The sequence below is a fragment of the Streptomyces sp. NPDC093094 genome, assembly GCF_044754345.1.
In the GTDB taxonomy this organism is placed as follows: Bacteria; Actinomycetota; Actinomycetes; order Streptomycetales; family Streptomycetaceae; genus Streptomyces.
On record NZ_JBIVOX010000002.1, the window covers coordinates 632,865 to 690,331 of the forward strand.

The following is a 57,467-nucleotide window of genomic DNA, read 5'->3' on the forward strand; positions in this document are numbered from 1 at the left end:
GGCGTCGTACAGCGTGGCCTCGACCCCGTCGACGAGCGAGCCGATCGCCCGGATGGCGACCTGGCCCTCCTCGCCGAGGGAGGGCAGCACGCCCTCGGTGTAGGCCACGAGCAGCGGGGTCGGCGAGACGATCAGGATGCCGCCCGCGTAGCGGCGCCGGTCCTGGTAGAGCAGGTAGGCCGCGCGGTGCAGGGCGACGGCGGTCTTGCCGGTGCCGGGGCCGCCCTCGACGTACGTCACGGAGGCGGCGGGCGCGCGGATCACCAGGTCCTGCTCGGCCTGGATGGAGGAGACGATGTCCCGCATGGTGTGGCTGCGGGCCTGGCCGAGGGCGGCCATCAGGGCACCGTCGCCGATGACGGCCAGCTCCTGTCCGCCGAGGGAGGCCCTCAGCTCGGGACGCATCAGGTCGTCCTCGACCCCGAGCACCTTGCGGCCCTTGGAGCGGATGACCCGGCGGCGCACGACCCGGCCCGGGTCGACGGGGGTGGAGCGGTAGAAGGGTGCCGCGGCGGGGGCCCGCCAGTCGATGACCAGCGGGGCGTAGTCCGCGTCGAGCACGCCGATCCGGCCGATGTGCAGGGTCTCGGCGATGTCGGCGGTGCCGTCCTGGCGCACGGCGCCCTCGGCCGGCTCCACCGCCGTGTAGGCGCCGTCGGGCCCCTTCTTGCCGTCCTTGCCGAACAGCAGGTCGATCCGGCCGAACAGGAAGTCCTCGAACTCGTTGTTCAGCCGATTGAGATGGACGCCCGCGCGGAAGACCTGCGCGTCCCTCTCGGCGAGCGCGCCGGGCGTGCCCACCTGGCCGCGCTGGGCGGCGTCGTGCATGAGGAACTCCGCCTCGTGGATCTTCTCCTCGAGGCGTCGGTACACGCGGTCCAGGTGTTCCTGTTCGACGCTGATCTCACGGTCACGGACCGAGTCCTGGACCGAGCCGACCGCGGTTTCCTGTTGAGCCTGAGCGGCCACCGGGCCCCCTTCTGACGTGCTGGGCAGCCGTCAACCGTACGCGAAGGGGGCCCCTGGAGGCTACGCGTCGACCTCGACGAGCCGCTTCCCGCCGAAGGTCATCACCTCGAAGTGGTCGATCTGGTTCGGCTCGAAGGCGGCGCCGCCGTGGACGTAGAGCGGCTGACGGGCCTGCTCCGCGGCGGAGTCCGGGATGCCGTAGCCCCAGTTCGGGACGGACCAGGTGGTCACCGTCTCACGCTCGCCGTTCTTGCCGACGGCGATCAGGGAGCACCGCTCGGGCCCCTTGACGTTCTTCAGCTCCAGCACGGCGTGCGTGCCCCATGCCTTCTTCTCCAGCGCGACCGTGGCGCTGACCTGGGTCGTCGGGTCGGTGCCCTTGATCTTGTCGTGCATCACGTCGAACGCCTCCTTGGCGGGGCTCGACGGATGCGCCTCGACCTGGGAGCCGGTGTCGCCGCCGGAGGTCGCCACGGCCACCAGCGGACCGCCGATGATCAGCGCGGCCGCCGCGGCGACGAGGTAGAAGCCGCGCCGGCGCTTGTGCGCACGCCGCTCGGCGACCTCGTCGACCAGACGCTCCACGAGCCGGGGGCTGGGCCTTGCGGAGAGCGACTCCCCGATCGCGGGCGTGCCCGTGTCCGGCAGGTCAGCGAGGGCCGCCAGCATCCCCTCCATCCCGGCGAGCTCGTCGAGCTGCTGGGCGCACCACTCGCAGGTCGCGAGATGCGCTTCGAAAGCGGTTGCTTCGGCGTCGTCGAGAATCCCGAGGGCGTAGGCGCCGACGGTCTCGTGCTCGTTCGGGCCCGTTGATCCCATGGGAGCAGGATGTCCCGTTCCACCCGGGCCGAATCCCCCGTACATGCTCATCACGCCGTCACCCCCCGCTCCTCAAGTGCCAGCTTCATCGAACGCAGGGCATAGAACACCCGAGACCGCACCGTGCCGCTGGGTATGCCCAGCGTCTCGGCCGCCTCATTGACGGTACGCCCCTTGAAGTACGTCTCGACGAGCACCTCCCGGTGGGCCGGGGTCAGGTCGTCGAGAGCGTCGGACAGCGTCATCAGCCACAGCGCCTTGTCGATCTCGTCCTCCGCGGGGATGACCTCCAGCGGCGACGGATCGACCTCCTGCGGCCGGGCCTGCCGGCTGCGGTGGCCGTCGATGACGATGCGGCGCGCGACCGTCACCAGCCAGGGGCGTACCGAACCGGTCGCCCGATTGAGCTGACCGGCGTTCTTCCAGGCGCGGATGAGCGTCTCCTGCACGACATCCTCGGCGCGCTGCCGGTCTCCGGCGACCAGCCGCAGGACATACGCCAGCAACGGGCCGGCGTGCTCCTGGTACAGGGCACGCATCAGCTCCTCGTCTGGTTCCGAGGGCTGGGATGACATGCGATGTCGGGCCCTCGTTCCACGTTCCACGGCCGCATCCTTGCGCACGCCCACCTCCGGTGTCCGGGGGTTCCCCCAGTCGGTCGCTCGGCATCGGGTACGGACGTGCGGCGGTGCGCGTTCAAAGCGGAGCGAAATTTTTCGTCGTAGTCATGCCACGAGGGGGACATGACTGCACATTCCCTCCCCATTTCCTTTACATCTTATCGAGTTGGATTCCGGTTGCGGGAGGGTGGGCACCGGGAGCGGGGGCCGGCGTGCGCAACCCGGCCCAAAGCAGGACGCAGTGACATCCCGGCAGGCGCCCGCCGGTGCGGAGCGGTGTTCCGGCAGACGTCCGCCGGGTCCGTGCGCCGCTCCGGCAGGCGTCCGCGAGGACCGACGGCCCCTTCCGCGAGGGCCGACGGCCCCTCAGGTGCGGGCCGGAGCTGCGGCCCTGCGCCGGTGCCGGGCCACCCGCTCCCGGTTGCCGCACACCTCGCTGGAGCACCAGCGCCTGCGGCGCCCGCGGGACGCGTCGACGTACACGAGGGGGCAGTTGTCCCCCGCGCACCGCCGCAGCGCGGCCAGCGCGAGCGGGTCGGTGAGCAGTTCGACCGCGTCCCTGGCGACCGCGCCGAGCAGTGCGGCGCACTCGGGCCGTCCGTCCAGCGCCCGGACGAGTCTGCCGTCGGCGTCGCGTACGGCGTTCGGGGCGGGAGGGGAGGTCCGGGCGAGGTCGTTGAGCCGGGCCAGCGCGATGTCGTGCACCGGCCGGGCGGCGAGGTGGTCGTCCACCAACGCCCCCACGACCAGCCTCAGTTCCCGGAACGCCGCGACCCACCCGGCGTCCAGGTGCACCAGCGCCGTTCCCGGCGGAACGAGCCCGCTGCCGTCGACCCACGCCCGCAGGGCGTCGGCCGAACCGAGCCGCTCGGCGGGGTGGGCGGTCGCGAGGAGGTCGAGACAGACCCGTCCGGCGTCGAAGCGGAGTTCATGGGGGGCCGTGGGTGCACCCGGGACCACTGTCATGCGCCTGTCACCGCCTGCGGTGGGAACAAGGAGAGGGAGGCGTTCCGTTCGCTCCCCTCCACAGTGCCCTTCCGAGGGGGCCGTGGGTAGACCCGGAGCGGACACGTGTGCGGGACGGGGCCCGGCCCGAGGACACCGACGGGGCGGCCGTGGAGAGCCTCACGGGCAAGAGCGCCTCATGAGAAGGAGAGGGAGAAAGAGGGGGAGAGGGATAGGGAGAGGCGGAGAGACGCACGCGTATGGCCCCGCGCGCCTCGACGATGTCCGGGCCCGGGGCGGCCCCGTTGACTGGGCGCATGACGACACAGAGCAGAACCGCGGGCCCGGTGCTCCTCACGGCGACGATCCTGGTGGGCCTGACGGCCGGCACCTTCTTCGTCTTCGCCTGTGCGGTGATGCCCGCCCTGTCCCGCAGCGAGGACCGGGTGTTCGTCCAGGTCGTGCGGGACATCAACGACGTCATCCAGAACCCCTTGTTCCTCCTGGCCTTCCTGGGCGCCCTGCCGCTGTCCGCCGTGGCGGCCTGGCAGTCCCGCACCGCTCCCCACCGCTGGCTGGCCTGGAGCGGCTGCGCGGCCTACGCCCTCGCCTTCCTCGTCACCGTCGTCGTCAACGTCCCCCTCAACGACCGGCTGGCCTCCGCGACGGGCTCTCCGGCGGCGGCCCGTGCGGATTTCGAGGACATGTGGGTGCTGTGGAACGCGGTGCGGGCCGGGCTGTCGGTGGCGGGGCTGGGCCTGCTGGCGGGGGCGCTGACGGTACGCGGCCGGCGGTGAGGCCGGACACAGCCGCAACTCCGCTGCCGCTCGGGCCCAGTTCGTCCTGGTGCGGTCCGTGGTGGGCCCGTTACGGTATCGCCTGATCCCGAACCCCTCCCGCCCCACCAGGAGCCCTCTGTGATCCGCCCCCGCATCCGCCCCGCACTCGCCGCCGGAACAGCGGCCCTGTTCCTCCTCACCGCCTGCGGGGGCGAGTCCGGCTCCCCCGAGGCGAACGACAAGATCGCGGGCGCGGACACCGGCGAGAAGACACCGGCGCCCCCCGCGCAGAGCCCGTCGACGGACGCGGGAAGGCCGGAGATCTCGTTGCCCTCGGATCTGACCTACTCCTTCGAGTGGTCGAAGACGGGCGACAAGGACAAGGACGCCGTACTGAGCGACGGCGAGCAGTTCATCAAGGCGGTGGACATGGCGATCGCCGAACAGGACCCGCTGCACGGCGCCTACCGGTTCTACTCGGAGGGTGAGGCGGCCGCGTCGAGCCAGAAGTTCGTCCAGGAGTTCGTCGACTACGGCGACCGGATCACCGGCACCAAGCGCTTCTACGACGCCAAGGTGCAGGTCGACGAAGGCGGGACGGCCGGCTTCGCCTACTGCGAGGACCAGAACAAGGCATACAACAAGAGCCTCAAGACCGGGAAGACGTCGCGGACTCCGGAGTCGGACGACAACTACGTGCTCTACAACAGCAGGCTCCGGGTCAACAAGCAGGGCGTCTGGGTCACCGAGAAGCTGACTTCCGAGCGGGGGAACGCCGCATGCCGTCCGTGACATACCGGGGAACTGCCGTGGCGGCGGCCGCCGCGGCAATCGTCCTGCTCTGCCCCGCCCAGGCACTCGCGGGCTACGGCCACGGCGGCAGCACGAACGGCGGTTCCGACACGTCCGCCTCGGGTGGCTCCGACGGCAAGGGTGGGCTCTCCGCCACGGCGGGAGCCATTGTCTTCGACCGTTCCCGCAACGGGTCCGGGCAGTCCGCCGGCACCGTGACGTCCACCACGACGTGGACCCCTCCGGCCTGCTACTACGCCCCCAAGTACACGCCCGACGAGCTGAAGGCGTACCTGGAGCCGATCTGGCAGGCCGAGTCGACCGGCTATCAGTGGGACGCCGACCAGCGGGCCCGCTATGTGGAAGGACACCCCTACAAGGACTTCAACAAGGAGAAGGCCGACAAGGGCTACTGGTGGGACTCCTACGTCACGGTCGGCCGTGAAGGCGATCCCGGCGCCCTGGCCTGCAGCAAGCCCCCCTTCTGGGTGGACCAGGGCGCTCCCCCGCCCGCGGACGTCGCCGAGGCCGTCACCCCCGAGATCCTCGCCCAGCTCGCCTACGCCGAGATCCGCGTCCCCTCCACCGAGGTCGACCTCGCGCCCCAGGGCACCACCAAGGTCAACCTGCCCACCTGGGCCTGGCTGGACGGCGCCGAGTTCAAGCCGGTCTCGGTCACCGCCTCGGTACCCCTGCTGGGCATCCAGGCGACCACCACGGCGGAACCGGTCTCCCTGACCCTGGACCCCGGCACGAAGGACGCCGAGACCTACCCCGCCTCCGGTGTCTGCGACCTCACCGACGGCCGCATCGGCGAGCCCTACGCCCAGGGAGAGGCGACCCGGACCCCGCCCTGCGGCGTCCGCTACCTCCGCGCCTCGGGCAACACCACGTTCCCCCTCAGGGCCACCCTCACCTGGAAGATCCACTGGACCGGCACAGGCGTACCCGCCGCGCAGAACCTCCCGGACGGCACGTTCGGCGCGGAACAGGCGGTGGTGGTGCAGGAGATCCAGGCGGTGAACCGGTGAGGGGGACACCCTCTCCCGTCGGGCGGGGCCGCTGCGGGGAGCCCGAGGCGTGACACGGACCTCGGGGTCCTGCGGGTCTCATGCGTCCGCGTACTTGGCGTCCGCCGCCGGGTCCAGGGCCAGGCGGTAACCCCGTTTCACCACTGTCTGGATCAGCTTCGGCACGCCGAGGGCCGTGCGCAGACGGGCCATCGCCGTCTCCACGGCGTGCTCGTCGCGGCCGGCTCCCGGAAGGGCCCTCAGGAGGTCGGCGCGGGCCACCACCCAGCCGGGGCGGCGGGAGAGCGCGCGCAGCAGCGACATGCCCGCCGGGGGGACCGGGCGCAGCGTGCCGTCCACGAGGACGGCGTGACCGCGGATCTCCACCTGGTGTCCGGCGACGGGCAAGGAGCGGGCGCGGGCCGGGAGTTCCTGGCACAGGAGCTGGACGAGCGGGCCGAGGCGGAAGCGGTCCGGCTGGACCGTCTCCACCCCGAGGGCCTGGAGCGGCAGGGCGGTGACCGGGCCGACACAGGCCGACAGCACGTCGTGGTTCAGCGCCGACAGCAGCTCCGGCAGCAGCCCCCGTTCCTCGGCCCGGGACAGCAGCGAGGCCGCCGCGGGCGCGCTGGTGAAGGTGATCGCGTCCACGCCCCGGGCGATCGCGGCGTCCAGGAGGCGGTCGACGGGCGCGATGTCCTCCGGCGGCATCCAGCGGTAGACGGGGACGCCGACGACCTCGGCACCGCCCTCGCGCAGCGCCTCCACGAAGCCCGGCAGCGGGTCGCCGTGCAGCTGGATCGCGACGCGACGGCCGTCGACGCCCTCCGCGAGGAGCCGGTCCAGGACCTCGGCCATGGACTCCGAGGACGGCGACCACTCCTCCGTCAGCCCCGCCGCGCGGATCGCGCCCTTGACCTTGGGGCCGCGGGCGAGCAGTTCGACACCGCGCAGCCGCTCCAGGAGGGTCTCACCGAGACCCCAGCCGTCGGCGGCCTCCACCCAGCCGCGGAAGCCGATGGCGGTGGTGGCCACCACCACGTCCGGGACCCGGTCGATGAGTTCCTTCGTCGCGGCGAGAAGCTCGCTGTCGTCCGCCAGCGGCACGATCCGCAGGGCGGGCGCGCGCAGGACCGAGGCGCCGCGGCGCTGGAGCAGCGCGCCGAGCTCGTCGGCGCGGCGCGCGGCCGTGACGCCGACGGTGAAACCCGCGAGGGGGCCATGCTCAGGTGACTGCTGTTCGTCGTACATAGCTCTCGTCCCGCGCTCGAGTCAGCGGGGCCTGACGACCCCCTTCTCACCTACATGCCGCCGAGCCTGTCAACGGTGCGTGACAGGCTCGGTTCGGCTTCATTGCGCCGGTGTTACGTCACACCTCGGCATAGCTGAGCTCGGGCTTTGCCTCGGCGGCCGCCGTGGAGCGCCGGGCGGCCGCCGGACGGCGAAGGTATACGGCCCAGGTCACCGCGAAGCAGAGACCGTAGAAGACGAGGAAGGCGACGAACGCTCCGGTGCCGGTGCCGGAGGTCTGGAAGGACTGCCGGAAGGCCAGGTTGATGCCGAGGCCGCCGAGCGCGCCGACCGCTCCGATGAGCCCCATGGAGGCGCCGGACAGCCGCCGTCCGTACGCCGCGGCCTCCTCGCCCGTCAGCCCCTGGGCGAGCGCCTTGTTCTGGAAGATGCCGGGGATCATCTTGTACGTCGAGCCGTTGCCGAGCCCGCTCAGGACGAACAGGACGATGAAGGCGGCGGTGAACAGGGGCAGCGACTCCTGCTCGCTGGCCAGCAGGACGACCGCGGTGGCCGCGGCCATGCCGACGTAGTTCCAGAGGCTGATCTTCGCGCCGCCGTAGCGGTCGGCGAGCCAGCCGCCGACGGGGCGGATCAGGGAGCCGAGCAGCGGGCCGATGAAGGTGACGTAGGCGGCCTGGAGCGGCGTACGGCCGAACTGCGTCTGCAGGACGAGGCCGAAGGCGAAGCTGTAGCCGATGAACGAGCCGAACGTGCCGATGTAGAGGAAGGCCATGATCCAGGTGTGGCCCTCCTTCACCGCGTCCTTGGCCGCACCGGTGTCGTTCTTCACGGTCGCGAGGTTGTCCATGTACAGCGCGGCGAGGACGGCGGCGACGACGATCAGCGGGATGTAGATCCCGAGCAGCACACGCGGCCCGCCGCTCGCGCCGATCACGGCGAGGCCGATCAGCTGCATCACCGGCACGCCGATGTTGCCGCCGCCCGCGTTCAGACCGAGCGCCCAGCCCTTCTTCCGCAGCGGGAAGAAGGCGTTGATGTTGGTCATGGAAGAGGCGAAGTTGCCGCCGCCGACACCGGTGAGCAGCGCGCAGACCAGGAAGGTGGAGTACGACGTCCCCGGTTCCATGACGGTGAACGCGGCCACCGCCGGGACGAGCAGCAGACCCGCCGAGACGATGGTCCAGTTGCGGCCGCCGAAGATCGCCACGGCGAAGGTGTACGGCACCCGCACGACCGCGCCGACCAGCGTCGCCATGGACACCAGCAGGAACTTGTCGGCGGGGGTGAGCCCGTACTCCGGGCCCATGAACAGCACCATCACCGACCACAGGGTCCAGATCGAGAACCCGATGTGCTCGGAGAGGACCGAGAAGACCAGGTTGCGGCGGGCGACCTTCTCACCGGTCTGCTCCCAGAAGACCTCGTCCTCCGGGTCCCACCGCTCGATCCAGCGGCCTCCCCTGCCCTCGGCGGGGCTAGAGGGGGCCGAACCGGGTGCTGTCATGACGCCTCCACGGGCTCCGGGACTCAGGTCTGCTGGGAGTGGCTGAGAACCGAAGGTAGGGAGAGCGCGTTTCCGTGCTGTGGCTGTGGGTGACCGGAAGGGAACTTTGCTCTCACCCGGGGTGAAAGCCGGATGAGAGGTCCCCGGCCGGCAGCGGCCGGGAGCTCAGCGCGTCAGCACGTACCAGCCGAGCGCCACGAGCAGGGGGAGCACCGCGCAGACACCGACGCCGAGACGTCCGCCACGGCGGGCCGGGGCGGACACGGACACCGGCACGGATGCCGTGGCTTGGGCTGACGCCGTGACAGGGGCTGACGCCGAGGCAGAGGCTGACGCCGAGGCCGGTGCCGGTGCCGGTACCGGGTCCGGCGTCGGCGACGGCGTCGGCGACGGCGTCGGCGTCGGCGTCGGCGTCGGCGTCGGCGTCGGCGTCGGCGTCGGCGTCGGCGTCGGCGTCGGCGTCGGCGTCGGCGACGGTACGACGCCCGGCACCCTGGTCGACGCCGCAGCAGGCGCGGACGCCCGAGCCGGCACCGGTGCCCCTGGCGAGGTGCGAGAAGCGGGGGCCGCCTCGGCCCGTGGGGCGGGGGGCGCCTCCGGCGGGGGTGTGCGGGGCGTGCCGTACACCGAGGCGAAGGGGGAGCCGAGGGGGGACGTCCGGCGGGCGGGCGGGGACGGCGGCCTGCCGGGCTTCGGCGGGCCACCGTCCGGGACGGCGCGCTCGGGGTCCCCCATCGGCCGTGTCAGACCGCCGCTTTGCGGCGCCGCGACCCGCTGCGGCCGCGGGACTCGGTCCCGCCGGAGCCCGTGCCCCCGGAGCCGCCCTTGCGTCCGGCTCCGCCGCGGGACGTCCCGTTCGGCCACAGCCTCGGCTTCCGCTTGGCCGCGAGGTCCTCGATCCAGCCGAAGGAGACGACCGCGAGCGCGATCAGGGGCCAGACCAGGATGAACATCCACATCATGTACGTCGAGTCGAGCGCCGAGACCGCACGCTCGTTCTCCATGAAGGGGAGGCTGTAGACCGGGTCGATGATCGGGACCGTGGCCATGATGAGCAGGTTGTGCCAGAGGTAGATCGTCACCGCCCGGTTGTTGGAGAGCGTGACGAGCTTGTCCCACTTGGCGAGCCGCCCGGGGAGTTCCTGCCAGGACGGGGAGTACTGCAGGAGGATCACGACGAAACCGAAGGACCAGGTCGCCTGGGCCAGCGGGATGTCGTTGAGGTCCCAGCCGTCGGGGCCCAGGTGGTTCGAGGCCCACCACAGGCCGAACGCCATCAGCAGGCCGGCGCAGGAGACCGCGACATAGCGGGGGATCTGCTTGAGCAGGCCCTCCTGGTGGGCGAAACCGAGCACCCAGCAGCCGCCGTAGACCGCGAAGTCGGTGACCGCGTTGCCCAGCTCGCCGGGGATCGTCACCAGGCCCGTGCCCACGACCGCCGTCAGGCCCAGCGGGGCGAGGACCGTGGCCCACGGCACCCGGCGGAACGCCCACAGCAGGAGCGGGGAGGCCACGACGAACCACAGGTAGGCGCGCAGGTACCACAGGGGTCCCGCCGCCTGCACGGCCCAGGTGTCCTCCAGCACGCCCGACTTGGAGCCGATGCTCCAGGGGTACGGCGGAGCGCCGATCGGGACGATGTAGTTGACCAGCTTGAGGAGCGCCCAGACCGGACCGTCGTCGGTGTTCTTCGTCGGGTTCCAGCCGCCCGCGAACATCAGGGTCAGCGCCACCACGCCGAACGCCCACATCGGCGGCAGCAGACGGCGGACACGGCCGCGGATCACGCCCCACGCCGGGCGGCTCAGCGAACGCGCCATCAGCGAGCCGGCCAGCGCGAACATCACGCCCATGGACGGGAACAGGACCGTCAGCCACGCCCAGCCGAACAGGTGGTACACCACCACACGGACCAGGGCTATGGAGCGCAGGAGGTCCAGGTAGCGGTCACGGCCCGGAGCGCGCTTCGCCTTGGCGGGCTCGGCCGCCGCCGGCTCGGCCACGGCCGGCCCGGGCTCGGCCACGGCGACCGCCGGTTCGGCCGCGGCCGCCGCCGTGGAGCGCGCGGCGCCGGGCCGCGGCTCCGCCGCCCGCTGCTGCGGGACACCGAAGGGGTCGTACGCCCCGGGTGTTCCGTCGCTCGAACCGTACGAGCCGTATCCGGCGAACGGGTCCTCCTGCGCACCGGATGCGGCGGATGCGCCAGGTGCACCGGATGCCGGGCCCTGCTGCGCGCCGGGCGCCCCGTACGACGGCGGCGTCGGATCCGCGCCGCCCGTCGTCTGTCCCTGCGTCATCCCACCGGCCTCCGATCGTCACCAACGGCCGCGCGCTGGCGCGGGACCGGGCCGCCGGGCGCCTCCACGACACCCGTGCGGCGCAGCTTCTGCCAGCGCAGCCGGCCGCCGGTCAGAGCGGTGATCCAGGACTGGAGCAGTACGACGTACATGAGCTGGCGGTACAGGATCTGCTGGAGCGGGAGCGAGATGAGATGGGTCATGCGCTCCTTGTCCAGCCGGAAGGCGTACGCGGCGCAGACGACCTGGATGGCCAGGACGCCCAGCCACGCCACGATCGTCTTCTCGGTCGGGCCGAAGATGATGCCGTAGAGCAGGAACACGTCGATCAGGGGCGCCAGCAGCGGGGCCAGCACCATGAACAGCGAGACCAGCGGCAGGCCGACGCGGCCGAAGCGGCCCGAGGGGCCCCGCTCGACCAGTGCCTTGCGGTGCTTCCAGATGGCCTGCATCGTGCCGTACGACCAGCGGTAGCGCTGCGACCACAGCTGCTGGACGGACTCGGGGGCCTCGGTCCAGGCGCGGGCGTTCTCGGCGTAGACGACCCGCCAGCCGTCGCGGTGCAGGGCCATCGTGATGTCGGTGTCCTCGGCGAGCGTGTCCTCGCTCATGCCGCCGACCCGCTCCAGGGCCGACCTCCGGAAGGCACCCACCGCGCCCGGGATCGTCGGCATGCAGCGCAGCATGTCGTACATCCGGCGGTCGAGGTTGAAGCCCATCACGTACTCGATGTGCTGCCAGGCGCCGATGAGGGAGTCGCGGTTGCCGACCTTGGCGTTGCCCGCGACCGCGCCGACGCGCGGGTCGCCGAAGGGCTGGACCAGCTCACGGACGGTGGCCGGTTCGAAGACCGTGTCGCCGTCCATCATCACGACGATGTCGTGGCGGGCGTTCGCCAGACCGCGGTTGAGTGCGGCGGGCTTGCCCGCGTTGAGCTGACGGACGACCCGGACGTTGGGCAGGCCCATCGCCTCGACGATACGGGCGGTGCCGTCGGAGGAGCCGTCGTCGATGACGAGGACCTCGATGGGGTGCTCGCTCGCCATCAGGGAGTTGACGGTGTTCTCGATGCACTTGGCCTCGTTGTACGCCGGCACCAGCACCGACACCGGCTCGGTGACCTGCGGTCCCCAGCGGAAGCCGCGGCGGCGCACCCGGCGGGCGTGGATGCCGGAGAGCAGCAGCATCAGCACGAAACGGCCGATGACGAGGGTGCCGATGACCGCGAGACCGGCCATCAGCCAGTCGGTGATCTTCTCCGACGCCTGGACCAGGAAGATCCAGGCTTTGCCCTTCCACAGGTCGACGCCGGTGGCCTTGGTGTGCGCGCTGGGCGCGCCGAGGGCCTCGGTGAGGTTCTGGAACTTGTAGCCCTCGTCCTGGAGCTCCGGCAGGAACTTGTCCAGGGCCGCCACCGTCTGGCTGCGGTCACCGCCGGAGTCGTGCATGAGGACGATCGCGCCCTTGCCGCCCTTCGGGGTGGCACGGCGGATGATCTCGTCGACGCCGGGCCGCTGCCAGTCCTCACTGTCGGTGTTGTTGACGACCGTGATGTAGCCGCGCCGCCCGATGTACTCGGTCACCGGCCAGGACTTGTCGTCCATGGCGTCGGAGAAGGAGGAGTAGGGCGGGCGGAACAGGGAGGTGCGGATGCCGGCGGCGCCGGTGATGGCGAGCTGGTTCTGCGACAGCTCCCAGTCGATGCGCCGGTCCGACTGGTACGACAGGTCGGGGTGGTTGAACGTGTGCAGTCCGACCTCGTGGCCCTCGTCGACCATGCGCTTGACCAGGTCGGGGTAGCGCGAGGCCATGGTGCCGGTCACGAAGAAGACGGCGTGCGCGTCGTGCTTCTTCAGCACGTCCAGGACCTTCGGCGTCCACTCGGGGTCGGGCCCGTCGTCGAAGGTGAGCACCAGCCGGTGGTCGTCCACGCTGAGGGTGACGGCCCGGCCGCCCCGGGTGTCGATGACCGGGCCGCCCTTGAGGACCTTCTCGGGCACGTGGTCGGTGGGGGCGGGGGGCCGGATGCGGTGGTCGGCCAGGATCTCGCTGTGCACGTACCCGCGCAGCATCAGCATCGCCATCAGGGCGACGAGGACGAGCGCGGGGAGCAGCAGGCGCATGGGCACACGGCGTCGGGAGCCGTTCCGGGCTCCGGCGGGGGGCCCTGAACGGCGGGAGCGGGATGCCATCAGAGGTTGTACTCCGGGGAGGGTCGTGCGGAGAGGGGCGCGGCGAGCGTGGTCGGCTCGCCGGCCTGGGGATCGGTGTCGAGCGGGCCGCTCAGCGTCGTGTCGGTGCCACCGCCGTCGCCGCCGCCGGTCTCCACCGGAGGCTCGGGCGTGGTCGGCTCGGTGGTGGGCGTGGTCGGCCCCGGGTCGGGCACGGTGGCCGTCTCGGTCGGCTCGGGGTCGGACTGGGTGGTGCCGCCGCCGGGCTGGGGGTCGGCCGTCCGCCGCGTGGCCGTCGGCTGGGGGTCGGCGGTGACGCCGGGTTCCTCGGCGGTGGCCGTGGAGCCGGTTCCGCCGGAGGTGGTCCCCGGGGCCGGGGCGGTGCCCTCGGTGGTGGTCGGGTCGGCCTCCGGCGGGGCGGAGGTGCCGGTGCCGGAGGGGTCCACCGACTCGGTGGGCTGGAGCGGGGAGTCGACCTGGCCGGCGGGCTTCTCGTCCTTCTCGCCCGGGACGGGCAGCCAGGGGGCGTCGGAGCTGCCGGAGAGCAGGGTGGCGACGATGACCACGGCGTACACCGCGCAGGCGAGCCCCACGGCGATGCCGAGCCGGCGCCATCTGCGGCTGCGGCGGCCCGTCTCGTCGACGAACACCGGCCCGTCCGCGGCCTCCTGCGTGCCCGGCGCGGCCTTCGCCGCCGCCCGCAGCGTCAGATCGCCGAGCTGGACGGCGTCCAGCTGGACCGTCACCTCGTGCGGGTCGTGCTCCTGCCGGCGGGCGGAGGCCGGTGCGTCGGTGCCGAAGGGGTCGCCGGCGGACTCGCCGGTCTCGGCCCAGGGGTCGCGCGGCGGGGTCGTGGCCGCGGGGAACGCGGTGGTCCGGCCGGCGTTCGGGTGTCCGGCGGAGGGCAGCACGGTGGTCGCGTCGGCGTCACCGGCGCCCGGGACGGGCCGTCCGGGCGCACCGAACACGGCGGTCGCGTCGGCGTTGCCGGTACCCGGGGCGGGCCGCCCGGTTCCGCCGAACGGCCTGCGCGTGTCGCCGCCGTGGCCGGGCCGGGAGGCCGAGGGAGCGGAAGGGGCGGAGGAGGCGGGGGGCGGGAAGGCGCCCGCGCCGGGGCCGTAACCGGCCGCGGGCCGGTCGAATCCACCGGCCGCGCCGGGCCGGGGGGCCCGGCCGGCGGCATGGCGGCCGGTGCCGCCGCGCGCGCCGGCACCGTCGGCCGGACCGGCTCCGAAGGCGTCCCGGGGACGGCCGGCGCCGGAGGGCCCGGCACCGCCGCCCGTGTTCCCGCGGTCCCGGCGCGGCAGCGGCCGCCCCATGCCGGGAAGCACGGCGGTCTCGTCGGCGGAACCGGTCTCGGGCAGTGCCCCGTGGCCGGTGCCGCCGTCGGACGCGGCGGCACGCCAGCCGGCGAGGGCGGGGTCGGGAAGCATCTGCGTCTCCGCGGCAGAGGATGCCGGGAAGGCCGAGGTGTCCCGCCCCGGAACAGAGGTGCCCGACGGTCCGGACGCGACCTCGGGCCACTCCGGTTGGGCGTCTTCTCGCCAGTTGTTCACGCGCGCACATCCCCCCACGGGACAGTTCTGGGTGCGCTACGACGCCGAGCACCCGTCGATCAAATCAGGCCCCCACCCGATCCGAGCGCCCCCTTTACCACACCGTGCTCAGGCCATGAATGTAGCGCACGTGGAGGTCCCCTTGTTGCCGCGCGTCACTCCGGACCCGCCATGATCTTCGCATCGGTGGCCGAAATCCATCCGTCCTCCGATGGCTGAAGCCAGCCTTCCTCGGCCGCGACCTGCGCCGCAGCCTCTCGGAGGGCGTCCAGCGCCGGATGCACCAGCCCTTTTCTCCACACGAGTGATACTGGCGACAGTGGCACGGGATCCACGAGGGGCCGCAGCACAGATCCGGGCATGGCCGGAAAATCCACCACGACGAGCACGGGGTTCCGTGTCTTCGCCATGATCCGCTCGAACTCCTCGTGGCCGACAGCCATCGGAACGGGTGACGCGACCTTGATCCCGCGTCCCTCGAACAGGCGACGAGCGAGGTCCGTCCACTCCGGCGTGCGCGGATTCCCGGCGCCCGCGTACACCTCCTCCCCCGCCAGCTCGGCCAGCGGCACCCGCGCGTACGCGGTCAGCCGGTGGTCCTCGGGCAGGAGGACGGCCATGGGTTCATAGCGCACGGGCTGATGGCCGAGCGCGGACCGCAGCGCCGGGGCGAGACCCGCGTACCGGCCGAAGGAGGCGTCGAGGCGGCCGGCCACGAGATCCGCGGCGGCCCCGGTGAGGCCGCTCTCGTAGCGGGCCATGAGCTCCAGGCCGGGGGCGAGTTCACGGGCCCGGTGCAGGACGCGGCGCGGGGTGCCGAGTCCACTGGAGTTGCAGTCCACCAGGAGCGGGCGGGCCTGCCCGAAGGCGGTCAGCAGATCCTCCTGCGCCTGGAGGACGCGGCGCGCGTGCGGCAGCAGCCGTTCGCCGTCGGCGGTCAGGCTCACCTGCCGGGTGGTGCGCACGAACAGCTCCGCGCCCAGCTCCCGCTCCAGCCGCCGTACGTCCCGGCTGAGCGCCTGCTGGGCGACGTAGAGGCGAGCCGCGGCACGGGTGAAGTGCAGTTCCTCGGCGACGGCGAGGAACCCGCGCAGGAGACGGGGGTCGGGGCAGGGCGTCGGCATCCGGCGAACCTACCCCAGGATTCACAACACGGATGCGTGAATCGGCACCGGAAAGGTGTTGGACTCCTTGATCCACTCCGGGCCACGCTCGATGCCATGCCCGACGCCGCACCCGACACCCGCCCCGCAGACGCCGTACGCCCCACGGACGCCGTACGCCCCACGGACGCCGTACGCCCCACGGACGCCGCGCACCCCTCGGACGCCGCGCACCCCTCGGACGCCGCCCGGCCCGCAGGCATGGCGCGCCCTGCGGGCACCGGCACCGTCCGGCCCGCAGACGCCGTCCGGCCCGCAGACGCCGTCCGGCCCGCGGACGCCGTCCGCCCCGGGGGCGGGATCCCTTCCCGTGACGGCGCCCGTCCCCGCGTGCGGCGTACCCGTCCGCCCGGCCCCTACCGCCGGATTCTCGCCCTCCCCGGCGCCCGGGCGTTCACGACCGGGAACCTGATCGCCCGGCTGCCGATGGGCATGTTCGGGATCAGCTCGGTGATGATGATCGCCGACGTGCGCGGCTCCTACGCCCTCGCCGGTGCCGTCAGCGCGACCGGGCTCGCGGCCACCGCGGTGGTCGCCCCGTGGACCGCGCGGCTGATCGACCGGCACGGCCAGGCGCGGATCGCCCTGCCGGCCACGCTCCTGGCGATGCTGGGCGGACTCGCGCTCATACTGTGCGTGCGCAACGGCGCACCCGACTGGACCCTGTTCGCCGCGTACGCCGCCACCGCGACCTGCCCGAACATCGGCGGCATGTCCCGGGCCCGCTGGAACCACCTCCTCAAGGGCGACCCCGACGCCCTGCACACCGCGAACTCCTTCGAGCAGGCCGCCGACGAGGTGTGCTTCATGCTGGGCCCGGCGCTCGCGGCGTTCCTGTGCGGCACGTTCTTCCCGGAGGCGGGCCTGATCACCGGCGGGGTGCTGCTGCTGACCGGCATGGCGGTCTTCACCGCGCAGCGCTCGACCGAGCCGCCCCCGGGCTCGCGGACCGGGTCCGGCGCGTCGCCGCTGCGCTCGCCCGGGATGCCGCCGCTGCTGCTCGTGTGCCTCGCCATGGGCGTCGTCTTCGGAGCGCTGGAGGTCACCACGATCGCGTTCGCGGACGCACAGGGGAACCGGTCGGCCGCGGGTGTCGTGCTCGGCCTCCAGGCGGCAGGGTCCGGTGCGGCGGGCCTGCTGTACGGGGCGCTCCGGCCGGGCGGTCCGGCCGCCCGGCGCTACCCCTGGTGCATCGCCGCGATGGCGGTGCTGATGCTCCTGCCGCTGCTGGCCGCCCGGCTGACCGGCTCCCTGCTCGTGCTGGCCCCGGCCCTGCTGGCGGCCGGGATGGCGACCGCCCCGACGATGATCACGGGCATGACCCTGATCCAGGAGCGCACCCCCGAGGGCCGCCTCAACGAGGGCATGACCCTGGCGGTGACCGGTCTCCTCGCGGGTATCGCCGCGGGCAGCGCGCTCGGCGGCTGGACGGCGGAGCACCTGTCGACGACGGCCGGGTTCGGCATCCCGGTCGCGGCGGCGGCCCTGTCCCTGGCCCTCGCCTTCGCGACCCGCCGCCACCGCCCGCCGGCCCCCGGAGCCGCCCCCGCCGCGCACCGTCCCTGAGCCCCGGCCCCCGCCGCGCCTTCGGCCCCGCCGCACAGCACCCCGGCCCCCTGCCCCCGAGCCCCTGCCTCCTCCGCGCCTTCGGCCCCGACTCCCGGCCACCGGCCCCGCCTCGCCCCGGCCCCCGACCGCAACCACCCGATGCCGGACCCCAACTCCCTTTCCGGCCAGCCCCATTGACGCCTCGGAGCCCTCCACATACCTTCCCTTCTCGAAGCGCCCGTCGAAGCGCTTCGACGGAGGCGGACGGACCGGCGCGGACAGCACGGAGGCGGCCCCATGAGCGAGCTGGACTGATGGTCAGGATCACCGACGTGGCGCGGCGTGCCGGGGTCTCCCCCAGCACCGTCTCCTACGCCCTCAGCGGCAAGCGCCCGATCTCCGAGGCGACCCGGCGGCGGGTGGCGGACGCCGTCCGCGAGCTGGGCTACCGCCCGTACGCCGGAGCCCGGTCGCCCGCCGAGGGCCCGTCCAGGGTGCTGGCGCTGGTGATGCCGCTGCGGACGGGCGTCCATGTGCCGGTGGTGATGCAGTTCGCCGTGTCGGTGGTGACCGCCGCGCGCCGCCACGGCCACGACGTGCTGCTGCCCACCCAGGAGGAGGGCGAGGACGGACTGCGCAGGGCCGTGGACACCGCGCTGGTGGACGCCCTGATCCTGATGGACGTCCGGCTCGACGACGCCCGGCTGCCGCTGCTGCGCTCCCTCGGCCGGCCCGCGGTGCTGATCGGGTTCCCCGCCGAGCCCGCCGGACTGACCTGCGTCGACCTCGACTTCCACGCGGCCGCCGAGGCGTGCGTGGACCACCTGGCGCGGCTCGGGCACCGGGTGGTGGCGCTGGTCGGCTCCCCGCCGGAGGTGTACGTGCGGCGGACCGCGTTCGCGCAGCGCGTGCTGCGGGGCTTCACCGCGGCAGCCGACCGGGCCGGCCTGTCGTCCCGGGTCCACCCCTGCGAGGCCGCCCCGGTGGCCGCCCGCCGCCTCGCCGAGCGGCTGCTGCGCGAGCAGCCCGCCCCCACCGGGGTCGTGGTGCACAACGAGGCCGTGCTGGAGCCCCTGATCGACGCGTTCGGGCGGATGGGGCTGCGGGTGCCGGAGGATCTGTCCGTCACCGCGATCTGCCCGGACGACCTCGCCGAGTCCGCCCCGGTGCCCGTCACGTCCGTCGCCCTGCCGGCCGCCGAGATCGGCACGCGCGCGGTGGAACTGCTGGCCAGGAAGCTCGCCGGAACGCCCGTGCCGGAGGCCACGTCGCTGCGGCCGCGGCTGACGGTACGGGCGTCCACGGCACGGCGGCCACCGCAGTGAGCCGCCCGGGCCCAGGGCTGTGACCGGAAAGGTTCACCGGCTCACGACGCCCGGCACGGCCCCAGGGCCCTAGCAGCGGGCGGGTTTGCGCCAGGCGCACTCCAGGCCGCCGTCCGGTGCGGTGCTCCTCGCCGCGGGCGGCGACGCCGGGACGGCGGCCTGTCCGGCGGTGGAGCGGGCGAGGGTGACGACGATGGCGTCCTCCAGCGGTTTCACCGAGGCGGCCAGGTAGTTGTTCAGCACGATGCTGAAGACCAGCTCACGGCCGTCCGCGGCGGTGACGTACCCGGACAGCGCCGAGGCACCGGTCAGTGAGCCGGTCTTGGCGCGGGCGTTGCCCGCGGCCGGGGTGCCGCACATCCGGGTGCGCAGGGTTCCTCCGGTGAACCGGCCGGGGTCGCAGGCGACGGGCAGGGAGCGGTACCAGTCGGCGTACCAGGGCTCGGCGCGTACGGCGAGCAGCAGCCGGGCGAGCTGGCCGGCGGGGAAGTTGTCCATGCGGGACAGGCCCGAGCCGTCGACCTGGCGCAGACGCGCGGTGTCGACGCCGACGCCCTTGAGGTAGCCGGAGACCGCGGCGAGGCCGGCCGGCCAGGTGCCCTGCCCGGACACCTCGTACCCCATGGCCTTCGTGAGGGCCTCGGCGTGCATGTTGTTGGACAGCTTCATGAAGGGGACCAGCAGGTCCTTCAGCGGCATGGAGGCGTGGGCCGCCAGCGGCCGTGCCGCGGCCGGGGTCGCGCGGCCGGTCCGGGTGGGTCCGGTGACCTTCACGCCGTGCGCGGCGAGCGCGTCGCGGAAGACGGCGGCGGCGTAGCCGGTGGGTTCCCACACGGTCACCCACTCCTTGGCGCCGGACCCGCCGACGGGGGTGGTGCCGGTGACGTGGACGGTGTTGCCGCCGTGCTCGCGCTCGACGGTGAGGTCGTCCGCGCCGCCCGCCGCGACGGTGACGGCGTCCATGTCGACGTCGACGTAGCCGGTGTCGGGTGTGACGGTGACGGCGGGTTCGGCGCCGGGTGCGGCGCCCGGTGCGACGGTGACGATCACCGTGCCGGTGTCGTAGTCGGTGTCGGGGGCGAGACTGAGCGCGCTGGTCTGGGCGGAGTAGTACGACGACTCGTCGTCGGCGGCCCAGGAGCGGCCGAGGCGCCGGGTGTCGAACCGGGTGTCGTCGGCGACGAGCCGCCCGTCGACGCGGGTGACGCCGGTGGCGGCGACGTCGGCGGCGAGCCGGTCGTAGTCGGCGGCCAGCAGGGTGGGGTCGCCGGTGCCGCGCAGATACAGGTCGCCGGCGAGGGTCGTGCCGTGGCGCCGTCCGGTGGCGAGCACATCGGTGGTGAACCGGTACCCGGGCCCGAGGATCTCCGTCGCCGCCGCGGAGGTGGCGAGCTTGGTGTTGGAGGCGGGCATCAGGCGGGTGGTGGGCAGATGGCTGTAGAGGACGTCCCCGCTGCGCGCGTCGGCGACCACGACGCCGGCCAGGCCGCCCTCCATGCGCGGATCGCCGAGGATCGTCTCGATGGCCTCGGGCAGACCGGTGCGGTCGGCGTCCGCTCCGGCCGGTGCCCCGGGCCCGAGGACGGCGGCGGCGAGCACCAGCGTCACGGGCCAAGTCCACAGTCTCTCGGGAAGGTTGATGCCGGGTCTGCTCATGTCTCAGCAGCATCCCGGATCCCGGGGCCGGGCGACAGACCGCCGCACCCCGGAATCTGATGGAGTGTCACCGCCAGTGGTCCGCCCGGGCCACCGGCGCCGCCCGGGCCACCAGAGCCACGCGGGCGCCGGGGCGGCTCACCCGCCGAGGCCGGACCGCTGCTCGTCCTTCCGCCAGGGGGCGACGCCGAGCTGCCCGGTCGTGCCGAGGTCGAGCTCGGGTACGACCGTCACCGGGGCGGCGCCGGGCTTCGCCCACAGGCGTACGTAGGGCGCGTTCACCGGGTCGCCGAACTCGGTGGTGTTGCGCCAGGCCAGCGAGGACACGGCCGCCTCGCCGGGCCGGAGGACGACCGGCCGGGGGGCGTCGTCGCCGCCGAGGCCCGTGCCGATCCGGCCGGTGCCGTCCAGGATCCGTACGCCGTCGACGGGCTCATGGTCCTCGTCGAGGAGTTCGAGCCGCGGATATCCCTCGATCGGGTAGGGCCGCGTCCCGCAGTTGACGAGATGCAGGCCGACCGCGCGCAGCCCCATGGCGGCGTCCCCCTGGTCGGCGTACACATGGACGCCGGAGGGCGGGCACGGTCCGGAGGCGGACGGCGTCTCGGCGGCGGGCACACTGCGCACCTTGACGATCCTCACGTCCGAGACATGGGACGCCGAGCCCAGTGCGACCGCGCGGGTGACGGTCGCGCCGGGGGCGACCGGGGCGACGACGTGGTCCACGTTGTCGCCGCCCGTCTCGGCGGTGAAGCCGAGGGTGACGGTGTAGGCGGCGGCCTCGCCGCCGTCGTTGGTGACCTCGATCCCGGCGGAGACCCCGGTGCCGCAGCCGCTGTCCGGCCCCCAGGCGTACAGCCCCGTGACCCGGACGCCGTCCTCGCCCTGTCCGCCGGAGGGCGGCAGGGGAAGCGGGCTGGGGGTGCCGGAGGGGCTGTGCGCGGGAGCCGCCCCGTCGGCCGGGGGCAGGCTGCCGTACTGCGGGACGTCCGCCGGGCACAGCGGCTGCGCGTGCGGGGCTCCGCCCGTGTCCCGGACCCGGGCCGCCGCGTCGCCCGGCGAGGCGGCGTCGGAGCCGCACCCGGTGAGCAGCAGGGCACCGGCGAGGAGGGAGGGAACGGCGGGGGCGGCGCGGAGGCTGGTCGGCATCGGTCCAGACCATCAGGGCCGCACCCCTGGGGCTGTGACGGAAGCCACAGCTTCGGTCACAGGGGTGTCACAGCTCCCGCCGGGCCCGTCCGCCATCGGTCGCGGCACGACGAAGGCCCCGCCGCTCGGAAGCGACGGGGCCTTCGCCCACATGGGGTGCGCCCCCGGAGGGGCTGGTGGAGATGGCGGGAATCGAACCCGCGTCCAACGGTGCGGAATCAGGGCTTCTCCGTGTGCAGTCTGGTACGAGTTTCTCAGCCCTCCGGATCACCCAGACAAGTCCGGAACGGGCTCAGTCACTGTTTGATTTCCCTCTTCACCCCGTGACCGGGATCAAGGTTTAGTCCCCTAGCTGATGCCAGGATCCGGGTCGGGAACAGCCCCGGGCTGACACTTCGCAAGTCGCTACTTAGGCAGCGAGGGCGAAGGAATCGCGCTTGGTGTTGGCGATTATTGGTTTCGGCCTGTGGTTTACGAGATCATGGCCGCTTCCTCGACACGCTTCCCCTGCTTCGACAGCCGCTGTCGAAACCGATCATCCCCATGTTGTTTTTTCAATCCCCTCCGGAGAGGGGCGCGCGCCCGCTGTGGGGCACTGGTGCCATCGTACGTGACCGGCACAGCCGCGTGCCAGCGTATTCGCGGCGGCCCGGAGGGTTACGCCCGCTGCCGCCGCTTCGCCGCCGCGATGGCCCGGTCCGACTCCCGCCGGTCCTGCTGCTCGCGCAGCGTCTGGCGCTTGTCGTACTCCTTCTTGCCTCGCGCGAGCGCGATCTCGGCCTTCGCCCGGCCGTCCTTGAAGTACAGGGCGAGGGGCACGATCGTGTGACCCGTCTCCTGCGACTTGACCGCCAGCTTGTCGATCTCCTCGCGGTGCAGCAGCAGCTTGCGCTTGCGGCGCGCGGAGTGGTTGGTCCAGCTGCCCTGGTGGTACTCGGGGATGTGGGCGTTGTGCAGCCACGCCTCGCCCCCGTCGATCTGGACGAAGCCGTCGACCAGCGAGGCACGGCCCTGGCGCAGCGACTTCACCTCGGTGCCCGTGAGCACCATCCCGGCCTCGAAGGTGTCGATGAGGGCGTAGTCGTGCCGGGCCTTCTTGTTCTGCGCGACGATCTTGCGCTTGCCGCCCTTCTCGCCGTCCTTGGCCTTGGCGGCCGTCCCGCCCTGCTTGGGCTGGGACTCCTTGGGTACGTACATTCCCTTGCTCATAGTGCCGCCATTTTCGCACCATGCGGGGGTCTCGCGGGAAGCGGTTTACTCGCGGCCCAGCCCTGTCAGGACGGTCTCGGCGTGCTCCAGGGCCCCGCCGTCCGCCTCCAGGTCGGGAGTGATGCCCCGGCCGTCGACACCGCGGCCCGCCGGAGTGCGGTAGTGGCCGACGGTCAGCTCGGCCACGGAGCCGTCGGGCAGCCGGCTCGGCATCTGGACCGAGCCCTTGCCGAACGTGCGGGCTCCCATGACGACGGCCCGGCCGCGGTCCTGGAGGGCGCCGGTGACCAGCTCGGCCGCGCTCATGGTGCCGCCGTCGACGAGCGTGACCAGCGGGCGGCCGGTGTCGCCGCCCGGCTCGGCGTGCAGGGCGCGCTGCTCGCCCTCGACGTCGTAGGTGGCGACCAGCCCCCCGTCCAGGAAGGCGGAGGCCGCGGTGACGGCCTCGGTGACCAGGCCGCCGGAGTTGCCGCGCAGATCGAGGATGATCCCGGAGCCGGCCCGCGCCTCGCGGACCGCGCCGCGGACCCGCTCGCCCGAGCCCTTGGTGAAGGCGGCGACCTTGATCACGGTCACCCCGCCGGGCAGCCCCCGGACGGTGACGGGCTCGGTGGACAGGCTCGCCCGGCGCAGCGTGACGTTCCACGCGCGCGTGCCGCGCTCCAGGCCGAGCCGTACGGCCGTGCCCGCGGCCGCGTCGGTGGCGTCGCCGCGCAGTAAGGAGACGACCTCGGTGACCGGCCGTCCGTCGGTCCCGCGGCCGTCGACGCTGCGCAGCCGGTCGCCCTCGCGCAGTCCGGCACCGGCGGCCGGCGACCCCGGGCGCACCCGGGAGACCTCGATCCGTCCGTCCCGGTCCTGCCGCGCCCACAGCCCGACGCCGGTGTACCGGCCGTCCAGGGCCTCGGTGAACTCCTCGTACTCGCCCTCGGAGTACACCGCTGCCCACCGGTCCCCGCTGCGGCTGACCGCCCGCTCGGCGGCCTCCACCGGGGACTTCCCGTCGGCCATCGCCTCGGCCGCGGCCTCGGCGACCTCGTGCCGGCTCGCCGACGCGGCGGCGGTGCGGCTCGCCCCGGGCTCGGGTGACCCTCGGTCCCCGCAGGGCAGCGTCCCGGTGGCGGCACCCGCCGCGAGCACCCCGGCGAACACCAATGTCAGGGCGGCCCCGCGGCGGCAGCGGCGGGGCTGACAGAACAGGTCACGACCTGACATGGCGGTGAGTCTAGGACAACGACAAGGGCCGTACGGTCGGTTGACCGTACGGCCCTGGCGGCGTGCGTCACACCTTCAGGTACTTGCGCAGCGCGAAGAACGCGGCCAACGCCGGCATCAGAAGGCTGGTGACGAGGATGAGCGGAAGGGTGCCGACGACGGCGTCCCAGCCGATGAAAGTGATCAGGTCCAGCTTCTCGGAGAGACGCAGGCCGTGGTCGATGATGAAGTAACGGGCCGCGACCAGGAAGCCGCAGGCGACCAGACCGCCGATCAGCCCGGCGACCGCGGCCTCGGCGATGAACGGGGCCTGGATGTAGAAGCCGGAGGCGCCGACCAGGCGCATGATGCCGGTCTCACGGCGGCGGCTGAACGCGGAGACGCGGACCGTGTTGACGATCAGCATCAGCGCCACCACCAGCATCAGCGCCATGATCGCCCGTGCCGCCCAGTTCATGCCGCCGAGCAGACTGAACAGGTTGTCCAGGGTCTCCTTCTGGTCCTGCACCGACTGGACGCCGTCCCGCCCGTTGAACGCCGTCGCGACTACCTTGTACTGCTCCGGGTCGCTCAGCTTGATGCGGTACGACTCCTGCAGCTGGTCCGGCGTGAGGGAGCTGGCCAGCGGGGAGTCGCCGAACTGCTCCTTGTAGTGCTTGTACGCCTGGTCCTGCGACTCGTACGTCACCTTGTCGACGACCTGCATCTTGTCCAGGTCGGCGAGGATCTTCTTCTTCTGGTCCTCGGTGACCGCGCCCTTGTCGCAGTTGGGGTCGGACTCGGCGTCGCCCTTGTTGCAGAGGAAGATCGAGACGTTGACCTTGTCGTACCAGTAGCCCTTCATGCTGTTGACCTGGTCGCTCATCAGCAGCGAACAGCCGAACAGGGCCAGGGACAGGGCGACGGACACGACGACCGCGAAGGTCATCGTGAGATTGCGGCGGAGACCGACTCCGATCTCCGACAGTACGAACTGGGGGCGCATGGCGTCTGGTTAAGCCTTTCCGTGGAACCTGTCGGTCGTCAGTGCTGGTAGCCGTAGACGCCGCGTGCCTGGTCGCGGACGAGGCGGCCCTTCTCCAGCTCGATGACGCGCTTGCGCATCTGGTCCACGATGTTCTGGTCGTGCGTCGCCATCACCACGGTCGTGCCGGTCCGGTTGATCCGGTCGAGCAGTTTCATGATGCCGACGGAGGTCTGCGGGTCGAGGTTGCCGGTGGGCTCGTCGCAGATGAGCAGCTTGGGCCGGTTGACGAAGGCCCGCGCGATGGCCACGCGCTGCTGCTCACCGCCGGACAGCTCGCCCGGCATCCGGTCCTCCTTGCCGCCGAGGCCGACGAGTTCCAGCACCTGGGGCACGGACTTGCGGATCTCGCCGCGGGACTTGCCGATGACCTCCTGCGCGAAGGCCACGTTCTCCGCGACGGTCTTGTTGGGCAGGAGCCTGAAGTCCTGGAAGACCGTCCCGAGCTGGCGGCGGATCTGCGGCACCTTCCAGTTGGAGACGCGCGCGAGGTCCTTGCCCAGCACATGCACCTGACCGTGGCTGGCCCGCTCCTCTCGGAGGATCAGCCGCAGGAAGGTGGACTTGCCCGAGCCGGAGGAGCCGACGAGGAAGACGAACTCGCCCTTCTCCACTTCCAGGGAGACTTCCCTGAGTGCGGGGTGGCTCTGCTTGGGGTAGACCTTGGAGACGTTGTCGAATCGGATCACGGATGCACCACGGGTCGCCGGGGGTAGATGAGCGTGACCATACGCGAACCGGGTGCGCGCGTGCAGTCGCCGACGGTGGTTGCGCCGGGGTTGTGCATTTTTGTTCGGGGTTCGCGTTCCCGGGAGGACCGGAGGGCGTCCTGCGGACGACGCGCGCGGCCCACCGTGGAACCTGGCACAGTGGAGGGGGAACGTTCCCGGCCTCGGGACCGTTCTCCAGTCAGGAACCGGCACGAGGAGGGCAAGCGCATGACGTACGACCGGCTGGTGTGCGCGAACTGTGCCGCCCCCGTGGCGGAGGGTCGCTGCCCGGTGTGCCGGGCGAACAGGGCGCGGCTGCAGCAGGAGAACTTCGTCGCGGGTCTGAACCCGATGGCGCTGATCACCCTGCTGGCCGTCCTGGTGGCCGCCGTGGCGCTGCTCGCCCGATAGGAGACCGCCCGACAGGAGACCGTCCGGCCGGGACGAGGCCGGGAGAAATGCCGGAAGGGCCCGGAGCGTCACGCTCCGGGCCCTTCCGGCTGCATTCGGCGACCGTCAGGCGGCCGCGCCGCCCCGGCCGCCCACGAGGCGCGGCAGGACACGGAAGCCGATGCCGCCGGCGATCATCGTGGCGGCACCCAGCACCAGGAACGCGGTCTGCGAGGCGCCGGTCTCGGCGAGCTCGTCGCCGCCGCCCTGCGGGGCGGCGTCGGAGCCGGTGCCCGTGCCCGTGTCGCTGCCGGTGTCGGTCAGCGACGAGGAGCCCTCGCTCTGCGCCGAGTCGCCGGAGCCGCCGTCCGGGTCGGTGTTGTTGCCGGAGTCCCCGTTGCCGGAGTTCCCGTTGCCGGAGTTCCCGTTGCCGGAGTTCCCGTTGTCCGAGTTGCCGTTGCCGTTGCCGCTCCCGTTCCCGTTGCCGTTGTCGTCGCCCGGGTCCTCGGTCGGGTCCTGGGGCGTCGGCTCCTCGGACGGCTCCTCGGGCTCCTCCGTCGGCTCGGTGGGCTCCTCCGTCGGGTCCTCCGGGAGGTCCGTGGGAATGTCGGTCGGGATGTCGGTCGGGATGTCGGTCGGGATGACCGTCGGGTCGTCGTCCGGGTCCTCCGGGTCCTCGGGGCTCGGCGACTCGTCGGCGCACAGGATGCCGAGGACGCACTCGGACTCGGCGGCGGAAGCGGCTCCCGCGGCGGTCAGCGAGGCACCGGCGGCGATCACGGCGCCTGCCGCTATGCGCGCGACACGGATCCGCGTCTTCTTGGTCATTAGGCTGCTACCCCCAGTAGCTGATCGTCGATAGAGGCGGCGGTCGGGACGGTGATCGACGGGGGTGGTCGGATCGACGCGAAGCCCCCCGGTTCACATGCGCCCCGGACATACGCATGCCACACTTCAGCCTTCCGATTTTTCAAAGCAACGTCAAGGCCGTTGCGTACGCAATGCCCAACTCCGGTCGGCAATGCCGGAATTCACCCCTGTGAGCGTCCTGCGAAACCTGGACAAACGCCAACGGCCCCCGAATTCGGGGGCCGTTGGCGAGTCGACTGTCATGTCGACAAAGTTACTTCTCCTGCTGCTTGCGCCAGCGAATGCCGGCCTCCAGGAACCCTTCGATCTCGCCGTTGAACACGGCCTCCGGGTTGCCGACCTCGAACTCGGTGCGCAGGTCCTTGACCATCTGGTAGGGGTGCAGGACGTACGAACGCATCTGGTTGCCCCAGGAGTTGCCGCCGTCACCCTTGAGGGCGTCCATCTTGGCCTGCTCCTCCTGGCGGCGCCGCTCCAGCAGCTTGGCCTGGAGGACGTTCATCGCGGTGGCCTTGTTCTGGATCTGCGACCGCTCGTTCTGGCAGGAGACGACGATGCCGGTGGGGAGGTGGGTGAGGCGCACCGCGGAGTCGGTGGTGTTCACGCCCTGTCCGCCGGGTCCGGAGGAGCGGTAGACGTCCACGCGCAGCTCGGACTCGTCGATCTCGACGTGGTCGGTCTGCTCGACCACGGGAAGGACCTCGACACCCGCGAAGGAGGTCTGCCGGCGGCCCTGGTTGTCGAAGGGCGAGATGCGCACCAGCCGGTGCGTGCCCTGCTCGACCGAGAGGGTGCCGTAGGCGTACGGCGAGTGCACGGCGAAGGTGGTCGACTTGATGCCGGCCTCTTCGGCGTACGATGTCTCGATCAGCTCGGTCTTGTAGCCGCGCTGCTCGGCCCAGCGCAGGTACATGCGCTGGAGCTTCTCGGCGAAGTCGGCGGCGTCGACGCCGCCCGCCTCGGCGCGGATGTTCACCAGCGCCTCGCGGGAGTCGTACTCACCGCTCAGCAGCGTGCGGACCTCCATCTCGTCCAGCGCCTTCTTGACGGACGCGAGCTCGGACTCGGCCTCGGCACGGGTGTCCGGGTCGTCCTCCTCCTCGGCCATCTCGAAGAGCACGGAGAGATCGTCGATCCGCCCGCGCAGCACCTCCGCCTTCCTGACCTCGGCCTGGAGGTGGGACAGCTTGCTGGTGATCTTCTGCGCCTCGTCCGGGTTGTCCCACAGGGACGGCGCGGCCGCCTGCTCCTCGAGCACGGCGATGTCTGCCCTCATCGTGTCGAGGTCCAGAACGGCCTCGATCGACTCCATGGTCGAGGAGAGGGACTTGAGCTCTTCGGATACATCGACGACTGCCACGCTCCCAGCGTAACGGCTCCGCCGGGCGGTGAGGTCCGGTGAGCGGCGTTCACAGACGAGCGGGGCCGGGCCCCGGGGCTCAGGGGGACGCCGGGGACGAGGAACCGCGGTCGTCGGAGGGGGTGCCGGAGTCGTCGCCGGAGGTGGCCGCCCAGGTGCCGGCCCCCACCGCGGCGACCAGCGCCACGGCCGCCGCCCCCAGGGTCAGCCTCCTGCGCCGCGCGGTGGCCCGGTTCCGGGCGGAACCCGGCCGGGGCGCACCGGACGCCCGGGGCGCCCGCGCGGTGCCGCGGGCGCCGCCCGCCAGCTCGTCGGGTGCCGGCACCCTCATCGACGTGTGCGTGTCCCGGTTGGAGTCGGGCCGGGCACCGGGGACCAGGGACACGGCCCCCCTGCGCTCCCGCGCCGCCGGCACCTGCTCCGGGCCCCGCCCGGCCGCCGCGGTCTCCTCCTCCGGCTCGGTCTCCGGCTCGTCGACGTCCAGCGGCGGCATGCCCGCGAGGGTCGGCAGCTGCTCGCGCAGCCGCGCCGCGAGCTCGGAGGCCCGCAGCCGGGAGGCGGGTGCCTTGGCCAGGCACTGCACGAGGAGCTGCCACAGCTCCTCGGGGATGCCCGGCAGGGGGACGACGGTCTCGGTGACGTGCCGGCGCAGCACCGCGCCGGGGTGTCCCCCGCCGAACGGCGTGAAGCCGGCCAGCAGCTCGTACAGGACGGTCGCGAGCGCGTAGATGTCGACCGCGGCCCGCGGAGGCAGCCCCTCGACGATCTCCGGCGCGAGATAGTCGGGCGTGCCGATGATCTTCGTGGCGCGGGTGCGGCGCGGCGAGTCGATGAGCTTGGCGACCCCGAAGTCGGTGAGCAGGGCCGGGTGCGCGCCGCCGGGCCCGAGCGGGCCCTGCATGTCCAGCAGGACGTTCTCCGGCTTGACGTCGCGGTGCACGACCCCGGCCGCGTGCGCCGCGGCGAGCCCTTCGGCGACGTCCGCGACGATCGCCACGGCCGCCTCGGGGGAGAGCCGGCGTTCCCGGTCGAGGCGGGTGCGCAGGTCCGTGCCGCGGACGAGGTCCATGACCAGGGCGAGGTCGTTGCCGTCGACCACGAGGTCGCGGACGGAGACGATGTGCGGGTGCTCCAGGCCGAGCAGGGCGGTGCGCTCCTGGACGAAGCGCCCGACGAGCTCCTGGTCCGACGCGAGGTCCTCGCGCAGCAGCTTGACGGCGACGGGCCCCTCGGGTCCCTCGCCCAGCCACACCGTGCCGGCGCTGCCCCGTCCCAGGATCTGGTTCGCGGTGTACCGGCTGCCGATCTTCCGTGCCAAGGCTGCTCCTACGGACGCGTGTTGTCGTTAAAACTACGCGTCCGAGGAGCCAACCTTCACCGCCGAGGCGTAAATCACCCGCCGGGTGTCGACAAATCCACAGACTCGTCGTCGCCGGACGGTGCCGGCAGCGCCCCCGGCGGGCGTCGCCGGACAGCGCCCCCGGGGCGGGGTGCCGCTACTTCGGCGAGCTGCCGCCCAGCTCGCCGATCCAGTCCGTGACGGTGCCGAACCAGTCGCTGAGCTGCGCCCAGTAGCTCTTGCCGGTGCCGATCCAGTCCTGCAGCGGGCTCAGCTCCCAGATCAGCCAGCCCGCGACGAACAGCACGACGAGGGTGAACAGACAGCCCTTCAGACAGCCGAGCCCGGGGATGCGCATGGGGTTGGAGCTGCGCTGCCGGGGCTGCCGGGGCTCGCGCACCGGCGGCTGGGGCCGCTGCGGCTGCTGGGGCTGCGGGGCGGGCGCCGGAGGGGCGTACCGCTGGGGCTGCTGGGGCTGGGGGGCGTAGTTCTGGGGCTGCTGCTGCGGATAGCCGTACCCGGGCGGCGGGCCCTGCGGGGCCCGGCCCTGCTGGCGCGGCTGCGGGCGGGGCTGCTGCTGGGGCCGCTGCGGCTGCTGCTGCGGGCGGGCGACCTGCCGCTGGGGGCGGCGGCGCAGGGGGTCCTGGTCGGGGTCGAGGTACTGGACCTGCGTCTGCTCGTTGCGGTCGCGGGCGGCGCGCAGCTGCGACTGCCAGGGGTGCGGGTCCTCGGGACCGCCGGGCTGGTTCTGCGGCACGGGCGGCATGACCGCGGTCGGGTCGGCCGCGCCGGTGCTGGGCAGCACGGCGGTGGGGTCGGCGGCGCCGGCCGGGCCGCCGGTGTGCGGCAGCACGCTGGTGGCGGCGTTCGGGTCGTAGGCGCCCTGGCCGGTGTGCGGCAGCACCTGCGTGGGGTCCGCGGCGCCCGGCACGGCGGCGGGGGCCGGGTCGGGGGCGAGGAGCGCGCCGACGTTCTCGGCGGCGGCGATCTGCGCGGAGTTCGCGTGCACGCCGATGCCCTGGGCGACGACCCGCAGACCGCGGGCGAGGCTCTCGGCGCCGGGGCGCTCGTCGGGGTTCTTGCGCAGGCAGCGCTCTATGACCGTCCACAGCGGTTCCGGGACGGTGGAGGGGCGGCGCGGTTCGGCGCTGAGGTGCTGGTGGAGCACCTCCAGGGCGGAGCTGCCGGAGAACGGCGGACGGCCGGTGACCAGCTCGTACAGCAGGATGCCGGCGCCGTAGATGTCGACGGCGGAGGTCTGCGGGCGGCCCTCGGCGCCCTCGGGGGCGACGTAGGCGGGGGTGCCGACGAACTCGTGGGTGCGGGTCAGGCCCGGGGAGTCGGCGAGGCGGGCGATGCCGAAGTCGGTGAGCATCGGGTGCATCTCGCCGCCGTTCTGCCGCAGCAGGACGTTGGCCGGCTTCAGATCGCGGTGGACGACGCCGTCGGCGTGGCTGGCGGCGAGCGCGTCGGCGATCTGCGCGGTGAGCAGGGAGGCCGCGACGGGCGTGAGGGGGCCGTTCTCGCGCAGGAAGCGGTGCAGGTCGGGACCGTCGACGAGGTCCATGACCAGGGCCAGCAGTTCCCCCTCGACGACCAGGTCGCGGACCCGGACGATGTTGGGGTGGGTGAGCCGGAGCAGCACGGAGCGCTCGCGCAGGAAGCGCATCACGACGTCGGCGTCGCCGGCCAGCTCCTCCTTGAGGACCTTGATCGCGACGGTCTCACCGGGCTGGCCGGCCACGGCCGCCTCGGCACCGGCCGTCTCTCGCTGGCGGGCTCGCCAGACGGTTCCCGTGGCGCCGCGGCCGAGCGGCTCCTCGAGGAAGTACTTGCTGCCTACCGGCCGCACGTCATGCGCTCCCTGTTGCTTGCTTGCCAGTGTTCCGAACCACTGTAGTGCCGCACCCCCGGGGCGCGGCCTGTCGATCTTCCAGGTTCTGCGACGCCTTCACGGCCTTCGTACGCAAAGGAGCGGCCCCGGGTTCGACGCGGTGTTCGAAGCAAAGGTTCGACACAAAGGTTTGAAGGAAAGACGCTCGCCTCGGTCTCGCGGTTGCCCGAAGCGGACGTGACCGATCTCAAGACCGGTCCCAAGCGGTCGTGGGTGCGGCACTGGTCAGGCACTTTTGCGGGCAGAGCCGACCAATCAAGATCACTTGTCACCGGGTGGCGGGCGGACTGTCGGTGACAGGTGCGAGGATGCGTGCAGTACTGGCCGACGTGCTCGTGCGGTGGTGGGGGGAGTCCGCGCCCGCGTGCAGAAGGGACCGCTGACGGCGATGCAGATCCGGCTGACCGTCGTAGACCCGCATGTCCCCGCCGCCGAGGCCCGTGGCCGGGCCGCGAGCCGTGACGTGCTGGTCACCGCCCCCGCGGGGACGGCCCTGTCCGCGGTGGCGTCGGCGCTGACCGCGGCGGTCTCGGGGGACGGCGGCGCCGACCGGCCCGACCGCGCCTCGACGGTGCTGTACGCGGGCGAGGAGCGGCTGGACGTCCAGCGCTGCACGCTGGGCGAGCCGCCGCTGGTCGACGGCGCCGTGCTGTCCGTGGGCGCCCCGGCGGGGCCCGAACCTCATCCCGAGATGGACGACGCCCCGGCCCGGCTGCACGTGGTGGCGGGCCCGGACGCGGGCGGTGTGCATCTGCTGCACGGCGGCCAGGTGCGCGTGGGCCGCTCCGCCGACGCCGAGGTCCCGCTGGACGACCCGGACGTGTCGCGGCTGCACTGCGCGGTCACGCTGAACCCCGACGGCCGGGTCTCGGTCGCCGACCTCGGCTCCACCAACGGCACCGTGCTGGACGGCACCCGCCTGGACACCCGCCCGGTGCGGTTCGCGCCCGGCGCGCTGCTGCGCATCGGCGAGTCGGCCCTGCGGCTGTCCGTGCCGGCGCCCGGCCCCATGCCCCGCATCGGGACGGCCCCCGACGGCGAGGGCCACATCCGGGTGTCCCCGGCCGAGGGCACGGCCGCCTCCGGGCAGGAACCCGCCCCCGCCCCCACGGCCCGGCCCGACGCCCCCCACACCCCCGTGGTCCCCGGCCAGGCGGGCGCCCCCGCCATCGAGCACCGGCCCGCCGCGGAGGCCGACACCCACGCGGGCCGCCTCGGCGTGGGGCACTTCACGGAGGAAGCCGTGCGGGACGGGCTCCCGGACCCGTACGGCGCCCCTGCGGCCGGCGCACCCGAGGCCGGCTCCCCCGCCCCGCGGACCGGCCCGCACCGGGACGCCGGACGCGACACCGGCCGGGACGGCGGACGGCGTCGCGGCGGCCTCTCCTCCTGGGCCAGGCGGCTGGCGAAAGGACGCGCCGAGCCCGAGGGACCGGTGCCGGCCACGGCCCCCGACACCCAGGACACCGGCTTCCCCGCGCGGACCGGCGCACCCGGCCTGCCGGAGACCTGGCCCGACCCGGCGGCCCTGCTGCTGACGGCGCTGGGCCCCGGGCCCCGGCTGTGGGAGCGCGGCACCGGACACCCCGAGGCGCTCACGGTCCGGCTGGGCACCGCCGACCGCTCGGCCCCGGACGGCTCGGGCCTGCTGCCCGCCGTGCCGGTCACCGCCGACCTGCGCGAGGCGGGGGCGCTGGGCCTGGCCGGGCCGCGTCCCCGGCTGGCCGGGCTGGCCCGCGCGGTGCTGGCCCAGCTGGCCGCGCTGCACTCCCCGGACACCGTGGACATCGTGCTGATCAGCACCGACCGGGCCCGGCCCGTGGCGGAGCGCACCGCCGAGTGGTCCTGGCTCGGCTGGCTCCCCCATCTGCGTCCGGGCCACGGCCAGGACTGCCGGCTGCTGCTCGCCTACGACCGGGAACAGGCCGCCGCCCGCACCGAGGAACTGCTGCGCCGCCTGGAGGACCACCTCGCCGAACAGCACGCCGGGGCCGGACCGCGTCCGGTCCTCGCCCAGGGCGGCGTGCCCGCACCGCCGATATCCGCCGCGCCGGGGTCCGTGCCCGAGCCCGGGTCCGCCCGCGCGGACGCCGACGGCTCCCGCGGCGCGCCCCGGCGCCCCTCCTGGGCCAGGGACGACGACGGGGCCGACCGGGTGAGCGGCTTCCCCGGCCCGTACACCGTGGTCGTCGTGGACGGCGACCCCGGCGGGTCCGGGCTGCGGGACGCGGTGGCGCGGCTGGCGGTGGAGGGGCCGCGGGCCGGCATCCATGTGCTGTGCCTGGCCGAGACCCCGGCGGCCTCCCCCGCCTCACCGGTGACCGAGACCTACGACGCGGCCTGCGCGGCGGCGCCGACGTTCCCCGAGTGCGGGGCCGTCGCACTGCTCAGCGGCGACGTGGCCGGTGCGCTGCGGCTGCTGCGCGTCGCCCGCACCGGCTCGGGCGGGGCCGCCCGCCGCGGCCCGGTGGGCCATGGCACCGTCGGGGCGGTGGACGCCGTCTCCGCCGCGTGGGCCGAGCGGTTCGCGCGGGCCCTTGCGCCGCTGCGCACCGACGGCACCGGTGAGCGGCACCCGCGGGTGTCCGCCCCGCTGCCGCAGGCCGCGCGGCTGCTGGACGAGCTGGGGCTGGCCCGGGCCACCCCGGCGTCGCTGATGGCGCGCTGGGCGGACGCGGCCGACGACACCTCCGCGCCCGGCGGCCGCGCCTCGGCGGTGCTCGGTGCCGGTCCGCGCGGCGCGGTGGTCGCCGATCTCGTGGCCGACGGCCCGCATCTGCTGGTCGAGGGCCCGGCGGGCAGCGGCCGCACCGAACTGCTGCGGGCGGTCGTCGCCTCGCTGGCCGCGGCGGAGCGCCCCGACCGGCTGGGCATCGTCCTGATGGACGGCCGGGAGAGCGTGGGCGAGGGCAGCGGCCACGGCGACGGGCTGCACGTGTGCACCGACGTCCCCCATGTCACCACCCATCTGCTGGCCAACGACCCCGTCCGGATGCGGGAGTTCGCGCAGTCCCTGAGCGCCGAGCTGAAGCGCCGCGCCGAGCTGCTGGGCCGGGAGGACTTCACCGCCTGGCACACCCGGCAGCAGGTCTCCGGCCGTCTGGTCGCCCAGCGCACGGCACCGAGAGCGGCATCCGCCCCGTCCCGCTCGCACCCGGCCGCCTCCGCGGCCCACCCCCAGGGCGCCCGCACGTCCGGCGCCGGCGATCTGGACACCCCGCCCAGCTCCACCCTGCGTCTGCGCCCCGCCGCGGCCCGCCGGCAGGCGGAGGCGGCGCCGCCGCTGCCCCGGCTGGTGGTGGTCGTGGACGACCTGGACGCGCTGGTCTCGCCCGCGCTGGGCTCGCCGGGCCGGCCCGCCGCGGGATCCGTGATGCGGGCGCTGGAGACGGTGGCCCGCGAGGGCGAGCGGCTCGGTGTGCATCTGGTGGCGGCGACCGGGCCCGGGGGCCGTACGGCGGAGACGGAACCGGCCCGCCGCGCCACGCTGCGCGTCACGCTGGACGCACCTGCCCCGGGGCCGGACGAGCCGGCGCCCGGCCGGGGCCGGCTGACCTGTGCGGACGGCCGCGGCATGGCGTTGCAGGGCGGCCGCGTCACGGGCCGTATCCCGCGGACGGCGACCCTGCGGCCGACGGTCGTACCGGTGGACTGGGAGCGCATGGGCGACCCGCCGACCCGCCGCCCGGTCCGTGAACTGGGCAACGGCCCCACCGACCTGGCCCTCCTCGCCAGCGCGCTCCAGCGCGCCACCCGCGAGGTCGGCGCGAGCGAGGTGCCGTCCCTGCTCTAGGACCCCGCGCCGGAGTCCCGCTCAGTGCCTCGCTCAAGGGCCCGCTCAAAGGCCCACTCAGGGGTCCGCTCAAGGCCCCGCTCCGGGGACCCTGTTTCGTGGCCCTCTCGTGACACGCTCCTGGCGTGTGACACGTACCGGAGAGGGGCACGCGTAGGTGAGGCCCGGTCGAGTCCTCGTCACGAGGCGGTCACGATCACCTGGTTGACACCCCAGGCGTACTTGCCGACCCCTCGGACCCGGCGTAGACCAGAGCCCACGGGACAGCGTTCGAGCGTTCGACGAGGAACGAAGAACGGGGCAGTGATGCGCAGTACGAGCAGCACGATCCGGACACGCAGGACCGCCAGGGCCGCCACGGCCCTCCTCGCGGGGGCGCTCGCGTTCTCGCTCACCTCCTGCGGTGACGACGACAGCGACGGCGGCAGCGAGGGCGGGAGCCGGGCGACGGAGTCGGCCTCCACCGTCACCCTCCCGAAACTGGACGGCAAGAGCCTGTCGGTCGCCGCCGTCTGGACAGGACCCGAGCAGGCCAACTTCAAGAAAGTCCTTGCGGAGTTCGAGAAACGCACGGGTGCGAAGGTCACCTTCGTGCCCGCGCAGGACCCGATCATCAACTTCCTCGGCTCGAAGATCGCGGGCGGACAGCCGCCGGACATCGCGATGCTCCCCCAGGTCGGCGCCGTCCAGCAGGCCGTCGACAAGGGCTGGGCCACCCCGGTCGGCCCCGAGGCCCAGGAGCAGCTGACGAAGAACTACTCACAGGGCTGGCAGGACCTCGGCAAGGTGGGCGGCAAGCAGTACGGCGTCTACTACAAGGCCGCCAACAAGTCGCTGATCTGGTACAACGCGCCGGTCTTCGAGAACGCGGGCGCCACGGAACCGAAGACCTGGGACGAGCTGCTGACGACTGCTCAGACGGTGTACGACTCCGGTGTGACGCCGTTCTCGGTGGGCGGCGCCGACGGCTGGACGCTCACCGACTGGTTCGAGAACGTCTATCTCTCGCAGGCGGGCCCGGAGAAGTACGACCAGCTCGCGAAGCACGAGATCAAGTGGACGGACCCGTCCGTGAAGGACGCCCTGACCACCCTGGCACAGGTGTGGGGCAAGAAGGACTACGTGGCGGGCGGCGCGGCAGGCGCGCTGCAGACCGAGTTCCCCGCCTCCGTCACCCAGACCTTCACCGGCGGCGACCAGCCGAAGGCGGCCATGGTCTACGAGGGCGACTTCGTGCAGGTCAACATCGCGGAGACGGACGCGGAGGTGGGCCAGGAGGCCAAGGTCTTCCCGTTCCCGTCGGTCGGCGGCACCGCGCCGGTCGTCTCCGGCGGCGACGCGGCGGTGATCCTGAAGGACTCCGAGGCGGCGCAGGCGCTGGCCACCTGGCTGGCCTCGCCGGACGCGGCGACCATCCAGGCCGGTCTCGGCGGCTATCTCTCGCCGAACAAGAACGTCGACCCGTCGGCGTACCCGAACCCGGTGCAGCAGAAGATGGCCAAGTCGCTGATCGCGGCCGGTGACGACTTCCGCTTCGACATGTCCGACCAGGCGCCGCAGGCGTTCGGCGGCACCCCCGGCAAGGGCGAGTGGAAGGCCCTGCAGGACTTCCTGAAGAACCCGAAGGACGTCGCGGGCACCCAGGCGACCCTGGAGGCGGACGCGGCCAGGGCCTACGGGAACTGATCCGGCGATGGCGACCGCACCGGCGGCAGGGGTCCCCCAGACCCCTGCCGCCCCCCGTGGACGCAAGAGCGTGACCGGTACCCGCAGGACCGTGGCAGTGCTCTTCCTGCTGCCCGCCCTGGTGCTGCTCGGCGCGCTCGTGGTCTACCCGATCGGGTACTCGCTCTTCCGCAGCTTCTACGACCAGTCCGGCGACTCCTTCGCCGGACTCGACAACTACAAGGCCCTCTTCACGGACGACGGCATCCGCACGGCGCTGAAGAACAACGTCATCTGGGTGGTGTTCGCGCCGACGGTGGCCACCGTGCTGGGGCTGATCTTCGCGGTGCTGACCGAACGGGTGCGCTGGGGAACGGCGTTCAAGCTGGTCGTCTTCATGCCGATGGCGATCTCGATGCTCGCCGCGGGCATCATCTTCCGCCTCGTGTACGACCAGGACCCCGACAAGGGCGTGGCGAACGCGGTGTGGGTGGGCGTGCACGACACCTTCGCGCAGGCGTCGGCGTTCCCGAGGGCCCACCCGGGCCGTGAGTCGCCGCTGGAGCCGGCGGGCGGCGGGGCGTTCGTCACGAGCGAGCCGGTGCGGGCGGGCACGCCGGTCGCGCTGCCGCTGGTGGGCGTGGCGCCGGACCGGATGCCCGACGGTGCGCAGCGGGCCGTCCGGGCGACGGCCGATCCGGGCAAGGTGACCGGCACGACCTGGCAGGACTTCACCCGCGGCAAGGGCGTCGGCACCCTGGGCGCGCCCGACCCGGCCGAGCTGGGCTATCCCGGCATGCGCGTCGAGGCGGTCAAGGACGGCGAGGTGGTCGCCTCCACGAAGGCCGCCGCCGACGGCACGTTCACCCTGCCCGAGACGGCGGACGGGGCACTGCTGCGGCTTCCGGCGAGCAACTTCCAGGAGCCGTACAACGGGCTGGACTGGCTCGGCCCGTCGCTGGTCACCCCGGCGATCATCGGCTCGTACATCTGGATGTGGGCGGGCTTCGCGATGGTGCTGATCGCGGCGGGGCTCGCGGGCATCCCGAGGGATCTGCTGGAGGCGGCGCGGGTCGACGGGGCCAACGAGTGGCAGGTGTTCCGCAGGATCACGGTGCCGCTGCTCGCGCCCGTGCTCGCGGTGGTGGCCGTCACCCTGATGATCAATGTGCTGAAGGTGTTCGACCTGGTCTTCATCATCGCCCCGGGCTCCTCGCAGGACGACGCGAACGTGCTGGCGCTGGAGCTGTACCGCAAGGGCTTCTCGGAGGACCAGCCGGGCGTCGCCAGCGCGATCGCGGTGTTCCTGCTGCTGCTGGTGATCCCGGTGATGTGGTTCAACGTGCGCCGGCTCAGGCGGGAGGTGCGGCGATGACGGCGAAGTCCCTCGGCGCGAGGGCCGTCGGGTGGGTCAACGGCGGTCTGGTCCGTGTCTTCCTGATCGTCGTCGGCCTGTTCTGGCTGGTGCCGACGATCGGTCTGCTGCTGTCCTCGCTGCGCTCGCCCGAGGACATGAACGCGAGCGGCTGGTGGACGGTGTTCACCGAGCCGGCCCAGCTCACCGTCGACAGCTACCGCAAGCTCCTCGACAACGGCGACATCACCCAATCGATCCTCAACACCGTGCTGATCACGGTCCCGGCGACGGTGCTGGTGGTCCTCGTCGCCGCCCTCGCGGGCTACGCGTTCGCGTGGATGGACTTCCCGGGCCGCGACTGGTGGTTCCTCGCGGTGGTCGGCCTGCTGGTGGTGCCGGTGCAGGTGGCGCTGATCCCGATCGCCGAACTCTTCGGCAAGATCGGCCTGTTCGGCTCCGTCCTCGGGGTGGTGCTCTTCCACGTCGGGTTCGGTCTGCCCTTCGCGGTGTTCCTGCTGCGGAACTTCTTCGCGGAGATCCCCCGCGAACTGCTGGAGGCCGCCCGGCTGGACGGCGCGGGCGAACTGCGGCTGTTCGTGCGGGTGGTGATGCCGCTGGGCGCTCCGGCGATCGCGAGCCTCGCCATCTTCCAGTTCCTGTGGGTGTGGAACGACATGCTGGTGGCGCTGGTGTTCACCGACGCCGACAGCCAGCCCGTCACGGTCGCGCTGCAGACGCAGGTACGGCAGTTCGGGAACAACATCGACGTGCTGGCGCCCGGCGCGTTCATCTCGATGGTGATCCCGCTGGTGGTGTTCTTCGCGTTCCAGAGGCAGTTCGTGTCCGGCGTCATGGCCGGCGCGGTCAAATAGCGCTCCCCCAGGGGCGACCGGAGAGGGCGGGCGTCAATGCCCGCCCTCTTCTCGTGCCCCGGTGTCCCCCTAACGCGGTACACGGCGTAACCACGTCGCTCCGTCGGCCGTTCCCGGGCAGAACGCCCGCGCCGACCCATGGATGTGGATGTCCGTTGCCCAGGTTCAGTGTCATCGTCCCCGTGTACAAGGTCCAGGCGCATCTGCACGCGTGCCTGGAATCGGTCCTGGGCCAGTCGTACTCCGATCTCGAACTGATCGCCGTCGACGACTGCTCGCCGGACGCCTGCGGGGCGGTCGTCGACGAGTTCGCGGCCCGCGATCCTCGGGTGCGCCCGCTGCACCTGCCGCGGAACACGGGGCCGGGCGGCGCCCGCAACGCGGGCATGGAGGCGGCCGGCGGCGACTATCTGCTGTTCCTGGACGGCGACGACACCTTCGCCCCGGGCGCGCTGCGGGCGATCGCGGACCGGCTGAAGGAGACCGGCGAGCCGGACGTGCTGGTGCACGGCCACGCGCGCGCGGACTGGACGGGCGAGCAGGTGCGCGACGAGCCCGCCGAGCGGCTCACCGAGCGCGGCCCGGCCCCGTTCCGGCTCCAGGACCGGCCCGGTCTGCTGCGGGTGCCGGGGGTGGCCTGGAACAAGGCGTGCCGCAGGGAGTTCGTCGAGCGGGAGGGCCTGGACTTCCCGCCCGGCCGGTACGAGGACACGCCCTGGACGTTTCCGGTGCTGGTGACGGCCGAGTCGATCGCGACCCTGGACCGGGTGTGCGTGGTGCACCGGCTGCGCCGGCGCGGTGATTTCCTGTCGACCGCCGGCGAAGGGCACTTCGACGTCTTCGAGCAGTACGACCGGCTCTACGCGTTCCTCGACGCGCGCCCCGAGCTCGCCCAGTGGCGGCAGGTGCTGTTCCGCCGCATGGCCGACCATCTGTCGGAGATGTCCGGCTGCCGCGACCGGCTGCCGCGCGCTGTCCGCGCCGAGTTCCTGCGGCAGGCCCGCGACCGGCTGCGCCGCCACCACGTCCCGGGCACCCCGGCCCCGCTGCGCCTGCGGCTGCGGGACGCCCTGGTCCGCACCGGCGCGCACCGCACCTTCCGGGCCCTGCTGGCGGCCCGGCGTCTCGCCCGGCGCACCGCACACCTCGCGGCCCGGCTCGGCAGGGCGCTGCGCGCGGCCGGGCTGCGGCTGCACTACCGGGTGCAGCTCGTGCTGCCGCTGCGGCAGGACCGGGCGGTGTTCGGCGTGTCCGGGGGACGGGGGCACTCCTGCAGTCCGGGTGCCCTGGAGTCGGCGTTCCGCGGTCTCGCCCCGCACATCGGCACGGCCTGGGTGGCGCTCCCCGAGCATCACCACACGGTCCCGCCGGGCACGCGCCGTCTCGTCCCGGGCACGGCCGCGTACTGGACGGCGCTGGCGCGCTCCAAGTACGTGGTGCACAACGCCGGTTTCGGGCACCGCACGGTCAAGCGCCGCGGCCAGGTGTTCGTGCAGACGCGGCAGGGCACCCCGCTCAAGCGGATGGGCCTGGACCTGCGCGAGCGCCCCGCCGTCGCCCGGGACACGGACCTCGCGCGGCTGACGCGGGAGGCGGACCGGTGGGACTACGTCCTGTCGTCCAACCGGCACTCCACCCTGACCTGGGAACGCGTCCACCCCGGCGGGTACACCGTCCTGGAGCACGGCCTGCCGCGCAATGACGTCTTCCAGCGGGCGACCCCGGCGGACGTGGCCCGGCTGCGCGAGTCGCTCGGCGTCCCGCGGGGCTCGGTGGCGATCCTGTACGCGCCCACGTACCGCGACTACCGCCGTACCCAGGTGCCCGGCCTGGACCTGGAGCGGGTGCTGCGTCGGCTCGGCCCGCGCCACGTCGTCCTCGCCCGGCCCCATCCGCTGCACCCCGGTCCGCTCGGTGAGGGAAGCCGGGTCATCGACGTCAGCGGCCACCCGAGCGTCGAGAAGCTGTGCCTGGCCTCGGACGTGCTGGTCACCGACTACGCGTCGCTGATGTTCGACTACGCCAACCTGGACCGGCCGATCGTGATCCACGCCCATGACCGGGACGCCTACGAGGCCACGCGCGGCACCTGCTTCGACCTGCGGGACTTCCCGCCGGGAGTGGTCGCGCGCGACGAGGACGAGCTGATCGACATCTTCGCGACCGGCCACTGGCGCGGCTCGCGCTCGGCCCAGCTGCGGGCGGCGTTCCGGGAGCGGTTCTGCCCGTACGACGACGGGCACGCCGCCGAGCGCGTCGTACGCCGTGTCGTGCTGGGCGAGACGGATCTCCCGCCGGTCGTGCCGCTGGAGGCACGCCGCCCCGTGCCGTCCGCCGCCGCGTCCCTGGCGCGCTCTCCGCAGGCCAGCGTCCCGCGGCCGGCGCGTCCTGCCGGTGTCACCGGGAGTTGCTGAGCGCGTCCTTCCGCCCTCCGGGTCCGTCCTCCGGTCCGTCCTCCGGGAGTCCGTATGCCCCGCGGTTCGTCGCGGCCCACGCCGTCGCGGCCGTCCACCTGGCGGCCGTCGGGACGGCCGGGCGGCCGGTGCCCCGGCCGTCGCCCGCCCGGATCACCCGATGAGGTGAGCCGGAGGTAGCGCCGTCGGCCGCCGCGGGAATGTACGACAGATGCCCCTCACGCCCCGATCCGCCGCCGCCCGGTGAGCGCCGGCGTCCTCACCCGCCGGCCGGCCCGCGGCGCCACGGCGCTGCGCGGCGGCCGGCTGTGGCGCCCGACGCCGTACCAGGTGTTCGGGTTCCTGTTCTGGCTGGTGATGTCGCTGGCGTACTGGCGGATCCCGCTGTGCTGCGACGCCGGCCAGCACGCGGCCGTCGTCGAACGGCTCAGGGCGGATCTGCTCCGTCCGCGCCATCCGATGGCCGACCTGCCGGGCGCGGGCAGCCCGTACTTCTCGCCGTACGCCGTCGCCCAGGGTGTGTCCGCCCGGCTGACCGGGCTGTCCGGCTGGGAGACGGTCCGGCTCGCCGGTCCGCTGAACCTGCTGGTGCTGCTCACCGGCATCGGCCGCTTCGTGCGGATGCTCACCCCGCGGCCCTGGGCGCCGGTGCTCGCGCTGGCCGCGTCGACGCTGCTGTGGGGCACGGAGCGGGCCTGGTGGAGCGGTTCCCTGGGGCTGATGCCGCTGGCCGGCACCCTCGGTGATCCGCCGGTGTTCGCCGTCGGCCTCGCCCTCTGGGCCTGGGCGCTGACGGGGCGGCTGGCGCGCGACACGGCCGGGGTGCGGTTCGTCGGGCCGCGCGGGCTGCCGAGCCTGACCGGGTACGCGGGCCTGGGCCTGCTGTACGGCCTGGTCCTGCTGGTGGATCCGGTGACCGCGGCCGCCGCGCTGGCGGGCGGGGCGGCGACGGCGGCCGGGCGGCAGCGGGGCTGGGGTGCGGCGGTGGCGGGCCGCTGGGCACTGACCGCCGCGGCGGCACTGGCGACCGCGGCCTGCTGGCCGTACTTCGACGCGTTCACGGCGATGCTCCACGGCGGCGGCGCCCCGCGGGAGCGGCCGCACGAGGACCTGCCCGGCCTTTTCTGGCTCGCGCTGCCGGCCGGTCTGCCCGCCCTGTGGCTGCGCGGGCGCCGCGCGGCCCGGGAGGGCGGCGGACCGCGGGCGGCGTGGCGGGACCCGCTGGTGCTGATGTTCGCGTCGGCCTGCCTGGTGGCGGCGTACGGCTGGTGCGTCGGCCGGCCCTTCTGCGGCGGACTCCTCGGGCTGGCGCCGCTGCCGTTGCAGTGCGCGCTCGCGGTGGAGCTGGCGGCGCCCCGGCCGTGGCCCGTGCGGCGGCGGCTGCTGGGCGCCGTCGCCGCGGCGACGGCCTGCACGGGCTTCCTCGCCGTGCAGGCCGGGGCGGTCGTCCCCCGCTCGCTGGATCCCGTCGGCTTCGGCCAGCCGCCGCGCTGGCCGTCGTACGCGTGGGCCGCCCCCTACATCCGGCCCGGCGAGGTCGTGATCGCCGACGGGCGGCACGCCGTCCGCTCGATCACCGGGCACGGTCCGTACCTCGCCGCCCCGCCCTGGCCGGACCCCGCGCTCGACGAGCGGGAGCGGCTGCGGGGGCTCGCGGACGTACGGGCCTACCTCGACGACGGCTCGACCCGCGCCGGGCGTGCCGCCGTCGTCCGGCGCCACCGGGTGCGCTGGCTGCTGCTCACCCGCCGGCGCAGGGTGCCCGAGGAGGCCGTCGTGGTGGCGTGGAGCGAGCGGACGGGCGAGGTGCTGGCGCGGGTCGGAGTGCCCGCGGCCACGCGGACGGACGCGGCCTCCCGCTCCCCCGTGGTCCCCCGGTCGCCCGCGGCTACTCGATGACGAGGTCGACGGGGATGTTGCCGCGGGTGGCGTTGGAGTACGGGCAGACCTGGTGGGCCGTCTCGACGAGCTTGCGGCCGGTGGCCTCGTCCAGGGTGTCGGGCAGCTCGACGCGCAGGGTCACGGCCAGGCCGAAGCCCTCGCCCTGCTTGCCTATGGAGACCTCGGCCGTCACGGCGGCGTCGCTGACGTCGACCTTGGCCTGGCGGCCGACGAGGCCCAGGGCGCTGCCGAAGCAGGCGGCGTAGCCCGCGGCGAAGAGCTGCTCCGGGTTGGTGCCCTGGCCGTTGCCGCCGAGCTGCACCGGCATGGCGAGCGCGAGGTCGATACGGCCGTCGTCGGAGACGGCGCGGCCCTCGCGGCCGTGGGTGGCGGTGGCGACAGCGGTGTACAGCGCGTCCATGGATGAACCGTCCCTCTCGGAAGGAAGTGCGTGAGGCCGGCCGCCTCACGGCCACAAGTAGAGCACACAATTAAGTTGTGCACAACTAAATGGAGGGCAAGCGCTACCCTGGAGGCATGACCACCCCGACCCCGGCCGTCGCCCAGGAGGACTGGCTCCGCCTGGACCGCCAGATCTGCTTCTCCCTGCACGCCGCCTCGCGCGCCTTCAACGGCGTCTACCGCGTGGTGCTCAAGGAACTCGGCCTGACCTATCCGCAGTACCTGGTGATGCTGGTGCTGTGGGAGCGGGGCGAGCAGCCGGTCAAGAAGCTCGGCGAGCACCTGCGCCTGGACTCCGGCACGCTCTCCCCCCTGCTCAAGCGGCTGGAGGCGGCCGGCCTGGTGCACCGGGAACGCAGCACGCGCGACGAGCGCTCGGTGGAGGTCCGGCTGACGGAGGAGGGCGAGGCCATGCGGGAGCGGGCGCTCGCCGTGCCCCGCCGGATCGTCGGGTCGACCGGCTTCGCCCTCGACGAGATCAGCGAGCTGCGCGAGCGGCTGGACCGGCTCACCACGGCCCTGGACGCCGCCGCGGTGAACGCCTCCGCGGAGCGGCCGTAGCACCCGGCGCCGCGGCCCGGACGGCCCGCGAGGAGTCTCCACGGCCACACGGTCACGCCGCGCGCCGGTGCGAGCACGGTGCGACGTTCCCGGAGCCGCCGGAGCCCGCCCCTGGTTGACTGTCGGCATCGACCGCCGGCGTCGCGCCGGCAGGGCGATCACCGCGGGCCTTCGGGCCGAACGACGAGGGGACGGCCGTATGACCTGGCTGATCACCGGCGGCGCCGGATACATCGGAGCGCACGTCGTGCGCGCGCTGCGCGAGGCGGGCGAGAGAGCCGTCGTCTACGACGACCTGTCGACCGGCCTCGCCGAACGCCTGCCCGAGGGCGTGCCCCTGGTGGTGGGCTCCACCCTGGACGGCGAGCGGGTGCGGAGGGCGCTGAGCGGACACGCCGTCACCGGAGTCGTCCATCTCGCGGCGAAGAAGCAGGCCGGCGAGTCGATGGACCGCCCGCTGCACTACTACCGGGAGAACGTGGAGGGCCTGCGGGTGCTCCTGGACGCGGTGACCGCGGCCGGTGTGCCGTCCTTCGTCTTCTCCTCCTCGGCCGCGGTCTACGGCACACCGGACACCGACCTGGTGACCGAGGAGACCCCGTGCGTCCCCCTGTCCCCGTACGGGGAGACGAAGCTGGCCGGCGAGTGGCTCGTGCGCGCGGCCGGCCGGGCGACGGGTCTGTCCACGGCCTGTCTGCGCTACTTCAACGTGGCCGGGGCGGCGAGCCCCCGGCTGGCCGACACGGGTGTGTCCAACCTGATCCCGATGGTCTTCGAGAGGCTCACGGACAACGCCCCGCCGCGCATCTTCGGCGACGACTACCCGACCCCCGACGGCACCTGCGTGCGCGACTACATCCACGTCGTCGACCTCGCCGAGGCCCATGTGGCCGCCGCCCGCGCGCTCTCGGCCTCGCCCGGCCGCGACCTCACCCTCAACATCGGCCGCGGCGAGGGCGTCTCCGTCCGCGAGATGATCGACCGCGTCAACGCCGTCACCGGCTACGACCGCCCGCCCGTCGTCACCCCCCGCCGCCCCGGCGACCCCGCCCGCGTCGTCGCCTCCGCCGACCGCATCGCCACCCAGCTCGGCTGGAAGGCCAGGCACGACGTCCAGGACATGATCACCTCGGCCTGGACGGGCTGGACCCGTCTGCACCCGGAGGCGGCCCGGGCATAGGGGCCGCCGTTCAGAGCGCCCGGAGCGCCCCCGTCGTCGCCCGGGCCAGGGACGCGAGGTAGCCCTTGGGGAGCCTGGGGCTGCGGATGACGACCGAGCGCCAGTACAGGGGGCCGGAGATGAGGTCGAGAGCCAGCTCGCCGTCGACGCCCGCGCGGATCTCGCCGCGCCGCTCCGCCGCCGCCACGATCTTGCTGGCGACGCCCTCCTGCCCCTCCCGCAGCGCCTTCTGCATCAGCTCGGCGATCTCCGGGTTGCGGGCCGCCTCCGCCTGGAGGTCGGGGATGATCTGCGAGGCCACCGGGTGCCGCAGGGCACGTGAGGTGACCTCGTACAGCAGCCGGAGATCGCCTTCCAGACTGCCGGTGTCCGGAGCCGGCAGACCCTGCACCGCGATCGCCGACACGATGTCCAGCACCAGGTGCAGCTTGGAACGCCAGCGCCGGTACACCGCGGTCTTGCCGACCCCCGCCCGGCGCGCGACGCCCTCGATCGACATCCGCGCGTAGCCGACCGCCGCGAGCTCCTCGAACACCGCCGCCCGGATCGCCTCCGTCACGTCCTCCCGCAGGACGGCGGCCCCTGCGGGGGTCCGGCGGCGGGGGCGCGGCTGGGGTCCGTCGGCGTGGGTCATGCGGACAGCATAGGACGTTGCGACGAAACGGTTCCGTCCCGACGTGACCGCCCCGGACCATCCCGGACCGCCGCCGCCCCCACGTCACGGTCACGTCACGACGAAACGGTTGCGTCCCGACGTCCGCTCGGCCTACGCTCACGTTGCGACGATACGGTCCCGTCCCGACGTAAGCGCCGGACAAGGGCCCCGCCGCGCCCCTCCCCCGAGCGAAAGCAGCGGAATGAGCCAGGTCCTGCACTCACCGCCCCCCACGGCACCGGCACCGCAGCGGACCCCCGCCGACGGCGGCCTCGCGGCGCTCGCCGCGCGCCACGGGCTCTCGGTCAGCGGCGCCCGCGCCGGCCTGCCGCAGTACATCCGGCAGCTGTGGGCCCGTCGCCACTTCATCGCCGCCTTCTCCACGGCCAAGCTCACCTCCCAGTACAGCCAGGCCAAGCTGGGCCAGCTCTGGCAGGTGATGACACCGCTGCTGAACGCGGCCGTCTACTACCTGATCTTCGGCGTGCTGCTCCAGACGAAGCGGGGAGTGCCGGACTACGTGCCGTTCCTGGTGACGGGCGTGTTCATCTGGACGTTCACGCAGAGCTCGATCCTGGCGGGCACCCGCGCGATCTCCGGCAACCTCGGCCTGGTGCGGGCTCTGCACTTCCCGCGGGCCGCGCTGCCGATCTCGTTCTGCCTCCAGCAGCTGCAGCAGCTGCTGTTCTCGATGGCCGCGCTGGCCGTCATCCTGCTGGGCTTCGGCGTGCCGCCCGCGGCGTCCTGGGTGCTGGCGGTCCCCGCGCTCGTCCTGCAGTTCACCTTCAACGCGGGCATGGCGATGGTCCTGGCCCGGCTGGGCGCCAGGACGCCCGACCTGGCGCAGCTGATGCCGTTCGTGCTGCGCACGTGGATGTACGCGTCCGGCGTGATGTTCAGCATCGACCACATCCTGCGCACCCACACCGACCTGCCGTCCTGGGTGGGCACCGTGCTCCAGCTCAACCCGGCGGCCGTCTACATCGACCTGATGCGCTTCGCCCTGATCGACAGCTTCCACGGCAGCCAGCTCCCGCCGCACGTGTGGGCGCTGGCGACCGGCTGGGCCCTGCTCGCCGGCGTCGGCGGGTTCATCTACTTCTGGAAGGCTGAGGAGACGTACGGCCGTGGCTGAGCAGACCTCCGAGAACATCCCCACCGTCGTCGCCGACCGCGTCGACATCGTCTACCGCGTCAACGGCACCGGCGCCGGACGCGGTTCGGCCACCGCCGCCCTCAACCGCATCCTGCGCCGCAAGCAGTCCGAGAAGGCGGCGGGCGTACGCAAGGTGCACGCGGTCAGGAGCGTGTCGTTCGTGGCGTACAAGGGCGAGGCCATCGGCCTGATCGGCACCAACGGCTCGGGCAAGTCCACCCTGCTCAAGGCCGTCGCCGGACTGCTCCCCGTGGAGAACGGCCGTATCTACACCCACGGCCAGCCCTCCCTGCTCGGCGTGAACGCGGCCCTGATGAACGACCTCACCGGCGAGCGCAACGTCCACCTCGGCGGTCTCGCCATGGGCATGTCCCGCGAGCAGATCAAGGAGCGCTACCAGGAGATCGTCGACTTCTCCGGCATCAACGAGAAGGGCGACTTCATCACCCTGCCCATGCGGACGTACTCCTCCGGCATGGCCGCCCGGCTGCGTTTCTCCATCGCCGCCGCCAAGGACCACGACGTCCTGCTGATCGACGAGGCCCTCGCCACCGGCGACCGCTCCTTCCAGAAGCGCTCCGAGGCCCGCATCCGCGAACTGCGGCAGCACGCGGGCACGGTGTTCCTGGTCAGCCACAACAACAAGTCCATCCGCGACACCTGCGAGCGTGTGCTGTGGCTGGAGCGCGGCGAACTGCGCCTGGACGGGCCCACGGAGGAGGTCATGCGGGAGTACGAGAAGTTCACCGGTGACACCAGGCCCAAGCCCGGACCGAAGCCGAAGCCGAAGCCTGCCGCCGCCAAGCCCGTCACCCAGCCCGCCTCCGAACCCGCCGCGAAGGCCGCGGCACCCGTGGCGGCACCCGTGGCGCCCGCTCCGCAGCCCGCCTCGCACGGGGCCTGAGCGGCCGCCCCGCACGACGCCGCCGCACATGAGGAAGGCGCCCCGGGCCGTGCGGCCCGGGGCGCCTTCCTCATGGTGCCGTCACGAGTGGGCGCGCAGCAGCGTCCTCATCGTGCGCATCGCCACCGACAGGTTGGCGAGGTCGAACGTCTCCGACCCCTGGATCTCCTCCAGGGTCGTGCGCGCACGGCCGAGAAGCGCCTGGTTCTTCTGCTCCCACACCTCGAAGCGCTGCTCGGGGGTGGCGGAGCCGTTGCCCGACGCCAGGATGTCGGACGTGAGCGCCGCGTGGGCGGCGTACAGGTCCTCACGGATGGCGGCACGGGCCATGGACTGCCAGCGGTCCGCGCGGGGCAGCTCGATGATGCGGTCCATGAGCCGGGTGATGCTGAGCCGGTCGGCCAGGTCGTAGTAGACCTCGGCGACGTCCAGCGGCTCCTTGCCCATGCGGTCGGCCACCGAGACGATGTCCAGCGCCGGGAAGGCCGAGGAGAACCCGGCCACGCGCGTGGCCAGCTCGTCCGGCACGCCGACCGCGGTCAGCTCGTCGTAGATCTGCTGCCACCACTCCAGGTCCACGCCCTTGAGCAGCTTGGGCAGCTGCTGCCACACCTGCTCCACCCGCTCGGCGAAGAAGGTGACGGTCTCGGCGAGCTCCAGCGGCTGCGGCCGGTTGTTGAGCAGCCAGCGCGTGCCGCGCTCGACGAGGCGGCGCGAGTGCAGCCGGATCCGGGTCTGGACCACGGCGTCGACCCGGTTGTCGAGGGCCTCCACGCCGTCCCACACCTCCGCCGAGCGGAAGATCGCCCGTGCGGCGGTCTGCGCCCGCACGATCTCCTCCAGCGACGCGCCGGTCTCCTCGCGCATCCGGTGCAGGTACGTCGTACCGCCGGTGTTGACGGTGTCGTTGACCAGGACCGTGGTGGTGATCTCGCGGCGCAGCGGGTGGCTGTCGATCTGCCCGGCGAACTGCTCCCGCAGCGCGGTCGGGAAGTAGGCGTCCAGCAGACCGCGCAGGTAGGGGTCGTCCGGCAGCGAGGTGGCCAGCAGATCCTCGGCGACCGTGATCTTCGTGTACGCCAGGAGGACCGCGGTCTCCGGGCCGGTCAGGCCCTGGCTGGAGCCGAGGCGCTCGCGGATCTGGCGGTCGGTCGGCAGGAACTCCAGCGCCCGGTCGAGGTGGCCCTCGCGGACCAGGTGGCGCATGAAGCGCTGCTGGGCGTGGAGCATGTCCTTGGACTGGGCGAGGGCGTTGGCGATCGCCGTGTTCTGCGCGTAGTTGTTGCGCAGCACCAGACGGCCGACCTCGTCGGTCATCTCGGCGAGCAGCTTGTTGCGCTGCTTGACGGTCATGTCGCCCTCGGCGACCAGCCCGTTGAGCAGGATCTTGATGTTCACCTCGTGGTCGGAGGTGTCCACGCCCGCGCTGTTGTCGATGGCGTCGGTGTTGATCCGTCCGCCCTGCAGCGCGAACTCGATCCGGCCGAGCTGGGTCAGGCCCAGGTTGCCGCCCTCGCCGACGACCCTGACGCGCAGGTCGCTGCCGTCGACGCGGATGGCGTCGTTGGCCTTGTCGCCGACGTCGGCGTTCGACTCCTGGGACGACTTGACGTAGGTGCCGATGCCGCCGTTCCACAGCAGGTCGACCGGCGCGGCGAGGATGGCCCGCATCAGGTCCGCCGGGGTCATCTTGGAGATCTTCTCCTCGATGCCCAGGGCGGCGCGGATGTGTCCGTTGATCTGGATCGCCTTGGCGCTGCGCGGGAAGACGCCGCCGCCGGCGGAGAGCAGCTCGGTGTCGTAGTCGGCCCAGCTGGAGCGCGGCAGCTCGAACAGACGGCGGCGCTCGGCGCAGGAGACGGCCGCGTCCGGGTTGGGGTCGATGAAGATGTGCCGGTGGTCGAAGGCGGCGACCAGGCGGATGTGCTCGCTGAGCAGCATGCCGTTGCCGAACACGTCACCGGACATGTCGCCGATGCCGACGACCGTGAAGTCCTCGGTCTGCGTGTCCACGCCCAGCTCGCGGAAGTGCCGCTTGACCGACTCCCAGGCGCCGCGGGCGGTGATGCCCATGCCCTTGTGGTCGTAGCCCGCGGAGCCGCCGGAGGCGAAGGCGTCACCGAGCCAGAAGTTGTACTGCTCGGCGACCCCGTTGGCGATGTCGGAGAAGGTCGCGGTGCCCTTGTCGGCGGCGACGACGAGGTAGGTGTCGTCCTCGTCGTGGCGCACGACGTCCGCCGGCGGGACGACCTCGCCGGCCACCATGTTGTCGGTGATGTCGAGCAGCGCCGAGATGAACGTCTTGTAGCTGGCGACGCCCTCCGCCATCCACGCGTCGCGGTCCACGGACGGGTCCGGCAGCTGCTTGGCGACGAAGCCGCCCTTGGCCCCGACCGGCACGATGACGGTGTTCTTCACCATCTGCGCCTTGACCAGGCCGAGGATCTCGGTGCGGAAGTCCTCACGCCGGTCGGACCAGCGCAGACCGCCGCGCGCGACCTTGCCGAACCGCAGGTGCACGCCCTCGACGCGGGGCGAGTAGACCCAGATCTCGAACGCCGGACGCGGCGCCGGCAGGTCCGGGATGGCCTGCGGGTCGAACTTCATGGAGACGTAGTCGTGCGGCCGGCCGGCCGCGGCCTCCTGGAAGAAGTTGGTGCGCAGCGTCGCCTTGATGACGGTGAGGAAGGACCGCAGGATGCGGTCCTCGTCCAGCGAGGCGACCTGGTCGAGCGCGGCTTCGAGCTCCTCCAGGAGGGCGTCGACCAGCTCGTGCCCGGCGCGCTGGCGGTCGGGCGACATCCGCGCCTCGAACAGCGACACCAGCAGCCTGGTGGTGTGGACGTTGGTGCGGAGGGTGTCCTCCATGTAGTCCTGGCTGAAGGTGGAGCCGGCCTGGCGCAGGTACTTGGCGTACGCGCGCAGCACCGTCGCCTGCCGCCAGGTCAGCCCGGCACCCAGCACGAGGGCGTTGAAGCCGTCGTTCTCGGCCCTGCCCGTCCAGGTGGCGGCGAACGCCTCCTGGAACCGCTCGCGGGCGTCGTCGGCGAGGTAGTCGCCACCCGCTCCGCCCTGCGTCTTGGGGACGCGCATGCCGAAGTCGTAGATCCAGGCGACACTGCGGTCGGCGCAGCGCAGTTCGTAGGGACGCTCGTCGATCACCTCGACGCCGAGCCGGTTGAGGACCGGCAGGACGGCGGACAGGGAGATCGCGTCACCCCTGCGGTAGATCTTGAAACGGCGCTCGTCGGGGGCGGCACCGACCGGCTCGTAGAGGCTGAGCGCGAAGTTGTCCTGCTCGGTCAGCCGCTCCAGGTGGACGAGGTCGGCGACCGCCGCGCGCGGGCTGTGGTCGGCCTTGTAGCCCTCGGAGAAGGCGTCGGAGTAGCGGCGCAGCAGCTCGGCGGCGCGCTCCTCGCCCAGCTCGGCGTTGAGCGCGTCGGCGAAGCCGTCGGCCCAGGAGCGGGCGGCCTCGACCAGGCGGGCCTCGATGCGCTCCTTGTCGCTGTCGGACAGCTGCGGCAGCTCGGTGCCCGGCGGGACCCGGACCACGAAGTGCAGCCGGGACAGGATCGACTCGGTGTTCCAGGCGGTGAAGTCGACGCTGATGCCGCCGAGCTCCTCCTTGAGGATGTCGATGATCCGCAGGCGCACGCCGGTGGTGTACCGGTCGCGCGGGAGGTAGACCAGTGCGGAGTAGTAGCGGCCGTACTCGTCCTGGCGCAGGTACAGGCGCAGCCGGCGGCGCTCCTGGAGGTACAGCACGGAGGTGGCGATGGCCCGCAGCTCGTCGACGGGCGTCTGGAACAGCTCGTCGCGCGGGTACGTCTCCAGGATCTGGAGCAGGTCGCGGCCGTCGTGGCTGCTGGGCGAGAACCCGGCGCCCCGCAGGACCTCGTCGACCTTGCGGCGGATGACCGGCACACGCAGCACGGACTCGGTGTAGGCGGCCGAGGAGAACAGACCGAGGAAGCGGCGCTCGCCGACGACCTCGCCGCTCTCGTCGAACTTCTTGACGCCGACGTAGTCCAGGTACGACGGGCGGTGCACGGTGGAGCGGCTGTTGGCCTTCGTCAGCACGAGGAGCTTGTGCTCGCGGGCCTTGGCGCGGGCGTCGGCGGGCAGCCGCTCGAAGGAGGGGCTGACCGGGTGCTGGTCGTCGCCCGCGTGGTGCGGGTCGGAGCGCAGGATGCCGAGGCCGGTGCCGGGCACGGCGGCCAGGGAGTCGTCGTCGCGCAGCTGGTACTCGCGGTAGCCGAGGAAGGTGAAGTGGTCGGCGGCCAGCCAGCGCAGCAGCTCGCGGGCCTCCTCGATCTCCTGGCGGCGCAGGTCCTCGGCGACCGGCTCCTCGGGCAGGCCCTCGGCGATCCGCAGGGCCGCGTCGCGCATCTTCTCCCAGTCCTCGACGGCCTCACGGGCGTCGGACAGGACACGCAGCAGATCGGCGGTGATCTGCTTGAGGTCGGAGCGGTCGGTCTCGCGGTCGATCTCGACGTGGATCCAGGACTCGACGTGCGCGTCGTGCGGCAGGTCGCCGGTGTGCGGGGTGGTGAGAACCTCGATGAGCCTGCCGGTCAGGTCGCGGCGGACGACGACCTGGGGGTGGATGACGACATGGATGCCGCGGCCCTGGCGGGTCAGCTCGTTGGTGACGGAGTCGACGAGGAAGGGCATGTCGTCGGTGACCACCTCGACGACGGAGTGGCTGCACATCCAGCCGTTCTCCTCGACCGTCGGCGTGTGCACGCGCACGTTGGCGGTGCCCTGCGGACGGTTCTCGGCCAGGCGGTAGTGCGAGTAGGCGGCTCCGAAGACGTCGACCGGGTCGCGGTCGGTGAGGTCCTCCGGGGCGGTGTGCAGGTAGTAGCGCTGGAGGAACGCGAGCACGGCGGCCCGGTCGGGGGTTCCCTGCTCGGTCTTCCCGGTCGGTAGGTGCCCCCCGACCGGGCTGTTCTCAGCTACCCGGGCGGCCCGTTCGAGCAGCTCGGCCTTGGCTTCGTCCAGCTTGGTCTGCATTGTCCTCTGGCTCCTGTCGCGCGCCGTTGCGTGACGTTGAAGGAAGTACGGTCTCTCCCCCACCGGCCCGGCGCCGCGACGCGGGGTGTCCGGTCCGTTCCGACGTCGTGCCGCCGGGGAAGAAGCGCGGTGGGCCCACGGTCGGGCCCCACGTCACCGAGGGACGGCACACCGCTGTCGGCGCCGCCTCGATCCAGGGTGTGTGCGGTGTTCTCGGGGCTGTCACAGCCCCGAACCGGCCGCGAGGACCAGCGATTGCCGCCCGGCAGCGGATGTCCTCCGTGCTCACCGGGCGCAGGGCAGGGGCATCGGTGCCCCCGCGAGATATCGCGCTGATCACGCCACCAAGGCTATCGCTCCCCACCGGGCCCACGTCATGAGCCGTATGTGTACAAAACTGGGGGGCGAACTTTGACGTTCTGCACAGGGGCGACCGGGTGAGGCGTCCTGATTCGCCTCTCGCGGCAGGGGCGCGCAGGCTGAAAACGAATGCGCCTCTTGGCAAGGGCGCCGTCCAGGGGGCAGGTTTCCCGTGAAGCCACGGTTCTGAGGGGAGCGCACGGCCATGACAGCGAAAATCCTCATCGTCACCGGGGACGCGGCGGAGTCCCTGGAGGTCCTCTATCCCTACCAGCGGCTGCGCGAGGAGGGCTACGAGGTCCACATCGCCGCCCCCGAGCGCAAGAAGCTGCAGTTCGTCGTCCATGACTTCGAGCCCGGCTTCGACACCTACACCGAGAAACCGGGGTACACCTGGCCCGCGGACCTCGCCTTCTCCGAGGTCGAGCCCGGTGAGTACGCCGCCGTGGTCGTCCCCGGCGGGCGTGCCCCGGAGTACCTGCGCAACGACCCCGAGCTGCGCAAGATCCTCAAGTCGTTCTTCGACGCGGACAAGCCCGTCGCCCAGATCTGCCACGGCCCCCTCCTCACCGCCGCGGTCGAGGGCCTGCGCGGCCGCCGCGTCACCGCCTATCCCGCCCTCGAACTCGACATGCAGGCCGCCGGTGCGACCTTCCAGGACGCCGAGGCGGTCGTCGACGGCACCCTGGTCTCCTCCCGCGCCTGGCCGGACCACTCGGCGTGGATGCGGGAGTTCCTCACGGTGCTGCGGGCGAAGGCGCCGGTGACGTAGCTTCGCGGCCCGGGCCCCCGGGCTCACCGGGGTGCCCGTGCCGCCATCCGCTCGGCCTCGGCGACCGCTTCCTGGAGGGTGTCCACCACGGGTACCCCGACGGGCTCCAGGCTCGCCCTGCCGTGCGACCCGCCGGTGTACAGCACCGCCTGCGCCCCCACGTGCAGCGCGGCCAGCGCGTCGTCCGCGGCGTCCCCGATCACCACCGTCCGGCGCACGTCCACGCCCGGCAGCGCCCCCAGGTGACGCACCATGTGCTCGGCCTTGGTGCCGCCGGACGGCCCTGTCCGCCCGTCGACCCGCAGGAAGTGGCGCTCGATCCCGAAACCCCGCACCAGCGGCACGAGCTCCTCGTGCCCGTACATGCTGAGGATCGACTGGCTCCGCCCGGCCGCCCCCCAGTCCGCGAGCAGCTGCGTGACGCCCTCGGCGAGACCGCAGCGCGCACGGTGCTCGGTGTAGTGCCGGTGGAAGGTCTCGTCCATGACCAGCCACTCGGTGTCCGTCGGCAGCCGTCCCATCAGCCGCTCGTAGAACTTCGGCACGGGTACGCAGTACAGCGCCCGGTACCGCTCCAGCGTGATCGGCTCCAGCCCCAGCTCGGCGAACGCCGCGTTCGTCGCGCCGATGATGGCGTCGTTGTCGTGGAACAGGGTGCCGTTCCAGTCCCAGACGATATGGCCCACAGGGTGCGTTCCCATGCCGAAGAACGTACCCGCCCCCGCCGGCAATCAGGAGAGCCGCAGACCGGCGGAGTGCGGCTGAGCGGGCCCGGGCCCGCTCAGCCGGCCAGGCCGACCAGGTGGGGGATCTCCTGTGTGGCGTACCAGAGCAGCTCGTGGTCCTCGGCCCCGTCCACGGTGAACTGCGCGTCGTCGTCCCCGCCGTCCGCCGCCGCGAGGGCCTGGGCCGCCGCGGTCACGTCCGCCTCCGCGTCGTCCGCGTCGACGTGCACCGACGCCGCCCTGGACAGCCGTACGGGGCCGGCGACCCGTACCTCGCCGAGTCCGGCCGGGTCCGGCCCGCGGTCGGGGCCGGCGACGGCCGAGCCGTCGGGGACGTCGACGGCCACCACGACCCGGCGCCGCCCGGCACCCGGGTCCGCGGCCAGCCGGCGCAGCGAGGCGAGCGCGGCGCGGCCCAGGGCCGCGTACTCCAGCTCCTCCAGGTCGTCGGAGAGGTACCACTCGCGCAGGGCCGGCGTCACCGCGTAGGCGACGAGCTCCGCCCCCAGTTCGCCCGTCTTGTACGCCTCGGCGAGACCGGAGAGGGTCAGGGGGACGTAGACGCGCATGGGACGGCCGCTTTCGTGTCGGAGAACTGGCGAAGCCCGAAGGGCCTTCAGGATACGGTCCGCTGTCCCCTTTCGGGTCCCCGTCCAGGGCCCCGGAACCGTCCACCCGGGGCCGGGAATTCACCCGGTGCGCCCTTCCGGGCACGGGTCCGCGGCCGGCCGGTTCCCTCTGATAGGTGAACAGTGCGTGGCCCTGGCATCCGTTTCCTCCCCACTTGCCGCTCCTGTCCCTCACCCCGTACAAGATCCTCAGCGCGAAGTTACTGCCCGGTATCTTCCGGGCTCGTCGAACGGGGATCTCATGGACGTCATCACCGCAACGGCTGGCCTGCGCGTCATGGACAAGGTCATGACCAGGACGCCTCCCCGCGCCGCGGACCGGACCGCGGACCCGGCCACCCCTCGGCACTCCCCACACCCGCCTCGGCCCCCGCACCCGCCGCAGCCGCAGCCGCAGCCGCACGCTCCCGCGGCCGCGCGCCCCGCCGGTCCGGCCCCCGGCCGCGCGGCCCCCGCTCCCTCCGATGCCGCCACCACCGCCGAGGCGCATCCCGGCCGCCGGGCTCACCCGGCCGCCCGCGCCCCGGGCCGTCCCGCCGACGCCCGCTCGTCCGCCCGGCCCGGCACCCGGCCCCCGACGCGCCGCGACCCGCGCCGTCCCGGCGGCTCCCCGGCCCGCGCGGGCGGCGGCGGCACAGGACCGGCGGGCACCCGCCCGCCGGCCGCCCGTGGCACCGGCACACCGGCCCCCGGCGCGCCCGCCGGGGCCCTTACGCCCGGGCCCCGCCCCATGGCCCAGGGAAGGCCGCAGCGCCCTCTCCCCGGCCTTCTCAGGGCCGCGCAGGCCGTCGCGTCCGGCCCTCCCCGCACCGCGCGGCGCCCGGACACCGTCCCGGCGCAGACGCCGCGCCGCCCCGTCCCCCAGCCCCGTCCCACCGACCTCTTCGCGGACCGGCTCGTGCTCGTGCTCAGCGGTCTGCGCCCCGTGCACTGGATGCTGCGGCACACCGCCGGACAGGCGTACGACGACCTCGCGCGGCTCGCCGAGACAGGTCCGCTGCGCACCCGGGGAGCGCGGCCCGTCGTGCGGGACATCGGCTACTACGTGCCGCGCGACGGCGCCGTCGAGGCGTTCGCCCGTATCGCCGCGGGCGACCGTCTGCGGGCCATGGCCTTCCGGCTGGAGCTGGGCCGGGACCGCCGCTGGCGCTGCACGGCCGTGGAACTCGGCCCGACGGCCGGCCGGGACGGCGCACCCACCCGCTGAGCACCGCCTCGCCCGGCCCGGACACGCCGAAGGGCCGGGCCCCCTCCAGGGGGTGGCCCGGCCCTTCTCCCGGCGTGGCGCTACGGCGTCACGCCCGGTGTGTCACTTCTTGCGGCGGCGGCTCACGCCACGCGCCTGCTTGCGGCGCTCCGCGCGCGTGAGGCCGTCGGCCTCGGAGCGCACCGGCTCGCCGTCCTCGGTGAAGTCGCCCTCGACGGTGCCGCCCTCACCGTCCACGGTCGGCGCCGAGAAGTGGAGGTTGCGCCGCTGCGGGGCGTCCAGCCCCTTCG

General features: G+C 73.1%; 44 protein-coding genes and 1 other RNA gene (2 of these 45 cut by a window edge). 18 read left to right on the forward strand and 27 right to left on the reverse strand.

The window, feature by feature from the left end; genetic code table 11:
* The 4 genes from ACIQGV_RS05670 to ACIQGV_RS05685 form a co-directional block, all read right to left on the reverse strand.
* On the reverse strand, positions 1-969 hold the beginning of the coding sequence (locus ACIQGV_RS05670; RefSeq protein ID WP_402490873.1) for a HelD family protein. Its footprint begins 1,329 nt before the window's first position; 969 of the gene's 2,298 nt are visible here — the first part of the coding sequence; it begins with the start codon at positions 967-969; the stop codon falls past the left edge of the window.
* Between the two features lie 60 nt (positions 970-1,029).
* Positions 1,030-1,788, reverse strand: a complete 759-nt coding sequence (locus ACIQGV_RS05675) for an anti-sigma factor family protein (protein ID WP_402490876.1) — start codon at positions 1,786-1,788, stop codon at positions 1,030-1,032.
* Between the two features lie 50 nt (positions 1,789-1,838).
* Entirely contained in the window at positions 1,839-2,417 is a 579-nt protein-coding gene (locus tag ACIQGV_RS05680; RefSeq protein ID WP_402490879.1) for a sigma-70 family RNA polymerase sigma factor, read from the reverse strand.
* Between the two features lie 357 nt (positions 2,418-2,774).
* Positions 2,775-3,374: a CGNR zinc finger domain-containing protein gene (locus ACIQGV_RS05685; RefSeq protein WP_402490881.1), complete on the reverse strand. Its 600-nt coding sequence runs from the start codon at positions 3,372-3,374 to the stop codon at positions 2,775-2,777.
* Positions 3,375-3,670: 296 nt separating this feature from the next.
* Here ACIQGV_RS05685 and ACIQGV_RS05690 point away from each other — a divergent pair, with 296 nt between their 5' ends.
* The 3 genes from ACIQGV_RS05690 (at position 3,671) to ACIQGV_RS05700 (ending at position 5,955) form a co-directional block, all read left to right on the forward strand.
* Positions 3,671-4,150, forward strand: a complete 480-nt coding sequence (locus ACIQGV_RS05690) for a DUF1772 domain-containing protein (RefSeq protein ID WP_402490883.1) — start codon at positions 3,671-3,673, stop codon at positions 4,148-4,150.
* A 120-nt stretch (positions 4,151-4,270) separates the two neighbouring features.
* Positions 4,271-4,924 (forward strand): hypothetical protein, encoded by a 654-nt coding sequence (locus ACIQGV_RS05695; RefSeq protein ID WP_402490885.1) that lies wholly within the window; start codon positions 4,271-4,273, stop codon positions 4,922-4,924.
* Positions 4,912-5,955: a hypothetical protein gene (locus tag ACIQGV_RS05700; RefSeq protein WP_402490888.1), complete on the forward strand. Its 1,044-nt coding sequence runs from the start codon at positions 4,912-4,914 to the stop codon at positions 5,953-5,955. Before ACIQGV_RS05695 ends, ACIQGV_RS05700 begins: the two co-directional genes overlap by 13 nt.
* A gap of 78 nt (positions 5,956-6,033) precedes the next feature.
* On the opposite strand, the gene ACIQGV_RS05705 is transcribed toward ACIQGV_RS05700, so the two are convergent.
* From ACIQGV_RS05705 to ACIQGV_RS05730, 6 genes are all read right to left on the reverse strand, one after another.
* Positions 6,034-7,185 carry a uroporphyrinogen-III synthase gene (locus ACIQGV_RS05705; RefSeq protein ID WP_402490891.1) on the reverse strand — a complete coding sequence of 384 codons (1,152 nt, stop codon included), beginning with the start codon at positions 7,183-7,185 and terminating at the stop codon, positions 6,034-6,036.
* 118 nt (positions 7,186-7,303) lie between these two features.
* Entirely contained in the window at positions 7,304-8,692 is a 1,389-nt protein-coding gene (locus ACIQGV_RS05710; protein WP_402490893.1) for a nitrate/nitrite transporter, read from the reverse strand.
* Positions 8,693-9,435: 743 nt separating this feature from the next.
* Positions 9,436-10,989 (reverse strand): acyltransferase, encoded by a 1,554-nt coding sequence (locus tag ACIQGV_RS05715; protein ID WP_402490895.1) that lies wholly within the window; start codon positions 10,987-10,989, stop codon positions 9,436-9,438.
* Positions 10,986-13,181, reverse strand: a complete 2,196-nt coding sequence (locus ACIQGV_RS05720) for a glycosyltransferase (RefSeq protein WP_402490897.1) — start codon at positions 13,179-13,181, stop codon at positions 10,986-10,988. The genes ACIQGV_RS05715 and ACIQGV_RS05720 overlap by 4 nt, the downstream gene beginning before the upstream one ends.
* Positions 13,181-14,593 carry a hypothetical protein gene (locus ACIQGV_RS05725; RefSeq protein ID WP_402490900.1) on the reverse strand — a complete coding sequence of 471 codons (1,413 nt, stop codon included), beginning with the start codon at positions 14,591-14,593 and terminating at the stop codon, positions 13,181-13,183. Before ACIQGV_RS05725 ends, ACIQGV_RS05720 begins: the two co-directional genes overlap by 1 nt.
* Before the next feature lie 278 nt (positions 14,594-14,871).
* A complete protein-coding gene (locus ACIQGV_RS05730; RefSeq protein WP_402490902.1) occupies positions 14,872-15,840 on the reverse strand; it encodes a LysR family transcriptional regulator in 969 nt (322 codons plus the stop codon).
* A gap of 240 nt (positions 15,841-16,080) precedes the next feature.
* Between ACIQGV_RS05730 and ACIQGV_RS05735 the strand changes: the two genes are divergently transcribed.
* Positions 16,081-17,445 carry an MFS transporter gene (locus tag ACIQGV_RS05735; protein ID WP_402491066.1) on the forward strand — a complete coding sequence of 455 codons (1,365 nt, stop codon included), beginning with the start codon at positions 16,081-16,083 and terminating at the stop codon, positions 17,443-17,445.
* Positions 17,446-17,741: 296 nt separating this feature from the next.
* On the forward strand, positions 17,742-18,752 hold the full coding sequence (locus tag ACIQGV_RS05740) for a LacI family DNA-binding transcriptional regulator (protein WP_402490904.1): 1,011 nt from the start codon (positions 17,742-17,744) through the stop codon (positions 18,750-18,752).
* A gap of 69 nt (positions 18,753-18,821) precedes the next feature.
* Here ACIQGV_RS05740 and dacB read toward each other — a convergent pair whose 3' ends face one another.
* The 7 genes from dacB to ftsE form a co-directional block, all read right to left on the reverse strand.
* The gene (gene dacB, locus ACIQGV_RS05745; RefSeq protein ID WP_402490907.1) at positions 18,822-20,408 is read right to left on the reverse strand and encodes a D-alanyl-D-alanine carboxypeptidase/D-alanyl-D-alanine-endopeptidase; all 1,587 of its coding nucleotides are present in this window, start codon (positions 20,406-20,408) and stop codon (positions 18,822-18,824) included.
* Between the two features lie 138 nt (positions 20,409-20,546).
* A complete protein-coding gene (locus ACIQGV_RS05750) occupies positions 20,547-21,557 on the reverse strand; it encodes a DUF4232 domain-containing protein (protein WP_402490908.1) in 1,011 nt (336 codons plus the stop codon).
* Between the two features lie 174 nt (positions 21,558-21,731).
* Positions 21,732-22,100, reverse strand: a transfer-messenger RNA (tmRNA) gene (ssrA, locus tag ACIQGV_RS05755).
* Positions 22,101-22,214: 114 nt separating this feature from the next.
* Complete coding sequence (gene smpB, locus ACIQGV_RS05760) at positions 22,215-22,754, reverse strand: SsrA-binding protein SmpB (RefSeq protein WP_402491069.1); 540 nt, start codon at positions 22,752-22,754, stop codon at positions 22,215-22,217.
* Between the two features lie 57 nt (positions 22,755-22,811).
* Positions 22,812-23,981, reverse strand: a complete 1,170-nt coding sequence (locus ACIQGV_RS05765; protein WP_402490911.1) for a S41 family peptidase — start codon at positions 23,979-23,981, stop codon at positions 22,812-22,814.
* A 67-nt stretch (positions 23,982-24,048) separates the two neighbouring features.
* Positions 24,049-24,966, reverse strand: coding sequence for a permease-like cell division protein FtsX (gene ftsX, locus ACIQGV_RS05770; RefSeq protein ID WP_402490914.1), 918 nt, complete (start codon positions 24,964-24,966; stop codon positions 24,049-24,051).
* 38 nt (positions 24,967-25,004) lie between these two features.
* Positions 25,005-25,694, reverse strand: coding sequence for a cell division ATP-binding protein FtsE (ftsE, locus tag ACIQGV_RS05775; protein WP_402490917.1), 690 nt, complete (start codon positions 25,692-25,694; stop codon positions 25,005-25,007).
* Between the two features lie 249 nt (positions 25,695-25,943).
* Here ftsE and ACIQGV_RS05780 point away from each other — a divergent pair, with 249 nt between their 5' ends.
* Complete coding sequence (locus ACIQGV_RS05780; protein ID WP_402490919.1) at positions 25,944-26,126, forward strand: hypothetical protein; 183 nt, start codon at positions 25,944-25,946, stop codon at positions 26,124-26,126.
* Between the two features lie 105 nt (positions 26,127-26,231).
* Here the strand turns inward: ACIQGV_RS05780 and ACIQGV_RS05785 are convergent, their stop codons facing one another.
* From ACIQGV_RS05785 to ACIQGV_RS05800, 4 genes are all read right to left on the reverse strand, one after another.
* Entirely contained in the window at positions 26,232-26,933 is a 702-nt protein-coding gene (locus ACIQGV_RS05785; protein WP_402490922.1) for an LPXTG cell wall anchor domain-containing protein, read from the reverse strand.
* A 295-nt stretch (positions 26,934-27,228) separates the two neighbouring features.
* Entirely contained in the window at positions 27,229-28,335 is a 1,107-nt protein-coding gene (gene prfB, locus ACIQGV_RS05790) for a peptide chain release factor 2 (RefSeq protein ID WP_402490924.1), read from the reverse strand.
* Positions 28,336-28,414: 79 nt separating this feature from the next.
* Positions 28,415-29,653, reverse strand: a complete 1,239-nt coding sequence (locus ACIQGV_RS05795; protein WP_402490927.1) for a serine/threonine-protein kinase — start codon at positions 29,651-29,653, stop codon at positions 28,415-28,417.
* 178 nt (positions 29,654-29,831) lie between these two features.
* Positions 29,832-31,526: a protein kinase gene (locus ACIQGV_RS05800; protein ID WP_402490930.1), complete on the reverse strand. Its 1,695-nt coding sequence runs from the start codon at positions 31,524-31,526 to the stop codon at positions 29,832-29,834.
* A 430-nt stretch (positions 31,527-31,956) separates the two neighbouring features.
* On the opposite strand from ACIQGV_RS05800, the gene ACIQGV_RS05805 reads away from it, so the two are divergent.
* From ACIQGV_RS05805 to ACIQGV_RS05830, 6 genes are all read left to right on the forward strand, one after another.
* The gene (locus ACIQGV_RS05805) at positions 31,957-35,361 is read left to right on the forward strand and encodes an FHA domain-containing protein (RefSeq protein ID WP_402491072.1); all 3,405 of its coding nucleotides are present in this window, start codon (positions 31,957-31,959) and stop codon (positions 35,359-35,361) included.
* A gap of 306 nt (positions 35,362-35,667) precedes the next feature.
* On the forward strand, positions 35,668-37,047 hold the full coding sequence (locus ACIQGV_RS05810) for an ABC transporter substrate-binding protein (protein ID WP_402490932.1): 1,380 nt from the start codon (positions 35,668-35,670) through the stop codon (positions 37,045-37,047).
* Positions 37,048-37,054: 7 nt separating this feature from the next.
* Positions 37,055-38,401, forward strand: coding sequence for a carbohydrate ABC transporter permease (locus ACIQGV_RS05815; RefSeq protein ID WP_402490933.1), 1,347 nt, complete (start codon positions 37,055-37,057; stop codon positions 38,399-38,401).
* A complete protein-coding gene (locus ACIQGV_RS05820) occupies positions 38,398-39,255 on the forward strand; it encodes a carbohydrate ABC transporter permease (RefSeq protein WP_402490936.1) in 858 nt (285 codons plus the stop codon). The genes ACIQGV_RS05815 and ACIQGV_RS05820 overlap by 4 nt, the downstream gene beginning before the upstream one ends.
* A gap of 155 nt (positions 39,256-39,410) precedes the next feature.
* Positions 39,411-41,669, forward strand: coding sequence for a CDP-glycerol glycerophosphotransferase family protein (locus ACIQGV_RS05825; protein WP_402490938.1), 2,259 nt, complete (start codon positions 39,411-39,413; stop codon positions 41,667-41,669).
* A gap of 243 nt (positions 41,670-41,912) precedes the next feature.
* Positions 41,913-43,568, forward strand: coding sequence for a hypothetical protein (locus ACIQGV_RS05830; protein WP_402490941.1), 1,656 nt, complete (start codon positions 41,913-41,915; stop codon positions 43,566-43,568).
* On the opposite strand, the gene ACIQGV_RS05835 is transcribed toward ACIQGV_RS05830, so the two are convergent.
* On the reverse strand, positions 43,558-43,971 hold the full coding sequence (locus ACIQGV_RS05835) for an organic hydroperoxide resistance protein (RefSeq protein WP_402490943.1): 414 nt from the start codon (positions 43,969-43,971) through the stop codon (positions 43,558-43,560). The two genes, ACIQGV_RS05830 and ACIQGV_RS05835, sit on opposite strands and share 11 nt — an antisense overlap.
* A gap of 116 nt (positions 43,972-44,087) precedes the next feature.
* Here ACIQGV_RS05835 and ACIQGV_RS05840 point away from each other — a divergent pair, with 116 nt between their 5' ends.
* Together ACIQGV_RS05840 and galE are read left to right on the forward strand one after the other, a co-directional pair.
* Entirely contained in the window at positions 44,088-44,573 is a 486-nt protein-coding gene (locus ACIQGV_RS05840; protein ID WP_402490945.1) for a MarR family winged helix-turn-helix transcriptional regulator, read from the forward strand.
* Between the two features lie 199 nt (positions 44,574-44,772).
* Positions 44,773-45,753 (forward strand): UDP-glucose 4-epimerase GalE, encoded by a 981-nt coding sequence (galE, locus tag ACIQGV_RS05845; protein ID WP_402490948.1) that lies wholly within the window; start codon positions 44,773-44,775, stop codon positions 45,751-45,753.
* A gap of 10 nt (positions 45,754-45,763) precedes the next feature.
* On the opposite strand, the gene ACIQGV_RS05850 is transcribed toward galE, so the two are convergent.
* Positions 45,764-46,387, reverse strand: coding sequence for a TetR/AcrR family transcriptional regulator (locus ACIQGV_RS05850; protein WP_402490949.1), 624 nt, complete (start codon positions 46,385-46,387; stop codon positions 45,764-45,766).
* Between the two features lie 223 nt (positions 46,388-46,610).
* Here ACIQGV_RS05850 and ACIQGV_RS05855 point away from each other — a divergent pair, with 223 nt between their 5' ends.
* Positions 46,611-47,543 (forward strand): ABC transporter permease, encoded by a 933-nt coding sequence (locus ACIQGV_RS05855; protein WP_402490952.1) that lies wholly within the window; start codon positions 46,611-46,613, stop codon positions 47,541-47,543.
* Entirely contained in the window at positions 47,536-48,468 is a 933-nt protein-coding gene (locus tag ACIQGV_RS05860; protein ID WP_402490955.1) for an ABC transporter ATP-binding protein, read from the forward strand. The genes ACIQGV_RS05855 and ACIQGV_RS05860 overlap by 8 nt, the downstream gene beginning before the upstream one ends.
* An 81-nt stretch (positions 48,469-48,549) precedes the next feature.
* Here the strand turns inward: ACIQGV_RS05860 and ACIQGV_RS05865 are convergent, their stop codons facing one another.
* Entirely contained in the window at positions 48,550-53,484 is a 4,935-nt protein-coding gene (locus ACIQGV_RS05865; protein ID WP_402490958.1) for an NAD-glutamate dehydrogenase, read from the reverse strand.
* Between the two features lie 565 nt (positions 53,485-54,049).
* Between ACIQGV_RS05865 and ACIQGV_RS05870 the strand changes: the two genes are divergently transcribed.
* Complete coding sequence (locus ACIQGV_RS05870) at positions 54,050-54,616, forward strand: DJ-1/PfpI family protein (protein ID WP_402490960.1); 567 nt, start codon at positions 54,050-54,052, stop codon at positions 54,614-54,616.
* A 23-nt stretch (positions 54,617-54,639) separates the two neighbouring features.
* On the opposite strand, the gene ACIQGV_RS05875 is transcribed toward ACIQGV_RS05870, so the two are convergent.
* Positions 54,640-55,317, reverse strand: a complete 678-nt coding sequence (locus ACIQGV_RS05875) for an HAD family hydrolase (protein WP_402490963.1) — start codon at positions 55,315-55,317, stop codon at positions 54,640-54,642.
* A gap of 80 nt (positions 55,318-55,397) precedes the next feature.
* On the reverse strand, positions 55,398-55,910 hold the full coding sequence (locus ACIQGV_RS05880; protein ID WP_402490966.1) for a DUF6912 family protein: 513 nt from the start codon (positions 55,908-55,910) through the stop codon (positions 55,398-55,400).
* Positions 55,911-56,700: 790 nt separating this feature from the next.
* Between ACIQGV_RS05880 and ACIQGV_RS05885 the strand changes: the two genes are divergently transcribed.
* Complete coding sequence (locus ACIQGV_RS05885; RefSeq protein ID WP_402490967.1) at positions 56,701-57,177, forward strand: Rv3235 family protein; 477 nt, start codon at positions 56,701-56,703, stop codon at positions 57,175-57,177.
* A gap of 102 nt (positions 57,178-57,279) precedes the next feature.
* On the opposite strand, the gene secA is transcribed toward ACIQGV_RS05885, so the two are convergent.
* On the reverse strand, positions 57,280-57,467 hold the 3' portion of the coding sequence (gene secA, locus ACIQGV_RS05890) for a preprotein translocase subunit SecA (protein WP_402490970.1). Its footprint extends 2,662 nt past the window's final position; 188 of the gene's 2,850 nt are visible here — the last part of the coding sequence; its start codon lies off the right edge, out of view; its stop codon occupies positions 57,280-57,282.

Coding starts and splice junctions, on each gene's coding strand:
- ACIQGV_RS05705 (WP_402490891.1), bottom strand. CDS start 7,185: ATGTACGACGAACAGCAGTCACCTGAGCATGGCCCCCTCGCGGGTTTC.
- ACIQGV_RS05840 (WP_402490945.1), top strand. CDS start 44,088: ATGACCACCCCGACCCCGGCCGTCGCCCAGGAGGACTGGCTCCGCCTG.
- ACIQGV_RS05735 (WP_402491066.1), top strand. CDS start 16,081: ATGGCGCGCCCTGCGGGCACCGGCACCGTCCGGCCCGCAGACGCCGTC.
- ACIQGV_RS05875 (WP_402490963.1), bottom strand. CDS start 55,317: ATGGGAACGCACCCTGTGGGCCATATCGTCTGGGACTGGAACGGCACC.
- ACIQGV_RS05720 (WP_402490897.1), bottom strand. CDS start 13,181: ATGGCATCCCGCTCCCGCCGTTCAGGGCCCCCCGCCGGAGCCCGGAAC.
- ACIQGV_RS05740 (WP_402490904.1), top strand. CDS start 17,742: ATGGTCAGGATCACCGACGTGGCGCGGCGTGCCGGGGTCTCCCCCAGC.
- ACIQGV_RS05710 (WP_402490893.1), bottom strand. CDS start 8,692: ATGACAGCACCCGGTTCGGCCCCCTCTAGCCCCGCCGAGGGCAGGGGA.
- ACIQGV_RS05885 (WP_402490967.1), top strand. CDS start 56,701: ATGGCCCAGGGAAGGCCGCAGCGCCCTCTCCCCGGCCTTCTCAGGGCC.
- ACIQGV_RS05820 (WP_402490936.1), top strand. CDS start 38,398: ATGACGGCGAAGTCCCTCGGCGCGAGGGCCGTCGGGTGGGTCAACGGC.
- ACIQGV_RS05725 (WP_402490900.1), bottom strand. CDS start 14,593: ATGCTTCCCGACCCCGCCCTCGCCGGCTGGCGTGCCGCCGCGTCCGAC.
- ACIQGV_RS05675 (WP_402490876.1), bottom strand. CDS start 1,788: ATGGGATCAACGGGCCCGAACGAGCACGAGACCGTCGGCGCCTACGCC.
- dacB (WP_402490907.1), bottom strand. CDS start 20,408: ATGAGCAGACCCGGCATCAACCTTCCCGAGAGACTGTGGACTTGGCCC.
- ACIQGV_RS05865 (WP_402490958.1), bottom strand. CDS start 53,484: ATGCAGACCAAGCTGGACGAAGCCAAGGCCGAGCTGCTCGAACGGGCC.
- ACIQGV_RS05700 (WP_402490888.1), top strand. CDS start 4,912: ATGCCGTCCGTGACATACCGGGGAACTGCCGTGGCGGCGGCCGCCGCG.
- ACIQGV_RS05685 (WP_402490881.1), bottom strand. CDS start 3,374: ATGACAGTGGTCCCGGGTGCACCCACGGCCCCCCATGAACTCCGCTTC.
- ACIQGV_RS05870 (WP_402490960.1), top strand. CDS start 54,050: ATGACAGCGAAAATCCTCATCGTCACCGGGGACGCGGCGGAGTCCCTG.
- ACIQGV_RS05780 (WP_402490919.1), top strand. CDS start 25,944: ATGACGTACGACCGGCTGGTGTGCGCGAACTGTGCCGCCCCCGTGGCG.
- ACIQGV_RS05835 (WP_402490943.1), bottom strand. CDS start 43,971: ATGGACGCGCTGTACACCGCTGTCGCCACCGCCACCCACGGCCGCGAG.
- ACIQGV_RS05730 (WP_402490902.1), bottom strand. CDS start 15,840: ATGCCGACGCCCTGCCCCGACCCCCGTCTCCTGCGCGGGTTCCTCGCC.
- ACIQGV_RS05715 (WP_402490895.1), bottom strand. CDS start 10,989: ATGACGCAGGGACAGACGACGGGCGGCGCGGATCCGACGCCGCCGTCG.
- ACIQGV_RS05765 (WP_402490911.1), bottom strand. CDS start 23,981: ATGTCAGGTCGTGACCTGTTCTGTCAGCCCCGCCGCTGCCGCCGCGGG.
- ACIQGV_RS05880 (WP_402490966.1), bottom strand. CDS start 55,910: ATGCGCGTCTACGTCCCCCTGACCCTCTCCGGTCTCGCCGAGGCGTAC.
- ftsX (WP_402490914.1), bottom strand. CDS start 24,966: ATGCGCCCCCAGTTCGTACTGTCGGAGATCGGAGTCGGTCTCCGCCGC.
- galE (WP_402490948.1), top strand. CDS start 44,773: ATGACCTGGCTGATCACCGGCGGCGCCGGATACATCGGAGCGCACGTC.
- ACIQGV_RS05750 (WP_402490908.1), bottom strand. CDS start 21,557: ATGCCGACCAGCCTCCGCGCCGCCCCCGCCGTTCCCTCCCTCCTCGCC.
- ACIQGV_RS05810 (WP_402490932.1), top strand. CDS start 35,668: ATGCGCAGTACGAGCAGCACGATCCGGACACGCAGGACCGCCAGGGCC.
- ACIQGV_RS05815 (WP_402490933.1), top strand. CDS start 37,055: ATGGCGACCGCACCGGCGGCAGGGGTCCCCCAGACCCCTGCCGCCCCC.
- ACIQGV_RS05855 (WP_402490952.1), top strand. CDS start 46,611: ATGAGCCAGGTCCTGCACTCACCGCCCCCCACGGCACCGGCACCGCAG.
- ACIQGV_RS05785 (WP_402490922.1), bottom strand. CDS start 26,933: ATGACCAAGAAGACGCGGATCCGTGTCGCGCGCATAGCGGCAGGCGCC.
- ACIQGV_RS05805 (WP_402491072.1), top strand. CDS start 31,957: ATGCAGATCCGGCTGACCGTCGTAGACCCGCATGTCCCCGCCGCCGAG.
- ACIQGV_RS05850 (WP_402490949.1), bottom strand. CDS start 46,387: ATGACCCACGCCGACGGACCCCAGCCGCGCCCCCGCCGCCGGACCCCC.
- smpB (WP_402491069.1), bottom strand. CDS start 22,754: ATGTACGTACCCAAGGAGTCCCAGCCCAAGCAGGGCGGGACGGCCGCC.
- ACIQGV_RS05690 (WP_402490883.1), top strand. CDS start 3,671: ATGACGACACAGAGCAGAACCGCGGGCCCGGTGCTCCTCACGGCGACG.